A 46,554-nucleotide genomic window follows, 5' to 3' on the forward strand; every position below is an offset into this window, starting at 1 on the left:
TGTGCTATACCCGCCAACCAGATGCGCGGGGCCGCCGCAACTCCTCAGTGAACTTCAAGCGCGTGGTGGGGGAAGTAGGACTCGAACCTACGAAGCCATACGGCAGGGGATTTACAGTCCCCCCCCTTTGCCACTCGGGACATTCCCCCAGCGCGCTTGGAGCCTAGATGGGGCCTCTCTAGAAAAGGCTTCCGCTCGGGGATGCGAGGGGCGTAAAGCGCCCGGCTCACAGGTCCAAAAGCGGCGGCCCACCGAGGGGGGCCCCAAATCGGAGCGCGTCTTATAGTGGCCTCGCCTACGGAACGCAACGACGCCCGAAAGGGTCGCAATTTCCGCCCGAAATCCGGCGCTCGCGGCCACGGCCAAGGCCGTCCGGAGGCCGCTCCGGAGGCCCGCTCCGAGGGACGGCCCGAGGGGAGATCCGAGGGGCGCGGTCCCCGGCGCGGCGCGGGCGGCGGCCACGACGACTGGATCTGGGGCTGGCATGCGGTCGAGGCCGCCCTCGCCAATCCGCGCCGCGGCGCGCCCGTCCGGCTCCTGGTCACGCCCGAAAAGGCCCGCCAGCTCGAGGCGCGATTCGGACGGCTGGCCGCGGTGGAGGTCGCCGACGCCCACCGGATCGGTCAGGCCCTGCCCCAGGGCGCCGTCCACCAGGGTATCGCCCTGCGGCCCGCGCCGCTCGACGACATCGACCTGGCAGACTTCGAAGCCCGGCCCGGCGCGGTGCTGCTCGTCCTGGACCAGGTGACCGACCCGCAGAACGTCGGCGCGATCCTGCGCTCGGCCGCGGCGTTCGGCGTCGCCGGCGTAATCCTGCAGGACCGGCACGCGCCCAAGCTGGCCGGCGCCCTCGCCAAGGCCGCCGCCGGCGCCGTCGACCGCGTGCCCGTGGCGCGCGTGGTCAACCTGTCCCGGGCGCTGGACGAGCTCACGAACGCCGGCTGGCGGGCCGTGGGCCTGGCCGGCGAGGCCGACCGCAGCCTGGCCGACGCCCTGGACGGCGGCCCTACGGTGCTGGTCATGGGCTCGGAAGGCGAAGGCATCCGCCGCCTCGTCGCCGAGCACTGCGACGAGCTCGCCAAGATTCCGATGCCCGGCGGATTCGAGAGCCTGAACGTCTCCGCAGCCGCCGCCATCGCCCTTTACGAAGCGTCCCGCCCCCGCGCGTGAAAGTTGAGCAGGCGCCGGCCCGGATTCGCCGTTCGCCTTGCTATTTGTCAAAGCCTGGCCGCTGACAAAGCCGCTCAAAACTGCGACCTAGGGCTTAGCTTGGTCGGGGAACATAGGCGTGGGCGAAGGCGAGTTTCCGTCGAAACTATTGCTCGCGCTGAAGGCATTGTCGCTGAGCCGGGGGCGCCTCGCGGCCGAGTTGGCGGTCGACAAGTCCGTGGTCAGCCGGTGGTTGAGCGGCCGCCAGGCGCCGTCAGGCGAGAACCTGGCCAACCTGACGAACCTTGTCGCCCAGCGCCGGCCTGGCTTCACCCTGCTCGACTGGGAGGCCGATCTCGACGCCCTAGCGGCCCGGCTGGGCGTCGCCGCCGACTCGGCATCCGGCGCTTTCGGTCCCCTGGGCGGCTGGCTGCCCGATGCGGTGCTGCGGGAGGCGCAGGCGCTGACGGCCCTGCGAGGTCCCGACTACGAGGGGTTCTGGCGCACCACCCGGCCGGCGATCGGCCTCCCCGGCCGCTTCATGCACGATCAGGTGCTGATCCGGCGCGCAGACAATGGCTTCCTAACCTTCCGTCTCAAGGTCGAGGACATGCTGTTCGAGGGCTGGACCTTCCCCACCCAGACGCAACTCTTCTCCTTGGCCGCCGACGCGCGCAGCGGCCTCTTCATCTTTTCGATCTACAACGCCGTCCTGCGCCACAAGGCTGAGCGACTCGATGGCATCTCGATGACCATCCAGCGCCTGGGCGGCGGCTCGCCGGTCGCCGGGGCCAACATCATGGACCGGACTGGTGATCTCAGCGGCGACGTCGCGGCCGATGACGCCCTGTTCGAGGAACTGGCCGCCGCCAACCCGCTCGCGCCCGAAGGATCGGTGCCTCCGGAGGTCAGCGCGCACATCTTCCGCGACTTCGGCCCTACCGAAATGGCCCGCGGCGGCCCGGCCCTGCTGAGCATGCCCTTCGCCGAGTCGTGGTCGCGCGGCCCGCACCTCGCGCCGGCCTGAGCCGGAATACGCCCACCAGGCGAACTCGCTCCAAGTCGCAACAAATCGCAGGCCGACGCGCCTACCCGCGCCTGGCCCGAAGCTGCATCAGCCCCGGCAACCGAAACGACAGCCGACGGGGCCTTTCACGTGCGTTCCTCAATCCTTCTCGCGACGGCCATGATGGGCCTGATCGCTCTGGCGTCCGCCACGCGCGCTAACGCCTTCCCGACCTTCTACGGCGACCAGGACGCGTTCCACGCAGCCGGAACGATCGACCAAGTCACCGACTTCAGCGAATTTGCGGCCGGGACGTATCAGTTCGTCGACGACCCTTACATCGACGGAGACCTGTCCATCACCTCGGGCGACAACAACGTCGTCATCGCGCAAGGCTCAGCGCCATTCTTCCCGGTGCACAATGCGCTTCTCAGCAACAATGGCGGCTACATCGAGGTCGAATTCGACCCGGACGCCCACTACGACCTGTTCTCGTTGAAGGCCGGCACGTTCCAGGGCCCGTTCGGCACGACCCTCTACATGCGCCTGAACAACGGCCAGGAATTCAGTTCCAGCCTCTACGCCTATCCCATCAGTGAGGGCTTCAAGTTCCAGGGGTATCAAGCCGATCCGGGAACCTGGTTCACGGGGTTCACCCTGGTGCGCGACAGCCAGAGCACCGGCCTGGCGCTCGCCGAGGTCGAGCTGGGACACACCAGCGCCGCGCCCGAGCCGGCGGCCTGGGCGCTGATGATTGTCGGCTTCGGCGGGGCTGGATCGGCCCTGCGTCGCCGCCGCCGGCTGGCCTCCGCCGCGCCCTGACGCGACGAGGTTCCGGCCCCGCGCCCCCCGAACGACGCGGGCTGGAGGGCGGTCGGTGGAGCATGGCCGCCGGCCGCCTACTCGCATCTGCATACGCGTAGACGGTTGCAGCGACGCGCGCGCTGACGCATTGAGGCCTGATGTTCGAAGAGCTGTTCTCGGCCGCCGGCCTGACCGCCCTGTTCCAGGTGCTTATGATCGACCTGGTCCTCGCCGGCGACAACGCCGTCGCCGTGGGACTGGCCGCCGGCGGCCTGCCGCCCGACCAGCGCAAGAAGGCGATCTTCTGGGGCCTCGGCGCGGCGGTCATCACGCGCATCGGCTTCGCCCTGGTCACCACCCAGCTCCTGGGCATCGTGGGCCTGCTGTTCGCTGGCGGGCTGCTGCTGCTCTGGGTCTGCTGGAAGATGTGGCGCGAGCTGCGCGCTCAGGCGATCCCTGACGAGGTGGCCGCCGGAGCCGCCATGGACGACGACCCGTCCACCGAGCCCAAGGTCAAGCCCAAGAGCTTCAAGGACGCGCTGCTCCAGATCCTGATCGCCGACATCTCGATGTCGCTGGACAACGTGCTGGCCGTGGCCGGCGCCGCGCGCGAGCATCCCGCCATCCTGGTCTTCGGCCTCTTGCTGTCGATCGCGCTGATGGGCGTCGCCGCCCACGGGATCGCCCGCCTGCTGCACAAGTACCGCTGGATCGGCTTCGTGGGCCTGGCGATCGTGCTGTACGTCGCCCTGCACATGATGTGGCAAGGCCACCAGGACGTGGTCCGGGACCTCGGCTACACCCAGCAGTACAACGCCGTGATGCCCGACTTCTTCGACATCGAGCCGAAGGCGCCGGCGCCCGCGCACTGAGCCCGGTTCAGACTTCGGCCGTCTCCGGCCCGCCGAAGCGCTCGCGCCACTCGGCGACCTGCGTCTCCTCGATCTTCTTGAACAGCACCTCGGGCGCGCGGATCGTCCGGCCCGGCTCCAGCGCGCTCAGCACCCCCTGCCCGTCCAGCGACGGCCACGTCGCCGGGAACGCCTCGCCCAGCGCCACCGCGATCTGCTCGCAGGCGAACGGGATGAAGGGCTCGCTGACCTTGGCGAACAGCGCCGCCAGGTTCAGGCCATAGCGCACCGCCACCGCCGCACGGTCGCGGTCGGTCTTGATCGCGGTCCAGGGCGCCGCTTCGGTCAGGTACTGGTTGCCCAGCACCCAGAGCTGGCGCAGGGCCGCGGCCGACTTGCGGTACTCCCGGTCCTCCATGAATTCGGTGTACTCGCGCAGCTTGGCCAGCACGTCCGCTTCCAGCTTCTCGTCCAGGGCTCCCGGCGCGCCGCCCTCGGGAACCACACCGTCGAACCGGCTCTCCGCGAACTTGCAGATGCGGTTGACGAAGTTGCCCAGCACGTCGGCCAGGTCGGCGTTCACCTGGTCGCGGAACTGCTCCCAGGCGAAGGTCGAGTCCGAGGTCTCGGGCGCGTTGGCCATGATCCACCAGCGCCAGTAGTCGGCCGGCAGCAGCTCCAGCGCGTGATCCATGAACACGCCGCGCTTCAGTGACGTCGAGAACTTGCCGCCATAGTAGTCCAGCCAGTTGAAGCCCTTCAGCTCGTCCACCAGCTTCCACGGTGCGGTCTCGCGCGCGTTCACGCCCATCAGGGTGCACGGGAAGCCCACCGTGTGGAACGGGACGTTGTCCTTGCCCATGAACTGGACGTACTTCACGTCCGCGGCCTCGGGCCCCTTCCACCAGCGCTCCCAGGCGCTGTCGGGCGCGGGTCCCTGCCCGGCTTCGGCGGCGCGCGCGTCGGCCCACTCCCAGGTCGCGCCGATGTACTCGATGGGCGCGTCGTACCAGACGTAGAACACCTTGCCGGCCAAGCCTTCGATGTCCGGCTTCTCACCGTCCGGGTTCGCGCCCCAGTCCCAGGCGTTGACCGGCACGCCCCATTCAAGGTCGCGGGTGATCCCGCGGTCCTGCAGGCCCTCGTCCAGCCATTTCAGCGCGATCGAGGTCACCAGCAGCGGCCAGGTCCCACGCTTACTCTCGATCCACTCGCGCAGCTTCCCGGCGAACTGGCTCTGCCGGAGGAACAGGTGCTTGGAGCCGCGGATCTCGATGTCGGTCGAACCCGACACCGCCGAGCGCGGGTGCAGCAGGTCCGCCGGGTCCAGCACCCGCGTGCAGTTCTCGCACTGGTCGCCGCGCGCCGCCTCGTAGCCGCAGTGCGGACAGGTGCCGATCACGTAGCGGTCGGGCAGGAAGCGCTTGTCGGCGTTCGAATAGACCTGCTGTGTGACCCGCTCCTCGATGAAGCCGGCTTCCCAGAGCTGCTGGGCGAAACGCTGGGTCAGCCGGTGGTTCTGCGGCGAGGACGAGCGGCCGAAGTGGTCCCACGACAGGCCGAACTCGCGGCCCAGGCGATGCTGCACCTCATGCGCCTCGGCGCAGAAGGTGGCCGGGTCCTGGCCCTTTTCCGCGGCGGCCAGTTCGGTGGGCGTCCCGTGCTCGTCGGTGGCGCAGAGGTACAGGGTCTCGCGGCCACGCGCCCGCTGGAACCGCGCGTACACGTCGGCGGGCAGCATCGACCCGGCCAGGGTGCCGAGGTGCTTGATCCCGTTGATGTACGGCAGGGCCGAGGTGATGAGGATGCGGGTCATGGGTATCCAAAGCGCGGGCGCCGAGAAGAACCGGGGCTTATAGGCCGCCCAGGTGGTTCGCCAAAGTGCGGGTTGCAAGAAATGCTCGCCAACCTGTTGCAGGCGCGCAAACTCGGCCACGGGGCGGAGACGCGGCTTCCTTGAGTCGCGGACAACAAGAACCGCCCGCGACATGGGAGGTTTGAAATGCTGAAACGCGCGATCCCCTTCGCGGCCGCGGCGGCGTGCCTTTGGCTGACGGCCTGCAGCGACAAGCCCGCGGCCGACGAGCCGGCGGCTCACGCCGAGGCGCCGAAGAAGTCGCTGGCCCGGCAGGTCCAGTTCTACCAGGGCCAGGAGAACGTCCAGGCCGTCACGTCGGGCTCGGTCAAGCCGGCGCCGGGCGGCGGCTACGACTTGGAGGCGAAGGTCACCAACGACGGCGCCGGCTGGACCAAGGTGGGCTTCCTGCCCCGCGTCTATGCGGCCACCCCGCCCGATGGGATCTACGAGGTGGACGTCGTCGCCGACAAGCCCGCGACGCCGGGCGCGGCCGGCCCGACGCCGGTCGAGGTGAAGAGCGGCTGGGACCGCTACAAGGACGGCCGGGTCAAGGGCGTGAAGTTCATCTCCAAGACCAACGAGGTCGTGGCGATGGTCGACGGAGGCGCCGCGCCGGCCGGGAAGTAGCTTGCCCTTTTCCCTCGTCATGGCCGGGGCAAGCCCGGCCATGACGAGCATCGATGTGATGGCCGTCCCTACAGCGGCCCTTTGAACACGAAGAACGCGCCCAGCGCGATGAAGCCGAAACCGACCGCGTGGTTCAGGGTGAACTTCTCGCCGAGGTAGGTCATCGAGAACACGGCGAAGACGCACAGCGTGATCACCTCCTGCATCGCCTTGAGTTCGGCGGGGTCGTAGACCTGCCGCCCGATGCGGTTGGCAGGCACTGCCAGCCAGTACTCGAAGAAAGCGATCCCCCAGCTCACCAGCACGATGATCCAGAGCGGCCGGTGCTCCACCTTCAGGTGGCCGTACCAGGCGAAGGTCATGAAGACGTTCGAGGCCACCAGCATCAGCACGGGGGCGACGAAGGTCCAGGGGGCGTTCATGCGATCTGGCTCCAGAAGGGCCTGGGCACATTCACCGGATTCGCGGCGGATGATGGGCGCTCGCCGGCGGCGCGCGGCGATAGATTGGGCGCCGTTGCGCCCCGGCGCCCCGTCGCCGGCGACAATCGCGCGGCGGGGGTTAACTCTGTCGCACTCGGCCCTATAGTCCCGCCCGAGTTGGGAGGGACGGTATGCGTAGACTGTTGAACGCCCTGGTGCTGGGCGCGCTGCTGGCGGTGGCGGCCTGTAGCCCGAAGACGGCGGAAAAAGGCCAGGCCAAGGGCGGCGACACCCTGCGGATCTACAACTGGTCCGACTACATCGACCCTGCGCTCCTGGAGCAGTTCACCAAGGAGACCGGGATCAAGGTCACCTACGACACCTTCGATTCCAACGAGGTGCTGGAGACCAAGGTGCTGCAGGGGGGCACGGGCTACGATCTGGTCGTCCCCTCCAACCATAACCTGCCCCGCTACATCGCCGCCGGCGCCATCCAGCCGCTGGACAAGAAGCAGCTTCCCGGCCTCGACAACCTGCGGCCCGACCTGATGGCGCACATGGCGCCCTTCGACCCCGGCGCGGCCTACGCCGTGCCCTACATGCAGGGCACCATCGGCATCGGCTACAACGTCGACGCCGTCGCCAAGCGCCTGCCCGGCGTGAAGATCGACAGTTGGAAGGTGGTGTTCGACCCGCTGGTGCTGGCCAAGCTCAAGGACTGCGGTGTCTATTTCCTCGACGCGTCGGAAGACATGTACGCCGTGGCCCTGCACTACCTGGGCAAGGACCCGAACTCGAAGAACCCCGCCGACTATGAAGCGGCGACCGCCATGCTGATGCAGGTGCGGCCCTTTGTGCGTAAATTCCACTCCTCGGAATACATCGACGCCCTGGCCAACGGCGACGTCTGCATCGCCATCGGCTACTCGGGCGACGTCCTCCAGGCCAAGACCCGCGCCGAGGAGGCCAAGAACGGCGTGAAGGTGGCCTACGCCATCCCGAAGGAGGGCAGCCAGGTCTGGTTCGACGTCTTCACGATCCCCAAGGACGCCCCGAACCCCGCCGCGGCGCACAGGTTCATCGCCTACATGCTGCGGCCCGAGATCATCGCCAAGGCCTCTAACTACACCCAGTACGCCAACGCCAACGCCAAGGCGACGCCGCTGGTCGACGAGGCGATCCGCGACGATCCCAACGTCTACCCGACGCCGGAAGTGTCGAAGCGCCTCTTCGTGACCACCACCAAGGACCAGGACCTGCTGCGCGAGGTGAACCGCCAGTGGACCAGGGTGCTGACGGGCCGTTGAGCGAGCGGCCGCCTCCTCATCGGCCGCAGATCGGCGGCATCCGCGACACCTTCGCGCCGTGGGAAGACCCCGGCGCGAAGCCGCTCGTGCGCTTCGAAGGCGTGGCCAAGGCGTTCGGCGCAACGGCGGCCGTGAAGGGCGTGGACCTGTCGATCTACGAGCGGGAGTTCTTCGCCCTGCTCGGTCCCTCGGGCTGCGGCAAGACCACCCTGATGCGGATGCTGGCCGGGTTCGAGACGCCCGACGCCGGCCGCATCCTGCTGGAAGGCCGTGACATCGCCGCCGACCCGCCCCACCGGCGGCCCGTCCACATGATGTTCCAGGCCTACGCGCTCTTCCCGCACCTCAGCGTCGCCCAGAACATCGCCTTCGGCCTGAAGCGCCAGGGCCTGCCGAAGGCCGAAGTCTCGGCCCGGGTCGAGGAGATGCTCGCGCTGGTCAAGCTGGACGGGATGGGCCGGCGCCGCCCCGACCAGCTTTCGGGCGGCCAGCGGCAACGCGTGGCGCTCGCCCGCGCCATCGCCCCCCGCCCCCGCATCCTGCTGCTCGACGAGCCGATGGCCGCCCTCGACAAGAAGCTGCGCGAGGAGACCCAGTTCGAATTGATGAACCTCCAGCAGACGCTGGGAATGACGTTCATGATCGTCACCCACGACCAGGACGAGGCCATGGTGGTCGCCGACCGCATCGCGGTGATGCGCGAGGGCGAGATCGTCCAGGTGGGCCGCCCCGGGGAGGTCTACGAGGCTCCCGCCGACCGCTACGTCGCGGGTTTCATCGGCGACGTGAACCTGTTCGAGGGCCGGGTCGCGGTCTCCGAGGGCGGCCGCGTGCGCCTGATCTCCGACGACGGGACGTTCGAAGCCGATGGCGCGGGACCGGTCGGCGAGACCGCCTGGGTCGCCGTCCGCCCCGAGAAGGTGGCGGTCCACACCGAGCCGCCCGTCGCCGGCGCCAACGTCCTGGCCGGCCGGATCCACGACTACGGCTACCTCGGCGACTGGACGACCTACCTCGTGGAAGTCGCGCCGGGCCGGCGGGTCCGCGCCACCCGCGCCAACGCCACCCGCACGGTCGAGCGGCCGCTGGGTTGCGGCGACGCCGTCTGGCTCAGCTTCGCGCCTTCCAGCGCCGTGGTGCTGACCCGATGAAGGGCCGCGGCGGCCTGGCCGCGATCCTGCCCTTCCTGTGGCTGGCGCTGTTCTTCGCCTTTCCGTTCCTGCTGGTCGCCAAGCTGTCGCTGTCGGACACGGCGCTGGCCATTCCGCCCTACGCGCCGCGCATCGACTGGAGCCGCGGCCTCGCCGGCGTGCGCGACTTCCTGGCCGCGCTGGACGTCGAGACCTATGGTCGACTGACCCGGGACCGCCTCTACCTCGACGCCTATCTTTCCAGCCTGCGGATCGCGGCCACCGGAACCGGCCTGCTGCTGCTGATCGGCTATCCCATCGCTTACGGGATCGCCCGCTGTCCGCCGGCAGTGCGCCAGGCGCTGGTCATGGCGGTGGTCCTGCCGTTCTGGACCAGCTTCCTGATCCGCATCTACGCCTGGATCGCCATCCTCAAGCCGGCCGGCGTGCTCAATGCGGCCCTGGGCGCCCTCGGCCTGCCGCCGGTCGACATCCTGAACACCGAGACGGCGGTGATCCTCGGCCTCGTCTACGCCTACCTGCCCTTCATGGTGCTGCCGCTCTACGCCGTGCTGGAAAAGCAGGACGAGAGCCTGATCGAGGCGGCCCAGGACCTGGGCGCGACGCCGCTCTCGGCCTTCTGGCGCGTGACCTTTCCGCTCTCGATCCCAGGGGCCGCGGCCGGCGCCCTGCTCTGCTTTATCCCCATGGCCGGCGAGTTCGTGATCCCCGACCTGCTGGGCGGCTCCGAGACCCTGATGCTGGGCCGGGTGATCTGGACCGAGTTCTTCGCCAACCGCGACTGGCCCGCCGCCTCGGCCGTGGCGGTCGTGCTGCTGGCCACCCTCGTCGTCCCGATCCTGCTGTTCGAGCGCCAGCAGGCGAAGGTGCTGCGATGAGGAAGGGCCCCTCCGCCTTCAACGTCGCCTCGGTCGTCCTGGGCCTCGCATTCCTCTACGCGCCCATCGCCATCCTGGTGGTCTATTCGTTCAACGCCAGCCGTCTGGTCACGGTCTGGGGCGGCTTCTCCACGCGCTGGTACAAGGCTCTCTTCCAGGACGCCCAGATGCTCGAAGCGGTCTGGGTCACCCTGCGGGTCGGCGTCCTGTCGGCCACCATGTCCACCTTCGTCGGAGCGCTGGCCGCGGTGGCCCTGGTGCGGGGCCGGTTCGAGGGCCGTACGGCCCTCGCCAGCGGGATCTACGCCACCCTGGTCATGCCCGAGGTGATTCTGGGCCTGTCCTTGCTGCTGCTGTTCGTGTCGCTGGGCCTGCCGCGCGGCTTCTGGACCGTCACCCTCAGCCACGCCACCCTCACCCTCGCCTACGCCACCGTGGTCATCCAGGCGCGCCTCGCCAGCTTCGACCGCCACCTGGAGGAGGCCGCCCAGGACCTGGGCTGTCCGCCCTGGAAGGCGTTCGTCCTCGTCACCCTGCCCGGCATCGCGCCGGCCGTGGCCGCAGCCTGGATGCTGGCCTTCACGCTCTCGCTGGACGACCTGGTGATCGCGAGCTTCACCTCCGGCCCTGGCGCCACGACCCTGCCCATGCGCCTCTACAGCCAGGTGCGGCTGGGCGTGGATCCCAAGATCAATGCGGTCTCGACCCTGCTGATCGGCCTCGTAGCCACCGGCGTGATCGCCGCCTACCTGATCCAGCAGCGCCAGCGCCGCCGACAGAGCGGCTGACCCAAACGCCGCAGACGGTCCGGCCGAGGGCAATGTGACCCTACGCGCCCCTTGCCGGCCGGACCGTCCGCAGCCAACGTCCCAGAGACGTTGGGCCCGGCCGCCCCCCCAGGCATACCGGGCCGTCGGCGGCGTTTGCGTCCCGTCTTGAAACGCGCCCCCGACTTGCAACCTGGGCATTGCAACGGACGGGCCTGCGCGACCGGCTTGCGGCGCTCCGCCGCAACCCGGCGCTTGGCGCCGGGGCGAGTTCGCCCCATAAGCAGCCCGCCTCAGCGCCGGATTAGCTCAGCTGGTAGAGCAGCGGTTTTGTAAACCGAAGGTCGCGGGTTCGAGCCCTGCATCCGGCACCATTTGCGCTTGCCATTCATCGCAAAGTGACGGCCTTCACCAGGGACCGTGCACGCCACGGGGGGCCGCGGCTCGCCACAAAGTCATGTTCCACTCTGCTCCTGGGCGATCTGCGTTGACCGGCCCCCCTCGTTCAAGCAGCTACGAGCGCAGGTTTGCAGAGCGCAGTTGCGGGGACAGAGATGCTTGGTTTCGCACGAAGACACCCGCATTTCGTGTTTCGTCCGTCTCAGGCGCTGCGCCGCGTCGGGCAAAAATTCCAGGCTCCCGCGAAAGCCGGGGAGTTTCGCGAGGCTGTACTTCCTTGGGGTCTGCGGATTCGCTATCGGCCCGACGAGCACATCGGCGAGTTCATCCACCATCACGGCCTCTACGACCTCTGCGTCAGCGAGACCCTCTATCGGCTCTCAGACCCCGGCGAGATCGCGTTGGACGTTGGCGGCAACATCGGACAGATGGCGAGCATCTTAGCCCACCGCGTTGGACGGTCGGGTCACGTTCACGTCTTCGAGCCTCACCCGGAGATCCTTGAAGAACTGCGAGCGAACGTAGCGCTTTGGCGTCGCGACCCACGCGCCGCGGAGGTCACGGTTCATCCCATCGCCCTCTCCGAGACTGCCGGCGAAGGCAAGCTCGCGATGTCCAGTTCGTTTGACGACAACCGAGGAACCGCCGCGCTCGTTGACGCTGATGACACCCAACCTCGCCAACGCACCCACACCGTAAAGCTGGCGCGTCTCGACGATACGCTCCCGGCCGACGTCCGCGTCGGCGTCATGAAACTGGATGTGGAGGGGCACGAGTTCGGTGTGCTCAAAGGCGCGACGAACCTTCTGAAGAACGGTTCGATCCGTGACATTATGTTCGAGGACTACGGCGCGCCGCCGACGCCCGTCATGTCCCTGCTGCAGTCGTTCGGATATCGGATTTATAGCGTAGAGCAGCAGCTTCTCGGCCTACGAGCCAACCCGACCGACGACCACGTCGTCGAGACCCGAGATAGCCCGCCCAACTACTTGGCCACGCTTGCTCCGGAACGCGCTCTGGCGCGCCTTGCGCGTAGGGGATGGGGCGTCTTCGGAATGCTAAAGGCCTAGCATCACGAAGCTCAAGCTTCGCGAAATCAAGACGCGACGCCGAACTCGAGCGTCTGCTCAGCTAACCCGCCGGCTCACGTCCAGCGCAGCGCGCGGAACACGTCGGCCACCCGGCGGCGGCGCGGGTCGCTCTCGGCAAAGCTCTGGAGTTCGTCGCGGCAGCGGGCCTCCGCGGCCTCGCCGAACCGCGCGCGGAGCGCCTTGGCGCGGGCTTCCGCCCGCTCGGCCTCGTCCAGGGCCCTCAGCCAGAAGTTTTCCATGGGGTCACCTGTCCTCTTCGCCTCCCCATCGCCCGCAATATAGGTGCTCCCGGCAGGCATTGTCCGTCTTGATGGCGATCAAAGACGCGTGAGGGCCACGCCCAAGTCCTGTATGCCCAAGCAATGCGCATCTTTGTCGACGCCGACGCCTGTCCCGTGAAGGACGAGACCTACAAGGTGGCCGCCCGCTACGGCCTCAAGACCTTCGTGGTCTCCAACAGCTTCATTCAGATCCCGCGGTCCGACCTGATCGAACGTCGGATCGTCGACGCCGGCCCCGACGTCGCCGACGACTGGATCGCCGGCGAAATCCAGCCCGGCGACATCTGCGTCACCAACGATATCCCCCTGGCCGACCGGGTGCTCAAGGCCGGCGGCGCCGCCATCGCCCCCAACGGCCGCGCCTTCACGCCGGACTCCATCGGCTCGGCGCTGGCCCAGCGGTCGATCATGGAGCACATCCGCTCGACCGGCGAGATCACCGGCGGCCCGCGCCCCTTCGCCGCCGCCGATCGCTCGCGCTTCCTGCAGGCCCTGGACGAAGCTGTGAACCGCGAACGGCGCAAGGGCCGCTAGATCGGCTTGCGTCTCGCCGAAGCCACGCTAGCTTGCCGGCGATTTTTCAGCCGGAGTTTCTCATGCGCCTGGGACCGATCCTCGCCGCCGCCACCCTCGCCACGCTGGCCGCCGCCTGCAGCAAGTCGCAGGACAGCGCCTCGCCGGCGTCCGAGGAAACCGCCGCGGCGCCGGCCGCGCCGGCCGCGCCGGAGGTGAGCGACGAGGAGAAGAAGGAAATCCTCGCGTCCTACCCGGCGCCGTACAACACGGCCGATCTCGCGAACGGCAAGGCCAAGTTCGCACTCTGCCAGTCCTGTCACACCATCGCGCCCGGCGGGGCCAACATGACCGGCCCCAACCTGCACGGCATCTTCGGCAAGAAGTCGGCCAGCAACCCCGACTTCAAGTACTCGGACGCGCTGAAGAACGCCGGCTGGACCTGGGACGCGGCCCATCTCGACCAATGGCTGGAGAAGCCCCAGACCTTCCTGCCCGGCACCAAGATGTCGTTCGCCGGCCTGAAGGACGCCAAGGACCGGACCGACCTGATCGGCTACCTCATGGTCGAGACCGGCCACAAGGCCGAGTAGCCACTCATCCAAAAGGCGCAATATTTCGCGCCCGGACAACCTTGACGCGCAGAACTCGCGGCCTCATTGTGGGCTGTCGACAACGAGCATCTGTCTGTTCGACACCCTGATCCGAAGGGCGACGCCCCCCGTCGCCGGCCGGGCCCAGGGACCTGACACCCCCCCTTTTTGCACAGGTCCCTGGCGCCGGCCGGGTCGCTCCGTCCGGCGCGCCCTTGCCTATTCCGCCGCGTTGGCGACCCTGGCCTTCTCGGCTTCCTCGAAGGCCTCGATGCGCCGGGCGGTGGCCATGGGCGACTTCGTGAAGCGGGCCAGCATGTTGTAGAACACCGGCACCACGAACAGCGTGACCAGGGTGGCGAAGATCGCCCCGAAGAAGATGGTCACCCCGATGGTCTTGCGCGCCTCGCCGCCCGCGCCGCCCCAGACGATCAGCGGGATCGCGCCCGCCGCCGCCGAGATCGACGTCATGATGATCGGCCGCAGGCGCAGGCTGGCGCTCTCGATCACCGCCTCGCGGATGGACAGCCCCTCGTCGCGTAGCTGGTTGGCGAACTCCACGATCAGGATGCCGTTCTTCGCCGCGATGCCGATCAGGATGATCAGCCCGATCTGGCTGTAGGTGTTGATGGACGAATCCACGATCAGCAGGCCGAACAGCCCGCCCACCGCGGCCACCGGCACGGTCAGCATGATCACCGCCGGGTGGATCCAGCTTTCGAACTGCGCCGCCAGCACCAGGAACACCAGCAGCAGCGCCATGCCGAAGGCCAGGCCCACCGAGCCCGAGGCCTCCAGGTAGTCGCGCGCCCCTCCGCCCCACTTCACGGTGACGGCGCCGGATTGCTTGGCCGCCTCGTCGCGGAAGAACTGGATCGCCTCCCCCATGGAATAGCCGGGGTTGAGCTGGGCCGAGAGGCTGATCGAGCGCAGGCGGTCGACCCGCGGGCGGTCCGGCGTGTCGCCACGGATCTGGGTCGTCACCACGGAGGTGATCGGGATCGCCTCGCCCGACGTCGCGCGCACATAGAGCTTGGAAAGGTCCTGCTCGGTCTGGCGGTTACTCCGGTCCGTCTGCAGGAGCACGTCGTACTCCTGGCCGTTCTTGATGTAGGTCGTCACGCGCCGCGAGCCGAACTGGGTCTCCAGCGCCCGGCCGATGGTCTGGGCCGGCACGCCCAGGGCCGCCGCCTTCTCGCGGTCGATGTTGACAATGACCCGCGGGCTTGTCGGCTCGTAGTCCAGGCGCGGGCGCGCCAGTCCGGGGTTGTTGTTGGCCGCTTCCAGGATCGGCTGGATCCAGCGCGCGATCTCCGGGTACTCGGCGCCCGTGGCGATCAGTTGCAGGCTGCTCCCGCCGCCGCCCCCGCCGCCGGGACCGCCCCGCTGCAGGCCGCCTTCCGGCGACACCAGGGCCCGCACCGACGTCACCGACGCCAGCTCGCGGTTGAGCCGCGCCGAGAGCTCGGGCGCCGTCACCTTGGTGTCGGGCGAGAGGATCGCGTTGCCGCCGCCGGTGTTGAACGAGTTGTTCCCGAACCGCGGCATCGAGAAGACGTAGCGCTCGAGAACGCCCTCCTCGCGATAGCGGTTCAGCACCTTCTCGACCTGCTTGAAGGCCGAGACGGTGTAGTCGAAGCCCGCGCCTTCGGGTCCCATGATCATCACCTGGGCGCGCCGGCGGTCCTCCTCCGGCGTGAGCTCGCGCGGCAGGACGGTGAAGATCCCGAACGCGATCAGCCCCAGCACCACCACCAGGCCCGATGCGCCGAACGAGACGATCCGCTTGCCCAGCATCGACTCCAGGGACGCGTGGTACGAGGCCTTAAGCCGGCTCATCGCCGAATCCACGTGGCGGGCGATCCAGCCCTCGCCGTGCGCCGGGCGGAGCAGCTTCGACGCCAGCATCGGCGACAGGGACAGCGCCAGCAGCGCCGAGAACGCCACGGCCGCCGCCACCGACACCGCCAGCTCGACGAACAGGCGGCCGATGAAGCCCGGCAGGAACATCAACGGCGCGAACACCGAGATCAGCACGATGGTGGTGGCCACCACGGCGAAGAACACCTGCCGCGCCCCGCGCTGGGCGGCGACGATCGGCGGCTCGCCCTCGTCGATCCGCCGCTGGATGTTCTCGACCACCACGATGGCGTCGTCGACGACGAGGCCGATGGCCAGCACCAGCGCCAGCAGGGTCAAGAGGTTGATCGAGAAGCCCAGCGGGGCCAGCACGATGAACGTCGAGAGGATGCAGATCGGCGCCACGATCGACGGGATCATCGCCGCGCGCCACGTGCCCAGGAACAGGAAGTTCACCAGCGCCACGCAGCCCAGCGAGATCGCCATGGTGATCCAGACCTCCTGGATCGCGTGCCGCGTGAACTCGGTGTAGTCGACCGAGACGCCGAGCTGGGTGCCCTTCGGCAGGGTGGCGTTGATCTCCTTGATCGCCGCCCGCACGCCGTCCGAGATCTCCAGGTCGTTCGCCTGGCTCTGACGGGTGATGGCGATGCCGACCATGTCCTTGCCGTTCGAGCGGAACAGGCGGCGGCGCTCGTCCGGCCCCTCCTCCACGCGGGCGATGTCGCCCAGGCGGGTGATGTAGCCTTGGCCGGCGGTCGCGGTGGTGACGTCGCGCGTCGCGCCCTGGGCCGCGCCCGCGGTGGCCGCCGTGCCGCCGATCGCGGCCGAGCCCTGCGTCGTCGCCGACGTCCGGGCGGGGGTGATCGGCATCCGGGCGAACTGCTCGGGCGTCGCATAGCCGCGCGCCACGCGGATTGTGAAGTCCTTGGCCGGCGCTTCCAGCGAACCGGCCGGCAGCTCGGCGTTCTGGCTGGTCAGGGCGCTCTCGACGTCCTCGACCGTGATCCCGCGCGCGGCCATGGCCTCGGGGTTGAGCCAGATGCGCATCGAATAGAACTGGGCGCCGCCGACCCCCACCGTCGCCACGCCCGGCACCGTCGACAGCCGCTCGACCAGGTAGCGCTGCGCGTAGTCCGATAGCTGCAGCCGGTTCATCGTCTGCGACGTGAAGTTCAGGAACATGATCGGCGAGGCGTCGGCGTTCGCCTTCTGGATCTGCGGCGGGTCCGCCTGGTCCGGAAGCTGCGCGGTCACGCGGCTCACCGCATCGCGCACATCGTTGGCGGCCGCGTCGAGGTCGCGATCCAGCTTGAACGAGATGTTGATCCGCGAGGAGCCGTCGCGGGAGGACGACTGCACCCGGTCGATGCCCTCGATGCCGGCCACCTGCCGCTCGATCACCTCGGTGATCCGCTCCTCGATCACTTCGGCCGAGGCGCCGCGGTAGGTGGTCGAGATGCCGACCACCGGCGGGTCCACGCTGGGCAGTTCGCGCACGGTCAGGGCGCTGAACGAGGCGATGCCCACCACGCACAGGATGATCGCCGCGACCGCGGCGAAGACCGGACGGCGGACCGAGATGTCCGAGAGCATCATGCCGCGGGCCGCACGGCGGCAGGCCGCGCGCCCTGGGTCGTGGCCGCGGGGCCGCGGGCGCCGCCGCCCTGGGCGATGCGCACCGGCTGGCCGGGCTGAATCTTGTTGAGGCCGTCGGCGACGATCTTCTCGCCCGGCTTCACGCCGTCGACGATCTCGACGAAGCCTTGCTGGCGCACGCCGGTGACGATCGGGCGCTGCTCGACCATGGCGCCGCCCTGGCCGCCCGGCCCCTGTTGGGACGCACCGCCCTGCGCGGCCGGCCGGGTGTGCAGAACGTAGACGAACGCGCCGTCGCCCTGCACCGACACGGCCGACTCCGGCGCGCTGGGGTTGGTTCGCTTGCCGCGCGAGACACCGACGCGCATCAGCATGCCGGGCTTCAGCTTGCCGGCCGCATTGGGGAATTCGGCGCGCGCGGTGATGGCGCGGGTGCGCTCGTCGACACGGGTGTCCAGCTTGGCGATGCGGCCCTGGACCGTCTCGCCGGGGAAGGCGTCGGCGGTGGCCAGCAGCGGCTGGCCTTCGCGGAGTTGGGCGAGATAGCGCTCGGGCACCTGGAAGTCGACGCGGATGACGGACGTGTCGTCGAGCGTGACGATCGGCGCGCCCGGGTTCACCAGGGCGCCGGGGGCCACGTCCGACAGGCCGACGATCCCGGCGAACGGCGCGCGGATCATGCGGTCGTTCTGGCGCGCCTTTGCGGCGGTCACGTCGGCCTGGGCCGACCGCCACGCGGCCTCGAACTGGTCGACCTGCGCCTTGGACGCCCAGCCCTGGTCGCCGAGGGTCTTGTAGCGCTCGTAGGCGCGCTTGGCCTCGACGGCCCGCGCCTCGGCCTGGGCCACGCCCGCGTTCTGCTCGGTGTCGCGCAGCTCGACCAGCACCGCGCCGCGGGGCACCCGCTGGCCGTCCGAAAAGCGCACCTTGTCCACGAGCTGGGTTGCGGCGGCGGTCAGGGTCACCGACTGGCGGCCCTTGGCCACGCCCAGGACTTCGATGGTATCCTCGAAGGCGCGCGGCGACACCACAGCCACCGACACCATGGTGGGCCCGCCGAAGGCGCCGCGGCGCCCCGCGCCGCCCTTGCCTTGCGGCATGCCGCCGGCGCCGCCCATGCCTTGGGCCATGCCGGCCGGCGCGCCCGCGCCCTGCCCGGGCTTCTTGCCCAGCACCTTGAGACCGCCGGCCACGACCATCACGGCCAGGACCACGAGGGCCGCCACAAGGAAAAAGTGCCTTCGGATCAAGCTACGGGTCCCCATACACCCGCGTGTATGCAGGCGGATTACTGATAAATCGGAAGCGCTCTTAGGTGCGCCTTTAAACGCCGTCCAGTGACAGCAGGATGGCTATCCGTTTCCGGACTGAAACTTCACGCGAAACGAAAACGGGCGCCCAGGTCAGGACGCCCGTTTGCACAACTCGGAGGCGTCGGGCGCCCGACGCTAGGCGTCGTAGCCGGGCAGCTCGCGATCCAGCTTGCGCAGGCAGCCCGGCCAGGGCAGCGCGCCGCCGATCCCGCGCGACACCTGCGACTTCACTTCCGCCTGGGAAGCCTCGGGCGCGATGAGGATGTTTTCCCGCCCGGCGCTGAGCGCCATGATCTGCATCTTGCAGGCGCGCTCCAGGTAATACATGCCCACCCAGCAGTCGCCGGCGGTCTTGCCCACCGACAGCGTGCCGTGATTGCGCAGCAACATCAGATCCTTGTCGCCGATGTCGGCCACCAAGCGCGAACGCTCGTCGTGGTTCAGGGCGATGCCTTCGTAGTCGTGGTAGGCCAGCCGCGGCAGCACGATCAGCGCATGCTGCGAAATCGGCAGCAGCCCGTCCTTCTGCGCGGCAACCGCCACGCCCTGGTCCGAGTGCAGGTGCATCACGAACTTGGCGTCCTCGCGGGCGCCGTGGATCGCGGAGTGGATCGTGAAGCCCGCCGGATTGATGAAGTACGGCGTCTCCTGGAGGATGTTGCCGTCCAGGTCGATCTTCACCAGCGACGAGGCGGTGATCTCCTCGAACAGCATCCCGTAGGGATTGATCAGGAAATGGTGCTCCGGCCCGGGGATGCGGGCCGAGATGTGGGTGTAGATCAGGTCGTCCCACCCATGCATCGCCACCAGCCGGTACAGGGCCGCCAGGTCGACGCGCGCCTGCCATTCCTCGGCGCTCACCTTGCCCTTCAGCGACGTGACGCCCGCGACGGAACCGTCAGCCATGGCTGTTCTCCCTGTGATGTCGTTGGTCTGATCGTTGTTCGGTCGCGAAAGTCGCGCCGGGGGGCTCAGCCGTCAAGGCGGGCGACGAGCCGCGCGATCTCCTCGGCCGCGCCGGCGAGGCTCGCGGGGTCCGGCGGCGCCACCGCCAGGCTCGCCAGGAGCGGCCGGGCATGCTTCCGCCGCGAGCGGTCGTAGGCGGGGTCGTAGTGCAGCTTCATGATGGCCTCGGCGAGCCCCGCGAAGTCGCCCGCGTCGATCATCGCCCGCCAGGACGCGAGCCGCTCGGCGCTCGGCCGCACGGGCAACCGCGCGAACGCCGTCTCGAGCGCCGCCCTGTCTGCGACGAGCTCGCCGTACGCGCCCACGAGATAGCGCGCGCGGTCCGCCCGCTCGGCCTCCAGCTCGATCCGCGGCGCCTCGGCGAGACGGCTCCACAGCGCCGGCGGGACCATGCGGTCGCCGATCTTGCTGGACTCGGCCTCCGCCACCACGGGCCGCGCCGGATCCAGCGCGTCCAGCACGCCCAACAGCCGGCTCTCGAACAGCTTCTGGCTGGGCTGCGGCCGACCGGCCAGCGCCCCGAACAGCGAGCCGCGATGGGCGGCCAGGCCCTCCAGGTCCAGCGTCTGCACGCCCCGCGCCTGCAACAGGCCCAGCAACTCGGTCTTGCCCGAGCCGGTGTGCCCGTCCAGCAGCACGAAGTTCAGCCCAAGCGCCCCATCGTATAGGCGCGCGACCACGTCCCGCCGCCAGGTGCGATAGCCGCCCCCCAGAACCGTCGTCCGCCAGCCGACCTGCGACAGGATCGTGGCCATGGCGTTCGAGCGCATGCCGCCCCGCCAGCAATAGACCAATGGCCGGAAGCCGCCGGGCTTGTCGGCCAGCGCCGTCTCCAGGTGATGGGCCACGTTGCGCGCCACGTGCGCCGCGCCCAGCCGCCGGGCGGTGAAGCGCGACTGCTGCACGTAGATCGTCCCCACCTGCGCGCGCTCGGCGTCCGACAGCACCGGCAGGTTCACCGCCCCCGGCAGATGGTCTTCCGCGAACTCGCCCGGGCTGCGCACGTCGATCAGCATGTCGTAGCCGGCCAGGGCGGCGGCCGAGACATCCTGGGTGACTTCGAGGCTCATCGCGGTGCTATAGCGCGCTTCTTCCCGAGAGCGAGCCCATGGCCGAGATCCTGCGACTGACTTCCCTGGCCCACGGCGGCGGTTGCGGCTGCAAGCTGGCGCCGGCCGTGCTGCAGGACATCATCTCCCGCACGCCCGCCCTGGGCGCCTTCCCGGACCTGATGGTCGGGCCGGAGACGTCGGACGACGCGGCGGTCTGGCGGCTCAACGACCAGCAGGCGCTGGTGGCGACCACCGACTTCTTCATGCCCGTCGTCGACGACCCGTTCGACTTCGGCAGGATCGCCGCCACCAACGCGCTGTCCGACGTCTACGCCATGGGCGGGACGCCGATCCTGGCGCTGGCGATCGTCGGCATGCCGGTCGACAAGCTCTCGCCCGAAACCATCGGCCGGATCCTGTCCGGCGGCGCTTCGGTCTGCGCTGCGGCCGGCGTGCCGGTCGCGGGTGGCCATTCGATCGACAGCGTCGAGCCGATCTACGGCCTCGTGGCCCTGGGCCTCGTCCATCCCGACAAGGTGCTGACCAACCGCACCGCCCAGCCCGGCGACGTCCTGGTGCTGACCAAGGGGCTCGGCGTGGGCGTCCTCAGCAACGCCTTCAAGCAGGAGCGCCTCGACGCCGCCGGGTACGCCGCCCTGATCGAGAGCACGACCCAGCTCAATACCCTGGGCCGCGAGCTGCCCGACCTGGCCGGCGTGCACGCCGTCACCGACGTCACCGGCTTCGGCCTGATCGGCCACGCCCTGGAGATGGCGCGTGGCGCCGGCCTCGCCGCCGAGCTGGCGGCGGATGCGCCGGTCTTGCTGCCAGGCGTCGAGGACCTGGTCCGCGCCGGCGTCCGCACCGGCGCGTCGACCCGCAACTGGGCCAGCTACGGGGCCCTGGTGGACGACGCCGGGATCGAGCCCTGGCGGCGCGACCTGCTCACCGACCCGCAGACCAGCGGCGGTCTCCTGATCGCCGTCGCCCCGGACGCCGCCGACGACCTCCTGGCCCTGGCCCACGCCCGTGGCTTCGGGCGCTCCTCAATCGTCGGCCGGCTGGTCGATGGCGCCCCCGGCGTGCGGTTGGTCTAACTGGACCGAACGCGGTTCACGGCGTCCAGCCACAGGGCGTAGGCGCGCTCGCGCGGGTCGGCCGCCATCGCCGGCTGGTAGCCCTCGGTGCGCGGCCGGGCGCCGGCGGCCTCCTCCAGGCCCGAATACACCCCCGCCCCCAGACCCGCGAACAGGGCCGCCCCCAGCGCCGTGGTCTCCTGGTACGTCGCCCGGCAGACCGCCACGCCCGTCAAGTCGGCGAGGCGCTGGCTGAACCACGGGCTGCGCGACATCCCCCCGTCGATCCGCAGCTCCACCTGCCCGTGGAACGCCGTGGGCGCGTCGGCGCGCATCGCCTCGATCAGGTCCCGCGTCTGCAGCGCGCAGGCGTCGAAGGCGGCCCGGGCGATCTCGGCGCGGCCGGCGTCCCGCGTCAGGCCGAAGATCGCCCCCCGCGCATTGGCGTCCCACCATGGCGCCCCGAGGCCGGTGAAGGCCGGGACCAGAACGACGGGCAGGTCCTGGCGGGCCCCCATCGCCAGTCGCTCCGCCGCCTGCGGCCCGCCTTCGATGCCCAGCCCTTCCTCCAGCCACTGGATCGCCGCGCCGGCGATGAAGATCGCGCCCTCCAGCGCATAGGTGGTCTTGCCGCCCACGCGCGCCGCTACTGTCGTCAGCAGCCGCGCCTCCGACACCGGCGCCGTCTCGCCGGTGTTGATCAGCATGAAGCAGCCGGTGCCGTACGTGGCCTTCATCTCGCCCGGACGGATGCAGCCCTGCCCCATCAGCGCCGCCTGCTGGTCGCCCGCCACGCCCCGGATCGGGATCGCCCGTCCCAGGACCGCCGGGTCCGTCTCCCCGAAGTCCCCCGCGCAATCGCGCACGTCAGGCAGCAGGCCCAGCGGGACACCCAGCATCTCGCCCATCTCGGCCGACCACGCGCCGGCCCGGATATCGTACAGCAGCGTTCGCGAGGCGTTCGTGGCGTCGGTGGCGTGGACTTTCCCGCCCGTCAGCTTCCAGATCACCCAGGTGTCGATCGTCCCGGCCAGCAGCTCGCCCCGCGCCGCGGCGTCTCGCGCGCCCGCCACGTGATCGAGCAGCCAAGCCAGCTTCGTGCCCGAGAAATAGGGGTCCAGCAGCAGGCCGGTGACCTGCGTCACCCGCGGCTCGCGGCCCTGCTCCCGCAACCGCGCGCAGAGGTCCTCGGTGCGCCGGTCCTGCCAGACGATCGCCTTGTGCACCGGCCGCCCGGTGGCCTTCTCCCAGACCACCAGCGTCTCCCGCTGGTTGGTGACCCCGAGGGCGGCCACCTCCGACAGGCCGCGGCCCGCCTTCTCCACCGCCGCCTTCAGCACCGCCACCGACGCCTCGAAGATCTCCTCCGCGTCGTGCTCCACCCACCCGTCCCGCGGATAGTGCTGCTGCAGCGGCGCGCCGGCCTCGGCCAGCGGCCGGCCGTCGGCGCCGAAGACGATCGCGCGCGTCGACGTCGTGCCCTGGTCCAGCGCCAGGATGAGCGGTTGCGTCATTTCGTTCGTTCCTCCGCCTCGCGGGCTTGCTTAAGCATGTCTTCACTCGGCGCGCCCAGAGTCGGATATAGCCGTGTTCGTACTGTAGAAATGGGAGACCGGCGTTGAGCCTCGCGATGAGCAGCGAAAGCCTGCTCGATCTCGCAAAGAGCCGCCAGCCGGCGGACCGTGAACGCCTGCTCCTGGCGATCGCGGACCTTTGCGATTCGCCCTACGCGAGCGAGGCGATGAAGGGCCCGGCGATCCAGGCCCTGCTCTCGTCGATCTTCATGAGCCTCGTGGTCGAGGCCGAGCGCGACATCCGCCACCGCCTCTCCCACAAGCTGGCCGCCGCCGAATGGGCGCCCAACGCCCTGATCAACGTGCTGGCCCTCGACGACATCGAGATCGCCCGCCCGATCATCTCCCAGAGCCCGGTGCTCCAGGACGTCGACCTGGTCCGCCTCCTGGTCGAGGCCACCATCGAACACCAGATCGAGGTCGCCCGCCGGCCCAGCCTGGGCCGCACCGTGGTCGCCGCGATCCTGGAACAGGCCGAGCCGGCGGTCCTCACCGCCCTCGCCGGCAACCACACCGCCGAGCTGTCGCCGTCCGAGATGGAGGACCTGGTCGAGGCCTCGCGCCAGATCGCGGCCCTGCGCACGCCGCTCTCGCAGCATCCCCGGCTCACCGACCATCTCGCCCGACGCCTCTACCTGTGGGTCGGGCTGGCCCTGCGCCAGGGGCTGGCCGACCGCTTCCGCCTGGACGTCACCGTCCTGGACGAGGCCCTGGCCGCCTCCATGAGCGAGGCCCAGCACGGCGTCACGGCCGCCGAGGCCGCGCCGCGCACGGCCCGCGAGGGCGAGCGCGAGATGATGGAACAGCGGCTGATCGACAAGCTGCACGGCGCCGGCCAGCTACGGCCGGCCTACCTGATCCGCGCCCTGCGCGAGGGCAAGCTGGGCCTCTTCGCCACCGCTCTCGCCGCCCTCGGCCGCTTCGACGTCAGCCAGGTGCAGGCCACGCTGGATTCCGACCGCCCCGAACTGCTGGCCCTGGCCTGTTCGGCGGTCGGCATCGACCGCAGCGTCTTCCCCGACATCCTCGACATGACGCGCAAGCTGAACGACGGCCGTCCCGGCGGCGGCGCCGAGGGCGCGCGCAAGGCGTCCGTGGCCTTCGCGCCGGTCTCTGCCGAGGTCGCCGCGGCCGCCTTCCGCCAGGCCGCTCGGGCCCTGTCATACGCCTGACTCAAACCGGCGTTTGACACGGCGCGGAGCTTCGGGCGTCTCTAGAGCGCGATCCGCCGGGGCGGAGGCCCGTTCGGCGAAGAGATCGCGATCGAAAACAAGGAGATGGAGCCCTCTCCTCCCCTTCGGATGATTCCGTTTGAAGGCGGAGTGGCTCTGGCCGCCGATGAAAAAGTCGTTCGTGACTCGCCTCACCTTCGTCGCCAGCAACCGGCCGGAAGCCCAGGAGTCCCGTGACCGCCTGGTGGCGCGCTACGGCGATGCGGGGCTCGACGACGCCCAGGTGATCGTCGCCCTCGGCGGCGACGGCTTCATGCTGGAGACGGTCCACGAGCTGATGCAGGCGGGCAAACCGATCTACGGCATGAACCGCGGCTCGGTCGGCTTCCTGATGAACGAGTTCGCCGAGGACGATCTGCTGGGCCGCATCAACGCCGCCGAGCACGCCGAAATCCACCCGCTGCGCATGCAGGCCGTCGACGTCGACGGCAAGACGCACGAGGCCCTGGCGTTCAACGAGGTCAGCCTCCTGCGCACCACCCGCCAGGCGGCGAAGCTGCGAATCTCGGTCGACGGCAAGGTGCGGCTGTCCGAACTGATCTGCGACGGCGCCCTGATCTCCACGCCGATGGGCTCGACCGCCTACAACCTCTCGGCCCACGGCCCGATCATCCCCCTCGACGCCAAGATCCTGGCCCTGACCCCTATCAGCGCCTTCCGCCCCCGCCGCTGGCGCGGCGCCCTGCTCTCGCACACCGCGCGCCTGCGCCTGGAGGTGCTGGAGGGCGAGAAGCGCCCGGTCAGCGCCGTGGCCGACAACTTCGAGGCGCCGAACGTAATGGAGGTCTACATCGCCGAGGACCGCGACGTGTCCCTCATCATGCTGTTCGACGCGGGCCGAAGCCTGGAAGAGCGGGTCCTGGCCGAGCAGTTCTCGGTCTGAAAAGTCCTGCCGACACCGGTCATTAACGGGTTCACCTTATTTTCGCCGTGCGATCGTTCGGGAGAGTCACGTGAGCGAACCCAAGTCCGGCCAGATGATCCAGGCCCCCAACGCGCTGCGCCTGAAGGTGGGCGGCGGCCGTCTCGGCGCCATCGATCCGGCCGCGATCGCCAAGGCCGAAGCCGCGCTGAAGAGCCTGTCGGGCAACTTCACCCAGTGGCTCAACGACGAGATCACCAAGCTCGAAGGCGCCCGCCAGACGGTCCGCACCGAAGGCGCCACGCCCGAGAACATGGAAAGCCTCTACCTGCGCGCCCATGACCTGAAGGGCCTGGGCACCACCTACGGCTTCCCGCTGATCACCCGCATCGCCGCCCTGCTCTGCCGCCTGATCGACGACAAGGCCAAGCGCCTGAAAGCCCCGGTGGCCCTGATCGACGCCCACATCGACGCCATCAAGGCGGCCGCCCGCGACGACATCAAGACCGAGGAACACCCGGTCGGGAAGATCCTCGTCCAGGAACTCGAAAGCCGCATCCGCGACTTCGGCGCCTAAGCGGCGCCTACACCTTCATCGCGAGCTGCGTGCGCTCCATCGCCTCGGCGACGGGGCCGTAGCCGGCGTCCGGCGGCAGCACCAGGAAGCGTGCGCCGTCCCGCACCTCCACCTGCGGCAGCACCGGCACCAGCGCTCGCGCCTCGGCGCGCGCCACACAGTCCTGCGCGCTGTTCGCCTCGGCCAGCAACTGCACGTTCATCCGCGTCGGGAAGATCACCGTCCGCTCGCCAGCGTCGGCCAGTCGCAGCACCTCCTGCGGCGCGATCCACTCCGCATCCACGGCCTCGCGGCCATCGGCGGCGGCCACCTGGTCGGCGGGCGCGCGCACGGCGTAGAACCAGGTGTCGAAGCGCTTCGGCATCATGGTCGGCGTGATCCAGCGGGCGAAGACGCTCAGCGCGTCCAGCCGCAGCCGCACGCCCAGCTCGCGCACCACGTCGATGAACGCCGCCTCGCCGCGATCCACGGCCGAGCGCATCTGCGGATCGCTCGCCTCGGCGAAGTCCGAGCCGTCCAGCCGCTCCGCCAGCAGGATCCCGGCCTCCTCATAGGCCTCCCGGATCGCGGCGATGCGCAGGCTGCGCTGCTCGTCGTCGAACCGCTCCCAGCCGGTGCAATGCTCGGCCCACCCGGCGTCCAGGTCGCCGCCGTGGGTCTTGCCGCCCGGGAACACCAGGGCGCCGGACGCGAAGTCGATCTGATGATGGCGCTTGACCATCAGGACCTCGAACTGCGGCTCATCACGGAGCAGCAGGATGGTGGCGGCCGGCTTCGTCTCGGCCGGTTGGGGCGTTTCGCTCATGCGCGTCAGCTTGGTCCCCCCGCCCGCCCCAGGCAAGGCTCACCCCGGGGAACCGTCAGGCGATGAGGACGACGTCCTCTTCGACCTCCGCCTCGGCCGGCTCAGGCGCCGGGGCGAGGCGGCCGTCCATGCGGCTCAGCAGGTAGTCGACGTCCTCGCGCGCGGCCTGTTCGGGCTGGGTGAGGAAGCGCTGCAGCATCCGCTCTTGGAAACGCTCCTGGTCCTTCGACCCGCCGTCGAACTCCATGGAGTGGTAAGTGTCGACCGCCGCCCGGAACGCGGGGAACAGCCGCGCCGGCAGGCCGGCCCGCTCGTAAATCGCCCGCAGGCCCAGCGGGCCGGCGTCGTGGATCATCAACCAGGTGCGGTGGTGCGGCACGCCGGCCAATTCGGCCACGCCCCACTCGAAGAAGGTCATGTGCCCGCTCGCCAGCGCGCGCAGCAGCAGCGAGGCGGTGAGCCGGCCCTCGGCGTTGAGGTGGGTCACCAGAGTGCGGACGTCGGCGGCCTTGCCCGCCTGGTCCACCAGGTCGACGGTCGCCCGCTCGGCCGTACCCGTCACGATCTCCATCGCCATTTCGGCGGTGACCGCGTGGTGCGTCAGCAGGTGGTCGCGGACCTGTTCCGTGACCAGGTTGATGAGCCGTTCGGTGACCGAGAGCGGCAGGGCGTTCCGATAGGCCACCGAGGCCAGCACGCGCTCCGACCGCTCGAACCGGTCGACGATGCGGTTCAGCGCGCTTTCGGCGAAGTCCGCGCCCGGGTTGCCGCACGCCGCCGCGACGGCCCGTTCGCCGCCATGCTCGGCCAGGCTCTCGGTGACCGTGCGCGACAGTTCGGGCCGCCGCGCGATCGCCACCTGTCGGACCGGTCCGCCCAGCCGCACGATCTCGGCGAGGTCCGCGTCGGTGAAGGCCGGCGAGAACGACAGCAGCGGCAGGCAGACGCTCTCGACGTCGCGCGAAAGCTGCAGCGCCACGTCGCGCGGCACCAGGGGCGAGGCCTGCAGGGTCTCGGCGATCGCCTTGCGCACCATCTCGGCGGCGTCGGCCGCCATGATGCGCAGGATGTCGGCCGCCAGCTCACGATCCTCGGACGAGAGCGGCGCGCGATCGATGTTGTGGCAGAGCTTCCGGGCGGCCAGCGCGCGCTCGTCCGGGGTCGCCCCCTTCACCAGCGTGCGAATGTCCTCGTCCGTCAGCGCCGAACGCGTCGTCGCCATCCCCGTCTCTCGATCCCCCTCCGAAGACGCTTCGGAGTCCCGCGATTCGACATTTGCCCGGTCAAGCTTAACGGGAGGTTGCCGACCGAATCTGTGGATTAAGGATTTCGCGTAACGGGCCGCCAACGGGTGGCGCCATAGCGTCGCATCCTGCCGAAATCAGGGACCCATCCGTGGCCACGCCCCCCTCCGCTCCCGCGCCCGGCCTTTCCGAAGACGCCCAGGGCATGGCGGCCCAGGCCGCGCTTCTGCCCTACGCCCTACTGGCGTTCGGCGTCGGCCTGCCGATCTTCGTCTGGGTGGCCGGCCACGCCGCCAACGCCGCCTGGATGAGCGTCAACCTGGCCGCGTTCGCCGTCGGCTGGGGCGGCTTCTATGCGGCGGTGAACTGGCTGAAGACGCCGGCCGGAGCCGACCTGCGCAGGCGCGCGCGGGTCCACGTGCTGGCAGGCCTCGTCTGGTCGCTGGCGATGGCGAGCTTGGCGCTCTTCGCCCATTTCGCGGGCCCCGTGCGGGAAACCCTGCTGCTCCTGACGCTGGGCGGCGCAATGGTCTGCGTCGTCTTCACCGCAACCTGGCTGCCCAGCCTGCTGATCGTGGCCCCGGCCGCCCTGGCCGGACCGCTCGTCGGCCTCTTCCTGCAGCCCGAGGATCAGGACATCGCCCGCATCGCGTTGACCGCGGCCGCGCTTTCCCTGGCGCTCGCCCTGCTGGTCAACCGCATCCTGCGCGCCCAATTCGCCTTGGCCGCCGAGCGCGAGGTGCTCATCGCCGACCGCGCCGGGCAGGCCGAGGCGGCGCGCCGGCTGGCCCGCTCCAAGTCCGACCTCGTCTCCACTCTGTCGGACGAGATCCGCAACGGCCTGACCGGCGTGGCCCACATCCTGGGCTCCGCCGCCGGCGGTCGCGCCGCGCCCTCGCGCCAACAGGTCGCCGCCGCCCTCGACGCCGTGAACGACCTGCTGCAGGTGCTGGAGACGACCGTCGACGCCGAGGACGCGGAGGCGGGCCGCCTCACTGTCGAGACCCGGCCGGTGGACCTCGCCGCCGTCGCGCGCGACCTCGTGCAGCAGAGCCGGCCCGCCGCCACGGCCAAGGGGCTCGACCTCGCGCTGCAGATGGACGAGCGGCTGGCCGACGGCCAAGGCCGCGCGATCGCCGACCCGGTCCGCGCGCGCCAGGTGCTGGCCGCCCTTATCGGCAACGCCGTGAAGTTCACCGTTGGCGGCCGGATCGAGGTCCGGCTGTCGATCCAGGACGACCGCGTCCTCGCCGCCGTGGCCGACACCGGCCCCGGCCTCTCCGAGGCCGAGCTCGCCGCCGCCCTCCGCCCGTTCGAGCGCGTGAGCCGCACCGCCGCCGGCGCCTCGGGCGCCGGGCTGGGCTTGCCGCTCGCGGTGCGTCTCGCGCGGCTGATGGGCGGCGACCTGCGCGCCGAGAGCACGCCGGGCCTGGGCAGCTGCTTCACGCTCGACCTGCCCTTCGACGCCGCGGCCGGAACCCGGCCCGCGCCTGAGCCTGCGACGCCGGCCGCGCCGTCGGCGCCCGAGCCGACCCGTCGCCTCCGCATCCTGATGGTCGAGACCGACGCCCACGCCGCCGCCATGCTGCGCGCCTGCCTCGAACAGCTCGGCCACCAGGTGGTCCAGGCCGCGAACGGCGAGCGGGCTGTCGGCCTCGCCCGGATCTGCGACCTCGACCTTGTCGTCGCCGACAGCGCGGAGGCGATTTCGGCGCTGCGCGGCCTCGCCGGCGCCGCGGCCGAAACCCCCGTCGTCGGTCTGACCAGCGGCGAGGCCGCCGACGCCGAGGCGATTCTCGCGGCGGGGGCCGACGCGCTTCTGCGCCGCCCGGTCGCCGTCCCGGCCATCGCCCGCGCCGTAGCCGAAGCCGTCTCGCCCCGCGCGCCGGCCAACGATGGAGCCTGCGCGGCGTAGGCGCCGTCCCGTCACCTCCGCTACGTTGGCCGCAAAAGGGAGGCCCGCGTGCTGCTGCAAGGTCTGAAGGTCGTCGATTTCTCCGCCTACATCGCCGGTCCCGGCGCGGCGGGCATCCTGGCGGATTGGGGCGCCTCGGTGATCAAGGTCGAGCGGCCGGGCGGCGACAACATGCGCCACATCTTCCAGGACCTCGCCAACGACCTGGGATCGAACCCGACGTTCGACCTCGACAACCGTGGCAAGCGCGGCGTCGTGCTCGACATCTCCAAGCCCGCTGGCCGCGACGCGCTGGCCAAGCTCGCGGCCGAGGCCGACGTCTTCCTCACCAACGTCCGTCCGGTCTCCCTGAAGAAGAACGGCCTCGACGACGAGACCCTGCGCAAGGCCAACCCCCGGCTGATCTACGCCGTGATCACCGGCTACGGCCTCGAAGGACCCGAGGCGCACCTCCCGGGCTTTGACGTCACCGCCTTCTGGGCGCGCTCGGGCATTGGCTACATGACTGCGCCGAAGGGGGCCGAGCCCTTCCTGCGCACCTCCGGCGTCGGCGACCACACCACTTCGCTCGCCACGGTCTCGGCGATCCTGGCGGCGCTCTACGAGCGCGAGCGGACGGGTGTCGGCCGGCTAGTGCAGACGTCGCTGCTGGCCTCCGGCGTCTACCTCATGGGCTCGGACATGGCCGTGCAGCTCAAGTTCGGCCGCGTCGCCTCGGTGCGTCCGCGCGCCAACCCGATCAATGCGCTGTCCAACTACTTCCAGAGCTCGGAAGGGCGCTGGTTCGTGCACAATCCCCGTGGCTCGGGCGGCGGCTGGGAGAAGTTCTGCGAGGCCGCCGGCCGCGCCGACCTCATCACCGACGAACGCTTCGCCACCGGCAAGGCCCGCCGGCAGAACGCGGCCCAGCTCTCGGCCGAACTGGACGCCGGCTTCGCCGCCCTGCCCTTCGACGAGATCGCCCGCCGGCTGGACGCCGCCGACCTCGTCTGGGCGCCGCTCCAGACCCCCGGCGAGGTGGCCGAGGACCCGCAGGTGGCCGCCGCGGGCGCGTTCGTCGAGGTCGAGGATGGCCAGGGCGGCGCCTACCGCTCGCCCGCCGCGCCCGCCCGCTTCCCCGGCGCCGACGCCACCCGCCTGCCCCGCGCGCCCCGCCTGGGCGAGCACACGCGCGAGGTCCTGGCCGAGATCGGCTACGACGATGCGCAGATCGAAGCGATGTTCGCCGACGGCGCCGCCGCCTGACCCCCCGTCTCCGCTGCGCGGGAGAGGGAAGAGTTAGCTGTCGCGGCTGTCCGAGAGGACCTTCAGCATCTCGCTGGTGAAGAGCGAGCCGGTCAGGCGGCTGCCGACGCCGGCCTGATCGGCGGGCTGCGAGCCGCGCAGGATCATCGCGACCAGGGCGTCCTGCTCCCGCTGGCGCGAGGCGCGCCGGGTCGAGGCGTACTGGATGAAGCCGCCGTCGACCGGGTCGCTCGCCGCGTCGGGCCGGTCCACGGCCATGCCGCCGCCGCCCGTGCGGGTGAGGTTCGCATAGACCTCGCCCACGGTCGCCGCCCGGCCTTCGCGGTAGAAGATCGCCTTGTTCGCGCGCGCCGCGTCCGGGAACAGCGAGGCGGCCGTGGCGCCGGGCTGGCTCTCGGCCGCCTGGATCAGCTTCGCCGAGCCGGCCGGCCCCAGGAAGTGGGCCACATAGAGTTCGCCCGAGGTCGGCTCGCGCCCCACCCGCCCCTTCAGATAGGCCGCGTGGTCGGCGGCCAGTTCGCCCGCCATCAGCGAGGCGGCGTGCGGGTCCAGCTTCAGGTCCATGACCGCGCGCCGAGCCTCGCCGTCGGCGACGCGATAGCGCCCGTCCGAACCGCGGGAAATCAGGTCCGCATAGCGCGCATAGCCGTGCTTGGAGCCGTGCTGCTTCAGGGTCGAGAGCCAGGTCTGGTCCACGAACTGGAAGAGGCCGGCCGCCGACGACGTCGCGGCGCGGGCGCGCGGGTTGAAGCTGCTCTCGCGGTTCGCGGTCTTCATCAGGAATCCGAAGTCCACCCCCGTCGCCTGGGAGGCGCGCTGGATGGCGGCTTCGACGATGCCTCGGATTCCCTCGACGGCCATGCTGCAGGAGTCGCCGATCATGGTTAACGCCCGGCTAACCCTGTTTACGAATGTGCGTCAGGCCCGGACCGTCGCCACATTACCGCTGTAATTTCCGAATGCATTACGAATGTAAATCATTCGGGAGCCTGCCCATGGTCATCCGCCAGCCCACCGTCTTCGACTTCGCCGCGCCCAAGCGGCGCATGTCCCGCCGCACCAGCCTGATCGTTGCAATCTCCCTGGGGGTCCACGCTCTCGTCGCGGCTTACCTCGCCATGATGCAGTTCGCCCCGCCGAAGGCCGAGGTGGCCGTCGACAAGCCCGTCGACATCGAAATCTACACCCTGCCCAAGCCGCCCCCGCCGCCGCCGCCGAAGACGCCCCGCCCGCTGACGCCGGCCCCGCGCCCGCCGGTCCTCACCACGACCCCGATCCCGGTCGCGCCCACGCCCTTACCGCCGGTGGCCGACCCCATTCCGACGCCTGGCCCCGTCATCGCCGCCCCGCCGGCGCTGCCGACCCCGCCCGCGCCGGACCCGGTCATCCGGAACCCGACCTGGGTCAGTCGGCCCAGCGGCGGGGAGATGGCGCGCTTCTACCCCGACCGCGCCGTCCGAATGGAGATCGAGGGCCGCGCCGTGATCTCGTGCGAGGTCACCGACGCCGGCGCCGTCAGCGCCTGCCGCGTCGTCTCGGAAACCCCGGACGACATGGGCTTCGGCGCCGCGGCCCTGAAGCTCGCCAGGTACTTCCGCATGAGCCCGCAGACCGTCGACGGCCGCCCGGTCGGGGGCGCCCAGGTCTCGATCCCCATCGCCTTCCGCCTGCCGAAGTAGCGGCCCGCCTGGGCCTGCCCTAGTAGCTTTTCGGCAGGCCCAGCACGCGCTCGGCGATGTAGTTCAGGATCATCTCGCGGCTGACCGGAGCGATGCGGGCGATCATCGCCTCGCGGAAGTAGCGCTCGACGTCGAACGCCTTGGCGTAGCCCATGCCGCCGTGCGCCAGCACCGCCGCCTCGCAGGCGTTGAACCCTGCCTCGCCGCCCAGGTACTTGGCCGCATTGGCCTCGGCGCCGCACTCGCGCCCGGCGTCGAAGAGCGCCGCCGCCTTGAACGCCATCAGGTTCGCCGCCTCCAGCTCGGCCCAGGCTTTGGCCAGCGGGTGCGCCACCCCCTGGTTCTGGCCGATGGGCCGGCCGAACACGACCCGCTCCTTGGCATAGCCCGCGGCCCGCGCCAGCGCCGCCCGGCCCAGCCCCACCGCCTCGGCGCCGATCAGTACCCGCTCGGGGTTCAGCCCCTCCAGCAGGTAGTAGAAGCCCCGCCCTTCCTCACCCACCAGGTCCTCGGCCGGCACATGCAGGTCGTCGATGAAAACCGCATTCGATTCAACGGCTTTCCGGCCCATCTTCGGGATCGGCGTCGCCGTGATCCGGCTGCGGTCGAAGTCGGTGTAGAAGAGGCTCAGGCCCTCGGTCGGCCGCCTTGCCTCTTCCTTCGGCGTGGTCCGCGCGATGATCAGCATCTTGGTCGCGCGCTGGGCGTTGGTGGTCCACATCTTCCGACCACGGATGACGTAGCCGTCGTTGGTCCGCGTCGCCCGCGTCGTCAGGCTGGTGGTGTCCAGCCCCGCGTCCGGCTCGGTCACGGCGAAGCAGGTCCGGTCCTCGCCGGCGATGATCCGCGGGATCGCCTTTTTCCGCTGTTCCTCGCTGCCGAACTTCACCACCGGCATCAGGCCGAAGATGTTCAGGTGCATGGCGCTGGCGCCCGAGAAGCCCGCGCCGCTCTCGGCCACCGCCTGCATGACGATCGCCGCCTCGGTCAGGCCCAGGCCCGCCCCGCCCAGCTCGGTCGGCATCGCCACGCCCAGCCAGCCTGCCTGCGCCATCGCCGCCACGAAGGCCTCGGGAAACTCGCCGGTCTCGTCTGTCCGCCGCCAGTAGGCCGCGTCGAACCCTGCGCAGAGGCGCACCACCGCGTCGCGGATCGCCTGCTGCTCGTCCGAAAACCAGAAGCCGTTCATGGTCACCCCGCAAATCGCCCTGGATCCAGCCGCGCCGCCAGCGGGCCCGGATCACGCCCGGTCACGCAAGCGGCGATCACCTGGGCTGCCAGCGGCGCCAGCAGCCAGCCGTTGCGGCGCGAGCCCACGGCCAGCATCACGCCCCGCGTCTCGCCCGGCCCCACCATCGGCAGCCCGTCCGCCGTCGCCGCCCGCACCCCGGCCGCCGCCTGGGCCCGCGCCCCTGTCAGCCCCGGGAACAGCCGCAGCCCCGCCGCCAGCAAGCCCGCCGCCTTGTCCGCCTCCACGGCCACGTCCGCCCGGCCGGGCTCCATGGTCGCGCCGAACGCCATGTCCGAGCCGGGCGCGGCGTAGATCCCCTCGCCCCGCACCGTGACCCCCTGCGCCGGCGCCGCGACGCGGACGATGTGCCCCTTGATCGGCGAAAGGCGGGCCAGCTCCGGCGCGACCTCGACCAGGCTCTTCGCCGCCCCCGTGGCGACCACCAGGACGTCGGCCTCGCCGCGGCCGCGCACGACGTCCCGGCGGAACTCGACCCCGGCGGCGGTCGCGGCGGCCACGAGACCGGCCATCGCCGTCGGCGCGTCGACCTTCCAGTCCTCGCGGCTCAGCAGGGCCTCGCCGAACGCCTCCGACAGCCCCGGCGCCAACCCGCGCGCCGTCTCGCCCCCGAGGATCGTGGGCCGAAGGTCCAGCCCGGCGAAGCCCGACGCGACTCCGGCCAGCCAGCGCGCGTCGCCCACCGCCAGCGTGCCCGAACGGTCCAGCGCCAGCCCCGCCCGCTGCGCCAGCCTGGGCCACAGGTCGCGCGCGGCCATCAGCAGGTCCAGGTGCGGCCGCGCCGCCGTGTCCAGCACCGCCTCGAACGCCGGCGCGATCATGCCGGCGGCCACACTGGACGCATTGGCCCCGCCGGGATCGCAGACGGTGACCTTGCAGCCCGCGTCCGCCAGGGCCAGCGCCGTCGCAAGACCCAGCACGCCGGCGCCGGCGACGGTGACTCGGGGCGATCCGCTCATGCGCCTAACGAGCCGCTGCGCGGCAGAAATGCAAGGCCCCGGAACCTGGGCCGCAGAGGCGGGTTCATAGCCGCGACCCACCCCACCCCGGAGAGCGACCATGGCGACCACCCAGTCCCAAAGCAGCAAGTCCCCCCTCACCAAGGACGGCCGCGCCTCGGCCCGCCCGAACGACGCCGTCAGCGACCTGATGGCCGACCACCGCACGGTCGAGGACCTGTTCAAGCAGTACGAGAAGTCGAAGTCCGACGACGCGAAGAAGCAGTCGATCGCCCAGCAGATCATCGCCGAGCTGCGCGTCCACATGGTCCTCGAGGAGGAGATCTTCTACCCGGAATCGCGCCCCTTCGTGGACGAGCAAGACACCGTCAACGAGGCCGAGGTCGAGCACGCGTCGGCCAAGGATCTGATGAAGCAGATCGAGGCGATGTCGCCGTCCGACGACTACTACGACGCCAAGGTGAAGGTCCTCAGCGAGATGATCGACCACCACGTCGAGGAGGAGGAGACCGAGTATTTCCCCGAGGTGCGCCGCTCCGACATGGACCTCAAGGCGGTCGGTGAGAAGATGCGCACCCGCAAGGCCGAGCTGAAGACCCGGCCGAACTGACCCGGCCATGGCCGAAGCCCTCGATCCCGCCATTCCGGACGACATCGAGCGCCTCGCCCAGGAGGTGCTGCAGTCCGCCTGCGACCGTGAGCTGATGCTGGCCACGGCGGAGAGCTGCACCGGCGGCCTGCTCGCCTCCCTGCTGACCGACATTCCCGGGCGAAGCCACGCGTTCGAGCGCGGCTTCGTCACCTATTCCGACGATGCCAAGCACGAGCTGCTGGGCGTCTCCCGCGCCATCCTGGAGGCCGACGGCGCGGTGTCCGAGCCCTGCGCCCGCGCCATGGCCGAGGGCGCCGTGGCCGCCTCGCGCGCCCATCTCGCCGTTTCGATCACCGGCTTCGCGGAAGGCCCCGAGGCGGGCCTCGTCCACCTCGCCTGCGCCCGCCGCGGCGGCCCCACCCGGATCCGCACGGAACGCTTCGGCGACGTCGGCCGGGCCGAGGTGCGTCTGGGCGCCCTGCGCGCCGGCCTCCAGCTCTTCGCCGACGGCCTGCGAGACCTCGCGCGCGCCGCCTGACCTCCCTCGCCGGCAAACGCCGTATTGCGGCGGCGATGCAAATGCGCAATTGAGGCGAAGGCCGGCGCGCCTAGAAAAGCCGGTATGCGCGAGCATGGCGGCCAGCCCCCTCTGCGGGCCCGTCGCCGTCACGCTCCAAGATCAAGCGGGCCCGCCGGGACACTGGCGGATCGGCGGGGGGAATACGAGTTGATACGCGACTTCCTGGTCTGGCTGGCCACCCAGGTCGGCAAGGGCCCTGGCGAATACGATCCGTCGTGGAGCGAAGCGCTCGCCAGCACCCTCAACGTCTGGGGCCTGCTTGAAGGCACCCACGTCCTGTCGCTCATGCTGTTCGCCGGCACGATCTTCCTGGTCGATTTCCGGCTGCTGGGTTGGGGCTTCCGCCGGACGCCGGTCTCGGTGATCAGCGACCGCGTCCTGCCGCTCACCGTGTTCGGCTTCCTGCTGATGGTGACGACCGGGCTGTTGCTCTTCTACGCCAAGCCTTTGCTTTATTACCACAATCTGTGGTTCCGCCTGAAGCTGATCTTCCTGGCGGTGGCGGCGATCAACATCTTCGTCTTCCACTTCCGGGTCCAGAAGGACCGCGACGCGTGGGACACCGCAGAGAAGCCCCCGGCCAAGGCCCGGCTGTCGGCGACCGTCTCGATCCTCTCGTGGATCGCGGTCATCACCTTCGGCCGCTTCATCGCCTACGACTGGTTCGAGTGCGGTAAGCCGTTGCCCCACTGGGCCAACGTCGCCCAGGAATGCGCCATCTCCGAACGCGGCGCCATCGACCTCACGGAGATGACCAAGTGATCGCGCCTCAGGATCTCTTCCCGTCCATCGGCCCGTGGGTCTCGACCCTCGACGACACCTTCCCCGGCGCATGGATCAAGCCGTACTTCGCCCAGTGGGAAGTGCTGCATATCCTGTCGCTCGCCCTGCTGGGCGGCGCCAGCATCCTGCTGAACCTGCGGCTCATCGGCGCCGGCCTCACCGACGACAGCCCGTCCGAGGTGCGCCGCGGCGTCCTGCCCTGGCTCAACGTCGGCGTCGTCGGCGTCGTCCTCAGCGGCGTCCTGATCGGCACGTCGAACCCCGAGCGCCTCTACACCTCGGAGGCCTTCACCGCGAAGATGCTCGGCCTCGCCGCGGCGCTCGTGCTGACCTACGGCGTCGCCCTTCCCGCGGCGCGCCAGGACGGCCGTCTCGGCGGCGGCGCCAAGCTGTGGGCCGTGATCGGCCTCGCCCTCTTCGGCCTGTGCGTCGGCGTGTTCGGGGTGGCCAAGTTGGTGAACCCGGGCCTCTGGCATGTGGTCATCGCCGCCGCCCTGATCGTGCTGTTCGTCACCCGCGGCGTGACCCGCCTCATCTACCTCGGCGGCATGGGCGTCCTCATGGCGGTCCAGCTCGCCCTGCACCAGGTCGTCTGGAAGCCGGACGACTACGCCCATCTCGATCCGGCGAACAAGCTGCTGATCCTGGCCTACGCCGCCTGGATCCTGGCCGCCGCCGCGCTCCAGATCGTCAGCTCGGGCCGCACCCAGTCGGGCGGCGGTCCGGCGGTGAAGGCGCTCGCCTACGCCGCCATCCTGGTCTGGGTCGCCACCGCCGCCGCCGGCCGCTGGATCGCCTTCGCCTAAGCCGGCTCCGATCCCGCGGCCTCCCGGCGTCGCGAGGCGAGGAGTTCGTCGAGCTGCGCGAACTGCTCGCCCGCCATCGCTTGCATACCGGCGATGGCGTCGGCGAGGGGCTCCGGCGACGGGTAGAGCTCGCTGAGCGTCAACAGCGTCCCTGGGCCGTGCGCCGCGAAGGTCACGGTGGTCACCGGCCCTTCCCCGCTCTCCTCGTTGGTCCAGACCAGTCGTGAGGACGGGGCCACCTCGAGGTAGCGGCCGAAAAACGTCGCGGCCTCTGGGCCCTGCCCGAAGGTGATCCGGTAGCCGCCGCCCGTCCGGGCGTCGATCTCGCAAGCGGTCACGACCGCGCCCATCGACGCCGGCGCCCACCACACCCTGAATAGTTCGGCCCGGCTCCAGGCGTCGAACACCGCATCCACCGGGCTGTCGAACACTCGCGTGACGATCAGCTCGCGATCGGACTTGCGTGCGACCGTGGTGGGACTCTGCGGCGGCTTGGGTTGAGTGCTCTGGTCCATATCGCGTCCTTCGCTGTAAAGCTCCCGTCGGGCTTATGGGAACGACGCGCGAGCGGTCGCGAGTCCGACATCGCGGTGGTTCGATGGCCGATTGGCGCTCCGCGCCCTACCCCGCCGCCGGGTGCCTCTGGCCCCAGCCCTGGTGCCACTCCGGCTCGCCCGAATAGCGCTTCGCCAGGAAGTCCACGAACGCCCGCACCTTGGCCGCCAGGTGCCGGGCGTGCGGATAGACGGCGTGGACGTAGATCTCCTCCGGCTCGAAGTGGCAGAGGATCGGGACCAGCCGGCCCGACCGGAGCTCCTCCGCCGCCGCGAAGGCCGGCGTGCGGACGATGCCGAAGCCCTTCACCGCGGCCTCCACACAGGCCTCCGCGCCGTTGAAGCGTAGCCGCCCGTGCACCCGCACCTCCTGCGCGTCGCCCCGGCGTCCGAAGCGCCACAGCGTGGCGTCGCGCGCGTTGGTGTCGAGGATGGCCTCGTGCCTGGCCATGTCCTCCAGCGCCAGCGGCGTCCCCGCCCCGGCGAGATAGTCCGGCGAGGCGCAGGTGATCATCCGCACGGCCGCCAGCCGCCGCGCCACCAGCGATGAGTCCGTCAGGTGGCCGATGCGCACGGCCACGTCGAACCCCTCCTCCACCAGGTTGACCATCCGGTCCGAGAAGGTGACGTCCAGCGAGACCGCCAGGCACCCGGTCGCGAACTCCAGCAGCGCGGGCGTGAGCTGGTTCTTGCCGAACGACACCGGCGCGGAGACCTTCAGGTTGCCAGACGGCCCGCTCTGGTCCTTGACCGAAGACTCCAGCGCGTCGAACTCCTCCAGCAGGTCCCGGGCCCGCTCCAGATAGGCCTGGCCGGTGTCGGTCAGCGAGACGTCGCGCGTCGTGCGGTTCAGAAGCCGCGCGCCCAGGCGGTTCTCCAGCCGCGCCACCAGCTTCGAGATCTGCGCGCCGGAGACATCCAGCTTGCGCGCGCCCTGGGTGAAGCTGCGCGCCTCGGCCACGGCCGCGAACGCGCGGATCTCGTCGAGACGGTCCATGCGATTATTTCCTTTTCGGAGACACTGTCCTCCGGATTGGCCGGATTATCAACGCCCAGGCTTTTGCCCATCTTCCCATCAGTCCAAGGCCACCGGCCGAAGGACCAGGACGAAAGAAGGGTTCTCCCATGTCGCAATCCCTCACCCCCGGCCGGTTCACGCCCCAGGCGCTCGCCGCGCTCCGCCTCGTCACCGGGCTGCTCTTCATCGAGCACGGCCTCGTCAAGCTGGCCGGCTTCCCGGAAGGCGCCCAGCCCGGCCAGCAGCCCCTGCTGAGCCTGTTCGGCGTCGGCGGCGTGATCGAGCTGGTCACCGGTCTGCTCGTGGTCGTCGGCCTCTTCACACGCCCCGCGGCCTTCATCGCCGCCGGCCAGATGGCGGTGGCCTACTTCATGTTCCACGCCTCGCAGGGCTTCTACCCGGTGCTGAACGGCGGCGAGCCGGCGATCCTCTTCGCCTTCGTCTTCCTGCTGCTCAGCACCACCGGCGCCGGCGCCTACAGCCTGGACGGCCAGCGCCAGTCCAGGGCGCGCCTCGCCGCCGCCTGATCCCAACCACTGACAACCTCCCTCTCGCAAAGGACCTCGTCATGACTCAAGTTCGCAACGTCGCCGTCGTCGTCGGCTCGCTCCGCAAGGACAGCGTCAGCCGCAAGCTGGCCAAGGCCTTCGCCGCGGTCACCCCCGGCCTGAAGTTCAACATCGTCGAGATCGGCGACCTGCCGCACTTCGACCAGGACCTGGAGTCCGATCCGCCGGCCCAATGGGTGCGCTTCCGCCAGGAGATCGCCGCCGCCGACGCCGTGCTCTTCGTGACGCCCGAGTACAACCGCTCGGTCCCCGGCGTACTGAAGAACGCCATCGACGTGGGCTCGCGCCCCTATGGCCAGTCGGTCTGGAACGGCAAGCCCGGCGCGGTCATCAGCATGTCGCCCGGCGCCATCGGCGGCTTCGGCGCCAACCACCACCTGCGCCAGTCGCTGGTCTTCCTGAACGTGCCGCTGCTCAGCCAGGAGGCCTACATCGGCAACGCCTTCGCGTTGTTCGATGAAGCCGGCGAGCTGGTGAACGAAGGCACGGCCGAGTTCCTCAAGGCCTATGGCGCGCAGTTCGCCGCCTGGGTCGAGAAGATCATCGACGACGCCCCGGCCGCCAAGGCCGCCTGATCCGCAATCCACGAAAGGTCCCAGGTATCGCCATGACCCTGCCCACCGTCTTCCTCCCCCACGGCGCGGGCCCCTGCTTCTTCATGGAGTGGACACGGGGTCCGGCGGATGCCTGGGACCGCACGGCGGCCTACCTCCAGGGCCTGGTCGCCAGCCTGCCCGAGCGGCCCAAGGCCATCCTGATCGTCTCGGGTCACTGGGAGGCGCCGGTCTTCACCGTCGGCTCTGGCGCCCGGCCCGCCCTCGATTACGACTACTACGGCTTCCCGCCGCACACCTATGAGCTGACCTTCGCCGCCCAGGGCTCCCCCGACCTGGCGCGCCGGGTCCGCGGGCTCCTCGGCGAGGCGGGCATCGCCTCGGCCGAAGACGCCGGCCACGGCTGGGACCATGGCGTGTTCATTCCGCTGAAGCTCGTCACGCCCGACGCCGACATCCCGGTCGTCCAGCTCTCGCTCAAGGCCGACCTCGATCCCGCCGCGCACCTCGCCGCCGGCCGGGCCCTGGCGCCGCTGCGGGACGAAGGCGTGCTGATCGTGGGCTCAGGGATGAGCTGGCACAACATGCGCGGCTTCTCGCCGGCCTTCACCGAGCGATCGGCGACGTTCGACCAGTGGCTCGAAGCGGCCGCCACCGATCCGGGGCGCCGCGAGACCGCCCTCGCCCACTGGGACAGCGCGCCCCACGCACGCGAGGCCCACCCGCGCGAGGAACACCTTCTGCCCCTGATGGTGGCCGCCGGCGCCGCCCCGGGCGAACCGGCCGTCGTCGCTTTCCGCGACACGGTCATGGACGTGGTGATCTCGGCCGTGGAGTTCGGCCGAGCCGCCTGACAGTCTCCCCGCGAGAGGGACCGGAGATCCTCGTTCTCCCCCCGGCGCCCACACACCCGCCGTAGAGGATCTCCGGATCTCGCCGCGCGCCTAAGCCACCGCCGCCGCGTCGCCCGGCGCCTCGCCGTCCACCGCCGCCTGCAGCGCCTCGTAGAGCCGGGCCGCCTCGATCGGCTTGGCCACGAAGGCGTCCATCCCCGACTGCAGGTACTCGGCGATCTGGTGCGACATGGCGTTGGCGGTCAGCGCCACGATGGGCGTCCGCGCCCGCCCTTCCGAGCGCTCGCGCGTGCGGATAAGGGCCGTGGCCGTCGGCCCGTCCATCACCGGCATCTGCACGTCCATCAGGATCACGTCCCACGGCTCGCGTTCCCAGGCCTCCAGCGCCTCGCGCCCGTCCGCCACCATGACCGGATCGATGCCGATCTGGCCCAGCAGGGTCTTCAGCACCAACTGGTTCATGGCGTTGTCCTCGGCCGCGAGCACGCGCACCGGGCGCGTGTCGGCCGGCTTCGCCTTCGCCCTGGCCTTGCGGGACGCCTTCTGCTTCGGCGCGGAGGCGGCCACGCGCTTCAGCGGCAGGACCGCGGTGAAGGTCGAGCCCATCCCCGGCGCGCTGGTCGCGCTCACCGAGCCGCCCATGGCTTCCGCCAGTTCGCGGCAGATCGCCAGCCCGAGGCCCGTGCCCCCGAACTTGCGCGTCGTCGAGGCGTCGGCTTGGGCGAACTTGCGGAACAGCCCGGCGAGCTGGAAGGCGGTCATGCCGATGCCGCTGTCGAACACCGTCAGCGACAGGGCCTCGTCCTGCCGCCCGATCCGCACCTTCACCCCGCCCTTCTCGGTGAACTTCAGGGCGTTGGACACCAGGTTCCAGAGGATCTGGCGCACCCGCACCTGGTCGCCCTCGTAGACTCCGCGCGCCGCCTTATCGACGCTGAACTCGAACGCCAGCCCCTTGGTCTCGGCGATGGCTTGGAACGTCGCGTGGACCGTCTTCGCCACCTCGTCGATGTCGAACTGCGCGGTCTCCAGGTCCAGCTTGCCGGCCTCGATCTTCGACAGGTCCAGCACGTCGTTGAGGATGGTCAGCAGGCTCTCGCCCGACTGGCGGATCACCTCGATGCGTTCGCGCTGCACGGGCGAGAGCGCATCGTCCGCCGCCATCGCCTGCGCCATCCCCAGCACGCCGTTCAGGGGCGTGCGGATCTCGTGGCTCATGGTGGCCAGGAAGGCGCTCTTGGCCTGGTTCGCCGCCTCGGCCTCTTCCTTCGCCTGCACCAGCGCCTGCTCGGCCGCCTTCTGCTTGGTGATGTTGCGCAGGGCGCCGACCAGGCGGATCGGCTTGCCGTCGTCATTCACCACCAACTTGGCCGTGCCTTCGGCCCAGACCTCGCGGCCGTCGGCCCGGGCCATCCGGTGCTGCGGACGGTACGGGGCGCCGCTGCGTGTGTGCTCCTCCCACGCCGCCACCACACGGGGCCGATCGCGCGGGTCGACCGTGGTCCAGATGTCCTTGTGCAGGTCGTCGTAGGTCTTGGGCGGGTCGAAGAACGTGTCCTCGGCGCCCACCTTGAACAGCTCGCGCCGCACGTAGTCGACCTCGTAGACGTGCAGCTCCGCCAGCTCCAGCGCCACCCGCAGCCGCTGCTCCGACCGCTCCGTGCTCTCCAGGGCCTCGACGATCTCGGTGATGTCGTACGAGCTGAGGATCAGCCCGGCCACCTGGCCATCGGCATCCAGCCAGGGCGCCATTTCGACCTTCGCCCAGCCCGGACTGCCGTCCGCCTTCGGGAACGGCACGCGCGCGATCGAGCGGCTGTGCCCGTCCATGCAGAAGAAGATCCCCTGCCGCCACGGCTCGAACACGTCGGGTCGCAGCTCGAACAGCGTCCGGCCGATGATCTCTTCGCCTTCCAGCCCGCGCGCCTTGATCCAGCCGGGGCTGGCGTATTGCACGCGCGCCTCGCGATCGGTGAGCACCACGGAGACCGGCATGGCGTCGACGATGGCGGTCATCGTGCGCTCGGCGCCGGCCTGCCGGCGCGCGGCGTCCACCCGCGCCCACTCGTCGGCCACGAAGTCCGCCAGGTCCTGCAGCCGCCGGGCCAGGGCGCCGTCGTACGGCCGCGGCTCCAGGCCCATCACCGACAGCGCGCCCGGTGTCGTGCCGTCCGCCAGCCGGATCGGCGCGCCGGCGTAGAACCGTGCATAGGGCGGGCCCGTCACCGACGGCTCGTCGCGGGTGCTGGGATCCTTGGTCGCGTCCTCGATCCAGACCACCTCGCCGCGGCTGATCACTTCGCGCACCGAGCCGGAATTCACGACGGTCTCGTAGGTGCGGCTGCGCCAGAAGCCGTTTTCCAGCTTCAGCGTGATCTTGCTCTCGACCTCGCCGAACAGGGTGCGCGCCAGCCGCGTGGCGCGGTCGAACACCGCCCGCGACCCCTCCAAACCGATCGGCGTCGTGGCGCCTTGCCCCGGCTCGCGACCCATTCCTTCCCCCCGGACCGCCTGGCTTGCGGCCCAAACTCAGGTATCGCGGGTTTCCGTTAAGCGGGCCTTTAAACCGGGAATTCCCGCCGCCTCGCCAGATGATGCAGGACGATGCCGCTGGTGGTCGCCACATTCAGGGAATCGAAGCCCCCCGCCATGGCGATCCGCACCCGTCGCGTGCGGGCCAGCACCGCCTCGGGCAGCCCCGGCCCCTCGGCCCCGAACAGCGCCGCCGAGCGCGGCCCGGGCGCCAGCTCGCCGATCTCGACCTCCCCCCGCGGCGAGAGCGCCACCGTCTCGAAACCCGCCCGCTCCAGCAGGCCCACGGGGTCCTGGGTCCGGGCGAACGGCACGCTCAGCGCCGCTCCGACGCTGACGCGGATCGCCTTGCGGTACAGCGGGTCGCAGCAGGTCGGGTCCAGCAGCACCGCGTCCGCGCCGAACGCGGCGGCGTTGCGGAACACGCCGCCCATGTTGTCGTGGTTGGCAATCCCCACCAGCCCCACCACAAGCGCCCGCGCCGGCAGCCCGGCCAGCAGCGCCTCGGCGTCGCGGTCCACGCGCCGGCCGATGGCGAGGATGCCGCGGTGGATCGGGAAGCCCACCACCGCGTCCATCGCCGCCTGCGCCGCGGCATAGACCGGCGTCTCGTCCGGCAGGTCGGCCAGCACGTCAGCCAGCCCATCCAGCCGCGCCTCGGCGACCAGCACCGAGGCGATGGCCGCCGGCTGGGCCGCCACCGCCTTCTCCAGCACCACCCGGCCCTCGGCCACGAACAGCCCCTGGCGGCCCACCAGGTCCCGCTCGCGCACCTCGCGGTAAGGCTCCAGCCGCGGGTCGTCCGCGTCGGCGATCCGGATGACCTGCGGCAAGCCCGCTACCAGACCTTCACGCGGTCGGCCGGCGCCAGATACAGCCTCTGCCCCGGCTTCACGTCGAAGGCCGGATACCAGGCGTCGAGGTTGCGCACCGTCAGCGCCCGCCAGGGCCCCGGCGAGTGGACGTCGGTCACCACCACGCGCCGCAGCGCCGGCTCCCGGTATTTCGCCCGGTAGTTCTGCGCCCAGCCCAGGAAGAACCGCTGGTCGGCCGTGAACCCGTCGATGACCGGCGGCTGCGCGCCCTTCAGCGACAGGCGGTAGGCGTCGTACGCCGTCGCGAGCCCCGCCACGTCGGCGATGTTCTCGCCCAGAACCTGTTCGCCGTTGATGTGCAGTCCCGGCAGCGGCTCGTAGGCGCTGTACTGGTCGGCCAGCTTCTTGGTCTCGGCCTTGAACCGGGCCATGTCCTGCGGCGTCCACCAGTTCTTCAGGTTGCCGTTCTCGTCGAACAGCGCCCCGGTGTCGTCGAAGCCGTGGCTCACCTCGTGGCCGATGACCCCGCCGATGGCCGCATAGTTGACCGCCGCGTCGGCGTTAGGGTCGAAGAACGTCGGCTCTAGGATCGCCGCCGGGAAGAAGATGGCGTTCTGGCTGGGCCCGAACAGCGCGTTCACCGTCTGCGGCGTCATCACCCACTCGGCATGGTCCACCGGCTTGCCCAGCTTGGCGACGTTCCGCCGGTACTCGAACAGCACCCCGCGCCGCCAGTTGCCGTAGGCGTCGCCGCGCACGACCTCCAGGCCCGAATAGTCCCGCCACGCATCCGGATAGCCCACATAGACGTGGAAGTTGGCCAGCTTGGCCTTCGCCCGCGCCTTGGTCTGCGGCGTCATCCAGTCCAGCGCGTCGATGCGGTGGCCGAACGCCTTCAGCACGTTGTCGGCCATCTCCTGCGCCTGGGCCTTGGCGGCGGGCGGGAAATGCCGCTCGGCATAGAGCTTGCCGATCGCCTCGCCCAGCGCATTGGACGTGAAGTCCACGCCCCGCTTCCAGCGGTCGCGCAGTTGCGGCGTGCCCGACATCGCCTTGCCGTTGAACGCGAAGTGCTCGTCCACGAACGCCTTGGAGAGGTACGGCGCGCCCCGCTCGATCGTGTGGAACGCCAGGTAGTCCTTCCACGCCTGCAGCGGCTGGCCGCTCACCAGCGCCGCCTCGCGCGTGATGGCCCCCGCCTGCCACGCGCCGAACCGCGGCGTGTCCTGCAGGCCCGCCGCCGCCAGGAAGGCGGTCCAGTCGATCCCCGGCGCCTTCTTCGCCAGCTCGGCCCGCGTCCAGACGGTGTTGGACTTTGCGACGTCCGCGCTCTCGTCGACCGAGACGTGCGCCTTGGCGATGGCCGTCTCCAGCGCCATCACCCGCTTGGCCCGCGCCTCGGGCTCGCTCACGCCGGCCAGCCTGAACATGGCCGCCACATGCGCCTCGAACTTGCTTCGCAGCTCCACATAGCGGGGGCTATCGCCCAGGTAGTACTCGCGGTCAGGCATCGAGAGCCCGCCCTGCATCAGGTAGGCGCGGTACTGCGATGTGTCGTCCAGGTCCTCGGCCACCCACAGGCCGAACGGCCGCTCGGTGTAGAAGTTGGTGGCGTTCAGCGCGTCGGTGTCGGCCCGGATCGATCCGCCCAGCGCACGCGACAGGTCGGTGCGGGTCTTGATCGCGGCGATGGCGTCCAGCTCCGGCTTCAGCGGCGCGGCGCCCAGCGTCTCGATCTGCGCCTCGTCCATGAAGCTGGCGAAGAAATCTCCGATCTTGCGCGCTTCCGAGCCCTCGGGGGCGTTCGCCTTCGCCGAGTCCTCGATGATCGCCCGCGTGCGCTTGGCGGCGATCTCCTGGATCACCCCGAAGCTGGTCATGTTCGAGCGGTCGGCCGGGATCTCCGTGCGGTCCACCCACTTGCCGACGCCGTAGCGGAAGAAGTCGTCCCCGGCCGCCACCGACGTGTCCATGCCCGAGACGTCGAACCCGA

General features: G+C 70.3%; 44 protein-coding genes and 2 tRNA genes. 27 read left to right on the forward strand and 19 right to left on the reverse strand.

Features of this window, described 5'->3' with window-relative positions; translation table 11 throughout:
- Positions 1-63 precede the first annotated feature (63 nt).
- Positions 64-149, reverse strand: a tRNA-Tyr gene (locus tag Q0L11_RS06780).
- 136 nt (positions 150-285) lie between these two features.
- On the opposite strand from Q0L11_RS06780, the gene rlmB reads away from it, so the two are divergent.
- The 4 genes from rlmB (at position 286) to Q0L11_RS06800 (ending at position 3,831) form a co-directional block, all read left to right on the forward strand.
- Positions 286-1,170, forward strand: coding sequence for a 23S rRNA (guanosine(2251)-2'-O)-methyltransferase RlmB (gene rlmB / locus Q0L11_RS06785; RefSeq protein ID WP_296596234.1), 885 nt, complete (start codon positions 286-288; stop codon positions 1,168-1,170).
- A 118-nt stretch (positions 1,171-1,288) separates the two neighbouring features.
- Positions 1,289-2,176: a helix-turn-helix domain-containing protein gene (locus tag Q0L11_RS06790; RefSeq protein ID WP_296596235.1), complete on the forward strand. Its 888-nt coding sequence runs from the start codon at positions 1,289-1,291 to the stop codon at positions 2,174-2,176.
- 129 nt (positions 2,177-2,305) lie between these two features.
- Positions 2,306-2,977, forward strand: a complete 672-nt coding sequence (locus Q0L11_RS06795) for a PEPxxWA-CTERM sorting domain-containing protein (protein WP_296596236.1) — start codon at positions 2,306-2,308, stop codon at positions 2,975-2,977.
- A gap of 140 nt (positions 2,978-3,117) precedes the next feature.
- Positions 3,118-3,831 carry a TerC family protein gene (locus Q0L11_RS06800; RefSeq protein ID WP_296596237.1) on the forward strand — a complete coding sequence of 238 codons (714 nt, stop codon included), beginning with the start codon at positions 3,118-3,120 and terminating at the stop codon, positions 3,829-3,831.
- Between the two features lie 7 nt (positions 3,832-3,838).
- On the opposite strand, the gene metG is transcribed toward Q0L11_RS06800, so the two are convergent.
- On the reverse strand, positions 3,839-5,626 hold the full coding sequence (metG, locus tag Q0L11_RS06805) for a methionine--tRNA ligase (protein WP_296596238.1): 1,788 nt from the start codon (positions 5,624-5,626) through the stop codon (positions 3,839-3,841).
- Positions 5,627-5,812: 186 nt separating this feature from the next.
- Here metG and Q0L11_RS06810 point away from each other — a divergent pair, with 186 nt between their 5' ends.
- Complete coding sequence (locus Q0L11_RS06810; protein WP_296596239.1) at positions 5,813-6,295, forward strand: hypothetical protein; 483 nt, start codon at positions 5,813-5,815, stop codon at positions 6,293-6,295.
- 68 nt (positions 6,296-6,363) lie between these two features.
- Here the strand turns inward: Q0L11_RS06810 and Q0L11_RS06815 are convergent, their stop codons facing one another.
- The gene (locus tag Q0L11_RS06815) at positions 6,364-6,717 is read right to left on the reverse strand and encodes a DMT family protein (protein ID WP_296596240.1); all 354 of its coding nucleotides are present in this window, start codon (positions 6,715-6,717) and stop codon (positions 6,364-6,366) included.
- Between the two features lie 191 nt (positions 6,718-6,908).
- Here Q0L11_RS06815 and Q0L11_RS06820 point away from each other — a divergent pair, with 191 nt between their 5' ends.
- The 6 genes from Q0L11_RS06820 (at position 6,909) to Q0L11_RS06845 (ending at position 12,289) form a co-directional block, all read left to right on the forward strand.
- A complete protein-coding gene (locus Q0L11_RS06820; protein WP_296596241.1) occupies positions 6,909-8,024 on the forward strand; it encodes a polyamine ABC transporter substrate-binding protein in 1,116 nt (371 codons plus the stop codon).
- 38 nt (positions 8,025-8,062) lie between these two features.
- Positions 8,063-9,175 (forward strand): ABC transporter ATP-binding protein, encoded by a 1,113-nt coding sequence (locus Q0L11_RS06825; protein ID WP_296596281.1) that lies wholly within the window; start codon positions 8,063-8,065, stop codon positions 9,173-9,175.
- On the forward strand, positions 9,172-10,053 hold the full coding sequence (locus tag Q0L11_RS06830) for an ABC transporter permease subunit (protein WP_296596242.1): 882 nt from the start codon (positions 9,172-9,174) through the stop codon (positions 10,051-10,053). The genes Q0L11_RS06825 and Q0L11_RS06830 overlap by 4 nt, the downstream gene beginning before the upstream one ends.
- Entirely contained in the window at positions 10,050-10,841 is a 792-nt protein-coding gene (locus Q0L11_RS06835; RefSeq protein ID WP_296596243.1) for an ABC transporter permease, read from the forward strand. Before Q0L11_RS06830 ends, Q0L11_RS06835 begins: the two co-directional genes overlap by 4 nt.
- 277 nt (positions 10,842-11,118) lie before the next feature.
- Positions 11,119-11,194: transfer RNA gene (locus Q0L11_RS06840), tRNA-Thr, on the forward strand.
- Between the two features lie 180 nt (positions 11,195-11,374).
- The gene (locus Q0L11_RS06845; RefSeq protein ID WP_296596244.1) at positions 11,375-12,289 is read left to right on the forward strand and encodes an FkbM family methyltransferase; all 915 of its coding nucleotides are present in this window, start codon (positions 11,375-11,377) and stop codon (positions 12,287-12,289) included.
- Positions 12,290-12,363: 74 nt separating this feature from the next.
- Here the strand turns inward: Q0L11_RS06845 and Q0L11_RS06850 are convergent, their stop codons facing one another.
- Positions 12,364-12,549 (reverse strand): hypothetical protein, encoded by a 186-nt coding sequence (locus Q0L11_RS06850; RefSeq protein ID WP_296596245.1) that lies wholly within the window; start codon positions 12,547-12,549, stop codon positions 12,364-12,366.
- A gap of 123 nt (positions 12,550-12,672) precedes the next feature.
- Here Q0L11_RS06850 and Q0L11_RS06855 point away from each other — a divergent pair, with 123 nt between their 5' ends.
- Both Q0L11_RS06855 and Q0L11_RS06860 read left to right on the forward strand, forming a co-directional pair.
- Entirely contained in the window at positions 12,673-13,125 is a 453-nt protein-coding gene (locus Q0L11_RS06855; protein ID WP_296596246.1) for a YaiI/YqxD family protein, read from the forward strand.
- Positions 13,126-13,187: 62 nt separating this feature from the next.
- Positions 13,188-13,697, forward strand: a complete 510-nt coding sequence (locus Q0L11_RS06860; protein WP_296596247.1) for a cytochrome c family protein — start codon at positions 13,188-13,190, stop codon at positions 13,695-13,697.
- Positions 13,698-13,916: 219 nt separating this feature from the next.
- Here the strand turns inward: Q0L11_RS06860 and Q0L11_RS06865 are convergent, their stop codons facing one another.
- The 4 genes from Q0L11_RS06865 to mnmH form a co-directional block, all read right to left on the reverse strand.
- Complete coding sequence (locus Q0L11_RS06865; RefSeq protein ID WP_296596282.1) at positions 13,917-17,153, reverse strand: efflux RND transporter permease subunit; 3,237 nt, start codon at positions 17,151-17,153, stop codon at positions 13,917-13,919.
- Positions 17,153-18,406: an efflux RND transporter periplasmic adaptor subunit gene (locus tag Q0L11_RS06870; protein ID WP_296596248.1), complete on the reverse strand. Its 1,254-nt coding sequence runs from the start codon at positions 18,404-18,406 to the stop codon at positions 17,153-17,155. Before Q0L11_RS06870 ends, Q0L11_RS06865 begins: the two co-directional genes overlap by 1 nt.
- 198 nt (positions 18,407-18,604) lie before the next feature.
- On the reverse strand, positions 18,605-19,375 hold the full coding sequence (locus tag Q0L11_RS06875; protein ID WP_296596249.1) for a class II aldolase/adducin family protein: 771 nt from the start codon (positions 19,373-19,375) through the stop codon (positions 18,605-18,607).
- A 65-nt stretch (positions 19,376-19,440) separates the two neighbouring features.
- Positions 19,441-20,505, reverse strand: a complete 1,065-nt coding sequence (gene mnmH / locus Q0L11_RS06880; protein WP_296596250.1) for a tRNA 2-selenouridine(34) synthase MnmH — start codon at positions 20,503-20,505, stop codon at positions 19,441-19,443.
- A 38-nt stretch (positions 20,506-20,543) separates the two neighbouring features.
- On the opposite strand from mnmH, the gene selD reads away from it, so the two are divergent.
- The gene (selD, locus tag Q0L11_RS06885) at positions 20,544-21,584 is read left to right on the forward strand and encodes a selenide, water dikinase SelD (RefSeq protein ID WP_296596251.1); all 1,041 of its coding nucleotides are present in this window, start codon (positions 20,544-20,546) and stop codon (positions 21,582-21,584) included.
- Here selD and glpK read toward each other — a convergent pair.
- Positions 21,581-23,077, reverse strand: a complete 1,497-nt coding sequence (gene glpK, locus Q0L11_RS06890; RefSeq protein WP_296596252.1) for a glycerol kinase GlpK — start codon at positions 23,075-23,077, stop codon at positions 21,581-21,583. The genes selD and glpK overlap by 4 nt on opposite strands.
- Before the next feature lie 116 nt (positions 23,078-23,193).
- On the opposite strand from glpK, the gene Q0L11_RS06895 reads away from it, so the two are divergent.
- The 3 genes from Q0L11_RS06895 to Q0L11_RS06905 all read left to right on the forward strand — a co-directional run bounded on the left by Q0L11_RS06895 (position 23,194) and on the right by Q0L11_RS06905 (position 25,808).
- Positions 23,194-24,309 carry a DUF2336 domain-containing protein gene (locus tag Q0L11_RS06895; RefSeq protein ID WP_296596253.1) on the forward strand — a complete coding sequence of 372 codons (1,116 nt, stop codon included), beginning with the start codon at positions 23,194-23,196 and terminating at the stop codon, positions 24,307-24,309.
- A gap of 166 nt (positions 24,310-24,475) precedes the next feature.
- A complete protein-coding gene (locus tag Q0L11_RS06900) occupies positions 24,476-25,252 on the forward strand; it encodes an NAD kinase (RefSeq protein ID WP_296596255.1) in 777 nt (258 codons plus the stop codon).
- Between the two features lie 70 nt (positions 25,253-25,322).
- The gene (locus Q0L11_RS06905) at positions 25,323-25,808 is read left to right on the forward strand and encodes an Hpt domain-containing protein (RefSeq protein WP_296596256.1); all 486 of its coding nucleotides are present in this window, start codon (positions 25,323-25,325) and stop codon (positions 25,806-25,808) included.
- A 7-nt stretch (positions 25,809-25,815) separates the two neighbouring features.
- Here the strand turns inward: Q0L11_RS06905 and Q0L11_RS06910 are convergent, their stop codons facing one another.
- Together Q0L11_RS06910 and Q0L11_RS06915 are read right to left on the reverse strand one after the other, a co-directional pair.
- The gene (locus tag Q0L11_RS06910) at positions 25,816-26,613 is read right to left on the reverse strand and encodes an NUDIX domain-containing protein (protein ID WP_296596257.1); all 798 of its coding nucleotides are present in this window, start codon (positions 26,611-26,613) and stop codon (positions 25,816-25,818) included.
- A 55-nt stretch (positions 26,614-26,668) separates the two neighbouring features.
- On the reverse strand, positions 26,669-27,835 hold the full coding sequence (locus Q0L11_RS06915; protein WP_296596259.1) for a DUF2336 domain-containing protein: 1,167 nt from the start codon (positions 27,833-27,835) through the stop codon (positions 26,669-26,671).
- 173 nt (positions 27,836-28,008) lie between these two features.
- Between Q0L11_RS06915 and Q0L11_RS06920 the strand changes: the two genes are divergently transcribed.
- Positions 28,009-29,772, forward strand: coding sequence for an ATP-binding protein (locus Q0L11_RS06920; protein WP_367183361.1), 1,764 nt, complete (start codon positions 28,009-28,011; stop codon positions 29,770-29,772).
- A gap of 48 nt (positions 29,773-29,820) precedes the next feature.
- Positions 29,821-31,017 (forward strand): CaiB/BaiF CoA-transferase family protein, encoded by a 1,197-nt coding sequence (locus tag Q0L11_RS06925; protein ID WP_296596260.1) that lies wholly within the window; start codon positions 29,821-29,823, stop codon positions 31,015-31,017.
- A gap of 33 nt (positions 31,018-31,050) precedes the next feature.
- Here the strand turns inward: Q0L11_RS06925 and Q0L11_RS06930 are convergent, their stop codons facing one another.
- Positions 31,051-31,878 carry a transglycosylase SLT domain-containing protein gene (locus tag Q0L11_RS06930; protein WP_296596284.1) on the reverse strand — a complete coding sequence of 276 codons (828 nt, stop codon included), beginning with the start codon at positions 31,876-31,878 and terminating at the stop codon, positions 31,051-31,053.
- Positions 31,879-32,012: 134 nt separating this feature from the next.
- On the opposite strand from Q0L11_RS06930, the gene Q0L11_RS06935 reads away from it, so the two are divergent.
- On the forward strand, positions 32,013-32,696 hold the full coding sequence (locus tag Q0L11_RS06935) for an energy transducer TonB (RefSeq protein WP_296596262.1): 684 nt from the start codon (positions 32,013-32,015) through the stop codon (positions 32,694-32,696).
- Positions 32,697-32,715: 19 nt separating this feature from the next.
- On the opposite strand, the gene Q0L11_RS06940 is transcribed toward Q0L11_RS06935, so the two are convergent.
- Together Q0L11_RS06940 and Q0L11_RS06945 are read right to left on the reverse strand one after the other, a co-directional pair.
- Complete coding sequence (locus tag Q0L11_RS06940) at positions 32,716-33,885, reverse strand: acyl-CoA dehydrogenase family protein (protein ID WP_296596263.1); 1,170 nt, start codon at positions 33,883-33,885, stop codon at positions 32,716-32,718.
- A 2-nt stretch (positions 33,886-33,887) separates the two neighbouring features.
- Entirely contained in the window at positions 33,888-34,904 is a 1,017-nt protein-coding gene (locus Q0L11_RS06945) for an FAD-dependent oxidoreductase (RefSeq protein ID WP_296596265.1), read from the reverse strand.
- A gap of 100 nt (positions 34,905-35,004) precedes the next feature.
- Between Q0L11_RS06945 and Q0L11_RS06950 the strand changes: the two genes are divergently transcribed.
- From Q0L11_RS06950 to Q0L11_RS06965, 4 genes are all read left to right on the forward strand, one after another.
- A complete protein-coding gene (locus Q0L11_RS06950; RefSeq protein WP_296596266.1) occupies positions 35,005-35,514 on the forward strand; it encodes a hemerythrin domain-containing protein in 510 nt (169 codons plus the stop codon).
- 7 nt (positions 35,515-35,521) lie between these two features.
- On the forward strand, positions 35,522-36,034 hold the full coding sequence (locus tag Q0L11_RS06955; protein WP_296596268.1) for a CinA family protein: 513 nt from the start codon (positions 35,522-35,524) through the stop codon (positions 36,032-36,034).
- Between the two features lie 189 nt (positions 36,035-36,223).
- On the forward strand, positions 36,224-36,838 hold the full coding sequence (locus Q0L11_RS06960; protein ID WP_296596269.1) for a DUF6644 family protein: 615 nt from the start codon (positions 36,224-36,226) through the stop codon (positions 36,836-36,838).
- The gene (locus tag Q0L11_RS06965) at positions 36,835-37,665 is read left to right on the forward strand and encodes a DUF6644 family protein (RefSeq protein WP_296596271.1); all 831 of its coding nucleotides are present in this window, start codon (positions 36,835-36,837) and stop codon (positions 37,663-37,665) included. The genes Q0L11_RS06960 and Q0L11_RS06965 overlap by 4 nt, the downstream gene beginning before the upstream one ends.
- Here the strand turns inward: Q0L11_RS06965 and Q0L11_RS06970 are convergent.
- Together Q0L11_RS06970 and Q0L11_RS06975 are read right to left on the reverse strand one after the other, a co-directional pair.
- The gene (locus tag Q0L11_RS06970) at positions 37,662-38,180 is read right to left on the reverse strand and encodes an SRPBCC domain-containing protein (RefSeq protein ID WP_296596272.1); all 519 of its coding nucleotides are present in this window, start codon (positions 38,178-38,180) and stop codon (positions 37,662-37,664) included. The genes Q0L11_RS06965 and Q0L11_RS06970 overlap by 4 nt on opposite strands.
- Positions 38,181-38,286: 106 nt before the next feature.
- Positions 38,287-39,216 carry a LysR family transcriptional regulator gene (locus Q0L11_RS06975; RefSeq protein ID WP_296596273.1) on the reverse strand — a complete coding sequence of 310 codons (930 nt, stop codon included), beginning with the start codon at positions 39,214-39,216 and terminating at the stop codon, positions 38,287-38,289.
- A gap of 128 nt (positions 39,217-39,344) precedes the next feature.
- Between Q0L11_RS06975 and Q0L11_RS06980 the strand changes: the two genes are divergently transcribed.
- The 3 genes from Q0L11_RS06980 to Q0L11_RS06990 are packed head-to-tail and all read left to right on the forward strand — an operon-like array spanning position 39,345 to position 41,214.
- Entirely contained in the window at positions 39,345-39,764 is a 420-nt protein-coding gene (locus Q0L11_RS06980) for a DoxX family protein (RefSeq protein ID WP_296596274.1), read from the forward strand.
- Between the two features lie 41 nt (positions 39,765-39,805).
- Positions 39,806-40,381: an NADPH-dependent FMN reductase gene (locus tag Q0L11_RS06985; RefSeq protein ID WP_296596275.1), complete on the forward strand. Its 576-nt coding sequence runs from the start codon at positions 39,806-39,808 to the stop codon at positions 40,379-40,381.
- A 32-nt stretch (positions 40,382-40,413) separates the two neighbouring features.
- Positions 40,414-41,214, forward strand: coding sequence for a class III extradiol ring-cleavage dioxygenase (locus Q0L11_RS06990; RefSeq protein WP_296596276.1), 801 nt, complete (start codon positions 40,414-40,416; stop codon positions 41,212-41,214).
- A 90-nt stretch (positions 41,215-41,304) separates the two neighbouring features.
- Here Q0L11_RS06990 and Q0L11_RS06995 read toward each other — a convergent pair whose 3' ends face one another.
- The 3 genes from Q0L11_RS06995 to Q0L11_RS07005 all read right to left on the reverse strand — a co-directional run.
- Entirely contained in the window at positions 41,305-43,707 is a 2,403-nt protein-coding gene (locus tag Q0L11_RS06995) for an ATP-binding protein (protein ID WP_296596277.1), read from the reverse strand.
- 68 nt (positions 43,708-43,775) lie between these two features.
- Positions 43,776-44,579, reverse strand: a complete 804-nt coding sequence (locus tag Q0L11_RS07000; RefSeq protein WP_296596279.1) for an RNA methyltransferase — start codon at positions 44,577-44,579, stop codon at positions 43,776-43,778.
- A 5-nt stretch (positions 44,580-44,584) separates the two neighbouring features.
- On the reverse strand, positions 44,585-46,554 hold a 1,970-nt coding region (locus Q0L11_RS07005), incomplete at its 5' end, for a M13 family metallopeptidase (RefSeq protein ID WP_296596280.1).

It is taken from the genome of Phenylobacterium sp. (assembly GCF_024508875.1).
GTDB lineage: Bacteria > Pseudomonadota > Alphaproteobacteria > Caulobacterales > Caulobacteraceae > Phenylobacterium.

Bases quoted from the DNA above. Each gene is read 5' to 3' on its own strand.
- Q0L11_RS06860 (WP_296596247.1), top strand. From the start codon at position 13,188: ATGCGCCTGGGACCGATCCTCGCCGCCGCCACCCTCGCCACGCTGGCC.
- glpK (WP_296596252.1), bottom strand. From the start codon at position 23,077: ATGACGCAACCGCTCATCCTGGCGCTGGACCAGGGCACGACGTCGACG.
- Q0L11_RS06915 (WP_296596259.1), bottom strand. From the start codon at position 27,835: ATGGCGACGACGCGTTCGGCGCTGACGGACGAGGACATTCGCACGCTG.
- Q0L11_RS06990 (WP_296596276.1), top strand. From the start codon at position 40,414: ATGACCCTGCCCACCGTCTTCCTCCCCCACGGCGCGGGCCCCTGCTTC.
- Q0L11_RS06995 (WP_296596277.1), bottom strand. From the start codon at position 43,707: ATGGGTCGCGAGCCGGGGCAAGGCGCCACGACGCCGATCGGTTTGGAG.
- Q0L11_RS06830 (WP_296596242.1), top strand. From the start codon at position 9,172: ATGAAGGGCCGCGGCGGCCTGGCCGCGATCCTGCCCTTCCTGTGGCTG.
- Q0L11_RS06810 (WP_296596239.1), top strand. From the start codon at position 5,813: ATGCTGAAACGCGCGATCCCCTTCGCGGCCGCGGCGGCGTGCCTTTGG.
- Q0L11_RS06950 (WP_296596266.1), top strand. From the start codon at position 35,005: ATGGCGACCACCCAGTCCCAAAGCAGCAAGTCCCCCCTCACCAAGGAC.
- Q0L11_RS06895 (WP_296596253.1), top strand. From the start codon at position 23,194: ATGAGCAGCGAAAGCCTGCTCGATCTCGCAAAGAGCCGCCAGCCGGCG.
- Q0L11_RS06855 (WP_296596246.1), top strand. From the start codon at position 12,673: ATGCGCATCTTTGTCGACGCCGACGCCTGTCCCGTGAAGGACGAGACC.
- Q0L11_RS06835 (WP_296596243.1), top strand. From the start codon at position 10,050: ATGAGGAAGGGCCCCTCCGCCTTCAACGTCGCCTCGGTCGTCCTGGGC.
- Q0L11_RS06935 (WP_296596262.1), top strand. From the start codon at position 32,013: ATGGTCATCCGCCAGCCCACCGTCTTCGACTTCGCCGCGCCCAAGCGG.
- Q0L11_RS06815 (WP_296596240.1), bottom strand. From the start codon at position 6,717: ATGAACGCCCCCTGGACCTTCGTCGCCCCCGTGCTGATGCTGGTGGCC.
- Q0L11_RS06910 (WP_296596257.1), bottom strand. From the start codon at position 26,613: ATGAGCGAAACGCCCCAACCGGCCGAGACGAAGCCGGCCGCCACCATC.
- Q0L11_RS06940 (WP_296596263.1), bottom strand. From the start codon at position 33,885: ATGAACGGCTTCTGGTTTTCGGACGAGCAGCAGGCGATCCGCGACGCG.
- Q0L11_RS06820 (WP_296596241.1), top strand. From the start codon at position 6,909: ATGCGTAGACTGTTGAACGCCCTGGTGCTGGGCGCGCTGCTGGCGGTG.
- Q0L11_RS06955 (WP_296596268.1), top strand. From the start codon at position 35,522: ATGGCCGAAGCCCTCGATCCCGCCATTCCGGACGACATCGAGCGCCTC.
- mnmH (WP_296596250.1), bottom strand. From the start codon at position 20,505: ATGAGCCTCGAAGTCACCCAGGATGTCTCGGCCGCCGCCCTGGCCGGC.
- Q0L11_RS06985 (WP_296596275.1), top strand. From the start codon at position 39,806: ATGACTCAAGTTCGCAACGTCGCCGTCGTCGTCGGCTCGCTCCGCAAG.
- Q0L11_RS06800 (WP_296596237.1), top strand. From the start codon at position 3,118: ATGTTCGAAGAGCTGTTCTCGGCCGCCGGCCTGACCGCCCTGTTCCAG.
- metG (WP_296596238.1), bottom strand. From the start codon at position 5,626: ATGACCCGCATCCTCATCACCTCGGCCCTGCCGTACATCAACGGGATC.
- selD (WP_296596251.1), top strand. From the start codon at position 20,544: ATGGCCGAGATCCTGCGACTGACTTCCCTGGCCCACGGCGGCGGTTGC.
- Q0L11_RS06865 (WP_296596282.1), bottom strand. From the start codon at position 17,153: ATGCTCTCGGACATCTCGGTCCGCCGTCCGGTCTTCGCCGCGGTCGCG.
- Q0L11_RS06850 (WP_296596245.1), bottom strand. From the start codon at position 12,549: ATGGAAAACTTCTGGCTGAGGGCCCTGGACGAGGCCGAGCGGGCGGAA.
- Q0L11_RS06900 (WP_296596255.1), top strand. From the start codon at position 24,476: ATGAAAAAGTCGTTCGTGACTCGCCTCACCTTCGTCGCCAGCAACCGG.
- Q0L11_RS06845 (WP_296596244.1), top strand. From the start codon at position 11,375: ATGCTTGGTTTCGCACGAAGACACCCGCATTTCGTGTTTCGTCCGTCT.
- Q0L11_RS06970 (WP_296596272.1), bottom strand. From the start codon at position 38,180: ATGGACCAGAGCACTCAACCCAAGCCGCCGCAGAGTCCCACCACGGTC.
- Q0L11_RS06945 (WP_296596265.1), bottom strand. From the start codon at position 34,904: ATGAGCGGATCGCCCCGAGTCACCGTCGCCGGCGCCGGCGTGCTGGGT.
- Q0L11_RS06980 (WP_296596274.1), top strand. From the start codon at position 39,345: ATGTCGCAATCCCTCACCCCCGGCCGGTTCACGCCCCAGGCGCTCGCC.
- Q0L11_RS06875 (WP_296596249.1), bottom strand. From the start codon at position 19,375: ATGGCTGACGGTTCCGTCGCGGGCGTCACGTCGCTGAAGGGCAAGGTG.
- Q0L11_RS06975 (WP_296596273.1), bottom strand. From the start codon at position 39,216: ATGGACCGTCTCGACGAGATCCGCGCGTTCGCGGCCGTGGCCGAGGCG.
- Q0L11_RS06930 (WP_296596284.1), bottom strand. From the start codon at position 31,878: ATGGCCGTCGAGGGAATCCGAGGCATCGTCGAAGCCGCCATCCAGCGC.